40 protein-coding genes (1 of these 40 only partly in view) are annotated in these 57,671 nt (G+C 72.2%); 27 read left to right on the top strand and 13 right to left on the bottom strand.

Annotation, left to right across the window (positions count from 1 at the left end):
• The 11 genes from ACFYR0_RS22450 to ACFYR0_RS22400 all read left to right on the top strand — a co-directional run.
• Nucleotides 1–429, top strand: the 3' portion of a protein-coding gene (locus ACFYR0_RS22450; protein ID WP_389330732.1) for an aminoacyl--tRNA ligase-related protein. It extends 414 nt beyond the left edge of the window; 429 of the gene's 843 nt are visible here — the last part of the coding sequence; its start codon lies beyond the left edge, outside the window; it ends in the stop codon at nucleotides 427–429.
• Nucleotides 430–1,063: 634 nt separating this feature from the next.
• A complete protein-coding gene (locus ACFYR0_RS22445; RefSeq protein ID WP_389330729.1) occupies nucleotides 1,064–4,513 on the top strand; it encodes an amino acid adenylation domain-containing protein in 3,450 nt (1,149 codons plus the stop codon).
• A gap of 334 nt (nucleotides 4,514–4,847) precedes the next feature.
• The gene (gene fabG, locus ACFYR0_RS22440; RefSeq protein ID WP_389330726.1) at nucleotides 4,848–5,573 is read left to right on the top strand and encodes a 3-oxoacyl-ACP reductase FabG; all 726 of its coding nucleotides are present in this window, start codon (nucleotides 4,848–4,850) and stop codon (nucleotides 5,571–5,573) included.
• An 18-nt stretch (nucleotides 5,574–5,591) separates the two neighbouring features.
• Complete coding sequence (locus ACFYR0_RS22435; RefSeq protein ID WP_389330723.1) at nucleotides 5,592–5,834, top strand: acyl carrier protein; 243 nt, start codon at nucleotides 5,592–5,594, stop codon at nucleotides 5,832–5,834.
• 4 nt (nucleotides 5,835–5,838) lie between these two features.
• Nucleotides 5,839–7,044: a beta-ketoacyl-[acyl-carrier-protein] synthase family protein gene (locus ACFYR0_RS22430; protein ID WP_389330720.1), complete on the top strand. Its 1,206-nt coding sequence runs from the start codon at nucleotides 5,839–5,841 to the stop codon at nucleotides 7,042–7,044.
• Nucleotides 7,032–8,018, top strand: coding sequence for a beta-ketoacyl synthase N-terminal-like domain-containing protein (locus ACFYR0_RS22425; protein ID WP_389330717.1), 987 nt, complete (start codon nucleotides 7,032–7,034; stop codon nucleotides 8,016–8,018). Before ACFYR0_RS22430 ends, ACFYR0_RS22425 begins: the two co-directional genes overlap by 13 nt.
• A 140-nt stretch (nucleotides 8,019–8,158) precedes the next feature.
• Nucleotides 8,159–9,781 (top strand): AMP-binding protein, encoded by a 1,623-nt coding sequence (locus ACFYR0_RS22420; RefSeq protein WP_389330714.1) that lies wholly within the window; start codon nucleotides 8,159–8,161, stop codon nucleotides 9,779–9,781.
• Nucleotides 9,782–9,790: 9 nt separating this feature from the next.
• The gene (locus ACFYR0_RS22415; RefSeq protein WP_389330711.1) at nucleotides 9,791–11,344 is read left to right on the top strand and encodes a phenylalanine aminomutase (D-beta-phenylalanine forming); all 1,554 of its coding nucleotides are present in this window, start codon (nucleotides 9,791–9,793) and stop codon (nucleotides 11,342–11,344) included.
• A 4-nt stretch (nucleotides 11,345–11,348) separates the two neighbouring features.
• Nucleotides 11,349–11,756, top strand: coding sequence for a 3-hydroxyacyl-ACP dehydratase FabZ family protein (locus ACFYR0_RS22410; protein WP_389330708.1), 408 nt, complete (start codon nucleotides 11,349–11,351; stop codon nucleotides 11,754–11,756).
• Nucleotides 11,749–12,240 (top strand): 3-hydroxyacyl-ACP dehydratase FabZ family protein, encoded by a 492-nt coding sequence (locus ACFYR0_RS22405; RefSeq protein WP_389330705.1) that lies wholly within the window; start codon nucleotides 11,749–11,751, stop codon nucleotides 12,238–12,240. The genes ACFYR0_RS22410 and ACFYR0_RS22405 overlap by 8 nt, the downstream gene beginning before the upstream one ends.
• 3 nt (nucleotides 12,241–12,243) lie before the next feature.
• Entirely contained in the window at nucleotides 12,244–12,489 is a 246-nt protein-coding gene (locus ACFYR0_RS22400) for an acyl carrier protein (protein ID WP_386382100.1), read from the top strand.
• Nucleotides 12,490–12,536: 47 nt separating this feature from the next.
• On the opposite strand, the gene ACFYR0_RS22395 is transcribed toward ACFYR0_RS22400, so the two are convergent.
• Nucleotides 12,537–13,529, bottom strand: a complete 993-nt coding sequence (locus ACFYR0_RS22395; RefSeq protein ID WP_389330701.1) for a TauD/TfdA family dioxygenase — start codon at nucleotides 13,527–13,529, stop codon at nucleotides 12,537–12,539.
• 422 nt (nucleotides 13,530–13,951) lie between these two features.
• On the opposite strand from ACFYR0_RS22395, the gene ACFYR0_RS22390 reads away from it, so the two are divergent.
• On the top strand, nucleotides 13,952–15,907 hold the full coding sequence (locus ACFYR0_RS22390) for an ABC transporter ATP-binding protein (protein ID WP_389330698.1): 1,956 nt from the start codon (nucleotides 13,952–13,954) through the stop codon (nucleotides 15,905–15,907).
• Entirely contained in the window at nucleotides 15,900–17,744 is a 1,845-nt protein-coding gene (locus ACFYR0_RS22385; RefSeq protein WP_389330695.1) for an ABC transporter ATP-binding protein, read from the top strand. The genes ACFYR0_RS22390 and ACFYR0_RS22385 overlap by 8 nt, the downstream gene beginning before the upstream one ends.
• A gap of 155 nt (nucleotides 17,745–17,899) precedes the next feature.
• On the opposite strand, the gene ACFYR0_RS22380 is transcribed toward ACFYR0_RS22385, so the two are convergent.
• Together ACFYR0_RS22380 and ACFYR0_RS22375 are read right to left on the bottom strand one after the other, a co-directional pair.
• On the bottom strand, nucleotides 17,900–18,805 hold the full coding sequence (locus ACFYR0_RS22380; RefSeq protein WP_389330692.1) for an aminoacyl--tRNA ligase-related protein: 906 nt from the start codon (nucleotides 18,803–18,805) through the stop codon (nucleotides 17,900–17,902).
• A 65-nt stretch (nucleotides 18,806–18,870) separates the two neighbouring features.
• Nucleotides 18,871–20,223, bottom strand: coding sequence for a condensation domain-containing protein (locus ACFYR0_RS22375; RefSeq protein WP_389330689.1), 1,353 nt, complete (start codon nucleotides 20,221–20,223; stop codon nucleotides 18,871–18,873).
• 445 nt (nucleotides 20,224–20,668) lie between these two features.
• Between ACFYR0_RS22375 and ACFYR0_RS22370 the strand changes: the two genes are divergently transcribed.
• From ACFYR0_RS22370 to ACFYR0_RS22345, 6 genes are all read left to right on the top strand, one after another.
• Nucleotides 20,669–21,733, top strand: a complete 1,065-nt coding sequence (locus ACFYR0_RS22370) for a MupA/Atu3671 family FMN-dependent luciferase-like monooxygenase (RefSeq protein WP_389330686.1) — start codon at nucleotides 20,669–20,671, stop codon at nucleotides 21,731–21,733.
• Between the two features lie 178 nt (nucleotides 21,734–21,911).
• Nucleotides 21,912–23,027, top strand: coding sequence for a thioesterase domain-containing protein (locus ACFYR0_RS22365; RefSeq protein WP_389330683.1), 1,116 nt, complete (start codon nucleotides 21,912–21,914; stop codon nucleotides 23,025–23,027).
• Nucleotides 23,024–23,806, top strand: a complete 783-nt coding sequence (locus ACFYR0_RS22360; RefSeq protein ID WP_389330680.1) for a thioesterase II family protein — start codon at nucleotides 23,024–23,026, stop codon at nucleotides 23,804–23,806. The genes ACFYR0_RS22365 and ACFYR0_RS22360 overlap by 4 nt, the downstream gene beginning before the upstream one ends.
• Complete coding sequence (locus ACFYR0_RS22355) at nucleotides 23,803–25,974, top strand: amino acid adenylation domain-containing protein (RefSeq protein ID WP_389330677.1); 2,172 nt, start codon at nucleotides 23,803–23,805, stop codon at nucleotides 25,972–25,974. Before ACFYR0_RS22360 ends, ACFYR0_RS22355 begins: the two co-directional genes overlap by 4 nt.
• A gap of 58 nt (nucleotides 25,975–26,032) precedes the next feature.
• A complete protein-coding gene (locus ACFYR0_RS22350; RefSeq protein ID WP_389330674.1) occupies nucleotides 26,033–26,260 on the top strand; it encodes an MbtH family protein in 228 nt (75 codons plus the stop codon).
• A gap of 41 nt (nucleotides 26,261–26,301) precedes the next feature.
• Nucleotides 26,302–31,143 carry a condensation domain-containing protein gene (locus tag ACFYR0_RS22345; RefSeq protein WP_389330672.1) on the top strand — a complete coding sequence of 1,614 codons (4,842 nt, stop codon included), beginning with the start codon at nucleotides 26,302–26,304 and terminating at the stop codon, nucleotides 31,141–31,143.
• Between the two features lie 318 nt (nucleotides 31,144–31,461).
• On the opposite strand, the gene ACFYR0_RS22340 is transcribed toward ACFYR0_RS22345, so the two are convergent.
• Nucleotides 31,462–32,286: an HAD family hydrolase gene (locus ACFYR0_RS22340; protein WP_389330669.1), complete on the bottom strand. Its 825-nt coding sequence runs from the start codon at nucleotides 32,284–32,286 to the stop codon at nucleotides 31,462–31,464.
• Nucleotides 32,287–32,864: 578 nt separating this feature from the next.
• Here ACFYR0_RS22340 and ACFYR0_RS22335 point away from each other — a divergent pair.
• From ACFYR0_RS22335 to ACFYR0_RS22325, 3 genes are all read left to right on the top strand, one after another.
• Nucleotides 32,865–33,995, top strand: coding sequence for an FAD-dependent oxidoreductase (locus ACFYR0_RS22335; RefSeq protein ID WP_389330666.1), 1,131 nt, complete (start codon nucleotides 32,865–32,867; stop codon nucleotides 33,993–33,995).
• A gap of 14 nt (nucleotides 33,996–34,009) precedes the next feature.
• Complete coding sequence (locus ACFYR0_RS22330; protein WP_389330663.1) at nucleotides 34,010–34,654, top strand: SDR family oxidoreductase; 645 nt, start codon at nucleotides 34,010–34,012, stop codon at nucleotides 34,652–34,654.
• Between the two features lie 521 nt (nucleotides 34,655–35,175).
• Nucleotides 35,176–36,222 carry a hypothetical protein gene (locus tag ACFYR0_RS22325; protein WP_389330660.1) on the top strand — a complete coding sequence of 349 codons (1,047 nt, stop codon included), beginning with the start codon at nucleotides 35,176–35,178 and terminating at the stop codon, nucleotides 36,220–36,222.
• A 266-nt stretch (nucleotides 36,223–36,488) separates the two neighbouring features.
• Here the strand turns inward: ACFYR0_RS22325 and ACFYR0_RS22320 are convergent, their stop codons facing one another.
• The 3 genes from ACFYR0_RS22320 to ACFYR0_RS22310 all read right to left on the bottom strand — a co-directional run bounded on the left by ACFYR0_RS22320 (nucleotide 36,489) and on the right by ACFYR0_RS22310 (nucleotide 38,579).
• A complete protein-coding gene (locus ACFYR0_RS22320; RefSeq protein WP_389330657.1) occupies nucleotides 36,489–36,956 on the bottom strand; it encodes a hypothetical protein in 468 nt (155 codons plus the stop codon).
• 244 nt (nucleotides 36,957–37,200) lie between these two features.
• Nucleotides 37,201–37,797 carry a TlpA family protein disulfide reductase gene (locus ACFYR0_RS22315; RefSeq protein ID WP_389330655.1) on the bottom strand — a complete coding sequence of 199 codons (597 nt, stop codon included), beginning with the start codon at nucleotides 37,795–37,797 and terminating at the stop codon, nucleotides 37,201–37,203.
• 350 nt (nucleotides 37,798–38,147) lie between these two features.
• A complete protein-coding gene (locus tag ACFYR0_RS22310) occupies nucleotides 38,148–38,579 on the bottom strand; it encodes a peptidase inhibitor family I36 protein (RefSeq protein WP_389330652.1) in 432 nt (143 codons plus the stop codon).
• A gap of 231 nt (nucleotides 38,580–38,810) precedes the next feature.
• Between ACFYR0_RS22310 and ACFYR0_RS22305 the strand changes: the two genes are divergently transcribed.
• The 5 genes from ACFYR0_RS22305 to ACFYR0_RS22285 all read left to right on the top strand — a co-directional run bounded on the left by ACFYR0_RS22305 (nucleotide 38,811) and on the right by ACFYR0_RS22285 (nucleotide 48,905).
• Entirely contained in the window at nucleotides 38,811–39,992 is a 1,182-nt protein-coding gene (locus tag ACFYR0_RS22305) for a helix-turn-helix domain-containing protein (RefSeq protein ID WP_389330649.1), read from the top strand.
• Between the two features lie 248 nt (nucleotides 39,993–40,240).
• A complete protein-coding gene (locus ACFYR0_RS22300) occupies nucleotides 40,241–43,276 on the top strand; it encodes a type 2 lanthipeptide synthetase LanM family protein (RefSeq protein ID WP_389330646.1) in 3,036 nt (1,011 codons plus the stop codon).
• Nucleotides 43,277–43,504: 228 nt separating this feature from the next.
• Nucleotides 43,505–43,705: a hypothetical protein gene (locus tag ACFYR0_RS22295; RefSeq protein WP_389330642.1), complete on the top strand. Its 201-nt coding sequence runs from the start codon at nucleotides 43,505–43,507 to the stop codon at nucleotides 43,703–43,705.
• A gap of 120 nt (nucleotides 43,706–43,825) precedes the next feature.
• On the top strand, nucleotides 43,826–46,789 hold the full coding sequence (locus ACFYR0_RS22290) for an ATP-binding protein (protein WP_389330639.1): 2,964 nt from the start codon (nucleotides 43,826–43,828) through the stop codon (nucleotides 46,787–46,789).
• A gap of 262 nt (nucleotides 46,790–47,051) precedes the next feature.
• Nucleotides 47,052–48,905 (top strand): BTAD domain-containing putative transcriptional regulator, encoded by a 1,854-nt coding sequence (locus ACFYR0_RS22285; protein ID WP_389330637.1) that lies wholly within the window; start codon nucleotides 47,052–47,054, stop codon nucleotides 48,903–48,905.
• A gap of 67 nt (nucleotides 48,906–48,972) precedes the next feature.
• Here the strand turns inward: ACFYR0_RS22285 and ACFYR0_RS22280 are convergent, their stop codons facing one another.
• Genes ACFYR0_RS22280 through ACFYR0_RS22255 form a run of 6 tightly spaced genes read right to left on the bottom strand, consistent with a single transcriptional unit; the run spans nucleotide 48,973 to nucleotide 57,209 of the window.
• A complete protein-coding gene (locus ACFYR0_RS22280; protein ID WP_389330634.1) occupies nucleotides 48,973–51,102 on the bottom strand; it encodes a prolyl oligopeptidase family protein in 2,130 nt (709 codons plus the stop codon).
• A gap of 30 nt (nucleotides 51,103–51,132) precedes the next feature.
• A complete protein-coding gene (locus ACFYR0_RS22275; protein ID WP_389330631.1) occupies nucleotides 51,133–52,713 on the bottom strand; it encodes an MFS transporter in 1,581 nt (526 codons plus the stop codon).
• A complete protein-coding gene (locus ACFYR0_RS22270) occupies nucleotides 52,710–53,624 on the bottom strand; it encodes a DUF6895 family protein (protein ID WP_389330627.1) in 915 nt (304 codons plus the stop codon). The genes ACFYR0_RS22275 and ACFYR0_RS22270 overlap by 4 nt, the downstream gene beginning before the upstream one ends.
• A 2-nt stretch (nucleotides 53,625–53,626) precedes the next feature.
• Nucleotides 53,627–54,910 (bottom strand): radical SAM protein, encoded by a 1,284-nt coding sequence (locus ACFYR0_RS22265; protein WP_389330624.1) that lies wholly within the window; start codon nucleotides 54,908–54,910, stop codon nucleotides 53,627–53,629.
• Nucleotides 54,907–55,869, bottom strand: coding sequence for a DUF6895 family protein (locus ACFYR0_RS22260; protein ID WP_389330621.1), 963 nt, complete (start codon nucleotides 55,867–55,869; stop codon nucleotides 54,907–54,909). Before ACFYR0_RS22260 ends, ACFYR0_RS22265 begins: the two co-directional genes overlap by 4 nt.
• Nucleotides 55,866–57,209, bottom strand: a complete 1,344-nt coding sequence (locus tag ACFYR0_RS22255; RefSeq protein ID WP_389330618.1) for a glycosyltransferase — start codon at nucleotides 57,207–57,209, stop codon at nucleotides 55,866–55,868. The genes ACFYR0_RS22260 and ACFYR0_RS22255 overlap by 4 nt, the downstream gene beginning before the upstream one ends.
• Between the last annotated feature and the right edge of the window lie 462 nt (nucleotides 57,210–57,671).

Here is a 57,671-nt window from a genome sequence, read left to right as displayed (position 1 = left end):
GAGGTCGGTCGGCTGCGGTCCTTCCGGCTGCGGGAGTTCGTTCTGGTTGCGGGTGAGGCCGAGGCCCGGCGGTGGCGGGACGAGTGGATCACCAGCTGTGCCGAGTTCTACGCCGGGCTCGGCCTGAAGGTATCGGTGCAGCCGGCGAGCGACCCGTTCTTCGGGCCCGCGGACCGGCTGTTCCGCCGAAGCCAGCTGGAGCAACAGCTCAAGTACGAATTCGTCGCCGACCTCTGCGACGGCGGCGCAGGCATGGCCGTCGGCTCCGCCAACTGCCACAAGGACCACCAGGGCTCCCGCTTCGGCATCGGCTACCGCGACGAGGGGGCGGCGCACAGTGCGTGCGTGGGCTTCGGACTGGAACGTGTCGTTCTGGCGCTGATCCGAATGCACGGCGACGATCTCGCCGCCTGGCCCGCTTTCGCCTGAGGTGCCCTGCAGGGAAGCGCTCCGGCAGGACTGGGCGACCGGGTGTCGGCCATGGGACAGGGTGGGCGGCTCGTCCAGCCATGGTCCGCCCGCGGATGCTTTCCGGACCCGGTCGGCCGACGTATTCGCGCCGTGGCGGAGCCCGGTGGGTCACGTCGGCAGCGATCCGTGCGCGGGGCGGGTGACGGGCCGACGCCGCACGGGTGGAACTGCTGCGCGCTGCCGCATCGCCGTGCCCGTCGTCGCTGGTCGCCAAGGTCTTCCCGGCAGCGGACCGGCAAATCGGCGGCCACAACTTGCCCCCCGGATGCCTGGCTCCGCTCCGGCCCGAGGACGAGGCTTGCGGCCGGGTCCATCGCGGCTCGCAACGAACGCGTACGCCTGACGCGCGGATGTCCTCTGCCCACGGCAGCGCCAGCAGACGCACCGCAGATCAGGCAACCGCTCCCGGCAGTGCCGGAGCAGCGTCCGGCGGACGACGCGGAGCCGACGACGACAACGCTGGGAACAAGGGAGCACGGTGAGCGAGAAGCCGTCCGGTCACGACGGTCCGGCCAGGTGCCAGAGCCCTGTGCTGTCCGACCACGAATTGCAGGCGGGCCGGCCGTCCGCCTCGTCCACTGGGAGGCAGCAGATGCCCGCCATGCTTCCGGACCTCATCCGGGACTCCGTCAGGCGCCACCCCGACGCCCCCGCCGTCCTCACCGGGGACCGCGTCGTCAGCTACCGCGAGCTGGACCGGTGGGCACAGGGGGTCGCACAGGCCCTGCGCGAGCACGGTGTCTGCCCGCAGACACCGGTCGGCATCATGATGGCCCCCGGTCCCGGCCTGGTAGCGGCACTGGTGGGAACCTGGCTCGCCGGAGCCTGCTACGTCCCGATCGACCCTGTCGCGCCGACGGAACGACAGCGCCGCGTGCTTGAGCTCGCCGATGTGGCCGTGCTGGTGACGGACGGGCAGTCCGACGCGTCGGCGGCCCCGGCCCACCTGCCGCTCGTGCGGGCCGACCTGCCGGCTCCGACGGCAACGGGGCCGGGCACCGCATTCGATGCGACGGACCCGACCCCGCCCCACCACGCCGCTTACATGGTGTTCACCTCCGGTTCCACCGGCACGCCCAAGGGCGTCGTGGTCGAGCATGCGGGAATCGCCAACCTCGTGGCGTGGGCGGTGCGGGAACTCGGCCTGAGCACGACGGACCGCGTCCTGCAGAAGACCCCGCTCACCTTCGACGCCGCCACCTGGGAGGTCTTCGCCCCGCTCGTCGTCGGAGCGCCGGTGGTGTTCGGCCGCCCGGACGCCGGAAGAGACGCCGCCGCACTGGTCGCCTCCCTCAAGGAGACCGGCACGACCGTCCTCCAGGTGGTCCCTTCTCTGCTGCGTCTGCTCGCCGTGGAACCCGGACTGGAAGCATGCTCCACGCTGCGCACGGTGTGCAGCGGTGGTGAGCCGCTGCATGCGGAACTGTGTCGGCGGTTGCGAGAGCGCGTGGATGTCGAGGTGTGGAACACCTACGGGCCCACGGAGTGCTCGGTCAACCTTACCGCGGCCCGGTTCGACCCCGAGCAGCGCAGCGGTCCCGTGCCGATCGGGTTCCCGATCGACGGCATGCAACTGAGACTGCCGACGGCCGGCGCCGAGCCCGGTGACGCCCCGCCGGCCGACGCGCCGCACGAACCAGAGGCTCTGCTCGAGGTCTACGCCGCCGGCCCCGGTGTCGCACGTGGCTACTACAAGGACCCGGCGCAGACCGCCGAACGCTTCCTCCCCGACCCCTGCGGCCCTTCCGGCACGCGCATGTACCGCACCGGCGACCTCGTACGCCGACGGGCGGACGGCGCCCTGGTGTTCGTCGGGCGAACGGACACCCAAATGAAGATCAACGGTGTGCGGATCGAACCGGGTGAGGCGGAGGCCGCGCTGGCCCACAATCCTGCGGTGATCGCGGCCGCGGTCGCGCCGGTCGACGATCCGGGTGGGCAGCGTCGGCTGGGTGCCTGGCTCGTCACCACCGACGGCCACGAGCCCGACGGTCTCATGACTTTTCTGCGCGACTGGCTGCCGCCCTCCCTGGTGCCGTCCGTGATCACCGTGGTGGCGGCGCTGCCCGTCACCACGAGCGGCAAGACCGACCCGTCGCGGTTGCCCGAACCGGACTGGAGCCGGCTCACGCGGACAGGCGCAGCGGCCATCGGCCGGGCATTGGAACCGACCGTGGAACAGCGGCTGGTGACGGCTGCCTGGCAAGAGGTGCTGAAGGTCGACGAGGTGGACCTCGACGACGACTTCTTCCGCCTCGGTGGCCACTCGTTGCTCATGACGCGGCTGGCCGTCGTCCTCGCCGAGACCTCCCGCGTGGAACTGGACTTTCGGGACCTGCTGCTCGCCACCACCCCTCGACTCCAGGCCCGGCTGCTGGCCGAGGGGGCCCTGGCCCGGCCCATCGAGGCGCTGCCCGCGGGGGCGCGCGTCCCGCTCTCGCCCGGGCAGGAGCGCTTCTGGCTCCAGGACCAGATGTCCCCCGGCAGCCCCGAGTACCTGCTGCCGGTCATGGTGTGGGTGTCCTCCGCCATCCCCGAGGCGGTGATCCGGGAGGCCGTCCGCCATCTCGTGGTGCGGCACGAACCGCTGAGGACGCGCTACGCGATGGACGCGGACGGCCTGCACGCGATCGTCCTGCCCGCTCCCGTGCCGGAGAAGCCCACCACCGTCGACTTCGAGGTGGTCGATACCGATCCCGACGAGGTTGTCCGGCACGTGCAGGCCGCCCTCGCCGAGGGATTCGACCTGGCCGCCGCACCGCCGGTGCGCTACCGCCTGATCCGCGGCGGCGGCGACGGCGAGCAGCTGCTCCTCGTGGTGAGTCACCACATCGCGGGGGACGGTTGGTCCACCCGCGTCCTGGAACGCGACCTCAGCGAGTTCGTCCGAGCCGTCCACACGGGCCGGTCGCCCGCGCTCGAGGATCTGCCGGTGCGCTACCGGGACGCAGTCGCCTGGCAGAGCGACCGGCTCACCCCGGACGTGTCCGCCGAGCAGCTGCGCTACTGGCGCACGGCACTGGACGGAGTACCTCCGCTGATCCTGCCCGGGGAGTCAGAGCGTCCTCGCCACCGCGCGATCGAGGGATCCGGTGTCGAGACGGCGGTGACCTCCGAGGACGCCGCCGCGTTGCTGGCGCTGGGCCGGGCCGCCGGAGTGCCCGCCCACGGTGTGTTCCTGACCCTGTGGACGGTGCTGCTGGCCCGGGCGGGCAAGGATTGGGACTTCGGGGTCGGCACGCCCCTCGCCGGCCGCGACCGGCCCGAACTGCACAGCCTGGTGGGTCTGTTCATCAACGTCGTGGTGGTCCGTGCCCGACTGACCCCCGACATGTCATTCCGCACCGCCCTCGAACGCGTCGGGCAGGTGTGCCAGGAGGCCGCCGCGCATGGTGCGGTGCCCTTCGAGCGGGTGGCGGAGGCAGTGGAGCCGGTGCGCGACCTGTCCCGCACCCCGGTGTTCCAGACGCTGTTCACGCTGAGCGGCGACGGGATGGTCGGGCAGGAGGTCGGCGAACGGGACCTGCGGCTGCTGGCCGAGGCATGGCGCGTCGCCCGGACCGATGTCGCGCTCACGTTGTGGCCACGCGCGGACGGGAGTTTCGGCGGGGCGGTGGAGTACGCCGTTGACGTGGTGAGCAAGGACCTGGCACGGGACCTGGCGGGAGACTTCCGCTCGCTGGCGGGTGTCTACGCCGCCCACCCCGACACGGCGGTCGGGGCGCCCTGGCCCGACGCCGGGGCCGACGCCGCCGAGGAGACTCGGGACCCGTCGGCGGGAACGCAGCCGATGTCGGCGGCGATCCTGGCGTTCGTGCGGGACGTGCTCGAGCAGGACGACGTGGGTGCCGAGGACGACGTACTCGCTCTCGGCGGCAACTCGCTGACAATCGCCCGGCTGCTGTGGAGCGTGCAGAACGCCTTCGGAGTCCAGGTCTCGATGCGTGCGTTCTTCGACCGGCCGACAGCTGCGGCGCTGGCCGACGAAGTCGAACGGCTGTTGGAGGAGGACCGGCAGGAACAGGCGGCGCCGGCGCCGTGAGTCCACCGGGCAGGCACGCCGGGTGCTCCGGGTGCCCCGGAATTCCAACTGCTTTGGCCCGCCTGGCGCTTCGCCCCTCGCCTGTGGGGCCTCGATCTCTCACCCGCTCATTTCCATGGAGGAAGACGATGTCACGACCACACTCGGCCCGGCCTGCGGCCGACCGGACCAGCGGCACGCTGTGCTGCGCGTCCGGGACCGCCGTCGGCGACTGGCCGGAGCGAGGCAGACTCTTCTCGCTGCGGCCCGCATTCACCGCTCCGGCACCCGCCTCCCCCACGCGGCACACCGCGCCAGGAGCCATCGGCCGCGCTGCAGACGAAGGGCGCGGCCTGTGACCGCCATCATCACCGGCGGTTCACGGGGCATCGGCCGCGCGATAGCCGTTCAGCTCGCCGAGGACGGACACGACATCGCCTTCTGCTACCGGGGCAACGAAAACGCGGCGAAGGAGACCGCCGCCGGCATCGAAGCTCACGGACGACGGGTCGTGTGCAAGGCGGTCGACGTCACCTCCTTCGAGCAGGTGCGGTCCTTCGTCGAAGAGGCCGAACAGGAGCTGGGGCCGACCACGGCCGCCGTGTCCTGCGCCGGCATCACCCGTGACCGCAGCCTCGCCCTGATGGACCCCGCCGACTGGAACACCGTCCTGCGCACCAACCTGGACGGAGCGTTCCACCTGACCCGCGCCGTCGCCTTCGGGATGATGCGCCGCAAGTCGGGAGCGGTCGTGCTGGTCTCGTCGGTCGCCGGTCTGTCGGCCAATCCCGGGCAGTCCAACTACGCCGCCTCCAAGGCCGGAACGCATGGCCTTGCCTCGTCACTCAGCAAGGAGGCCGGACGCTACGGCGTCCGCATCAACGTGGTCGCACCGGGCTTCATCGAGACCGACATGGTGGCCTCGATGAAGCCGTCGGTCCGGGCCCGGGCCGAGACCGGCATCCCCCTTGGCGGCTTCGGCACCCCGGCGAATGTGGCCCACGCCGTGTCGTTCCTGCTGTCCGAGCGGGCCGCGTACATCACGGGCGCCGTCCTGCGGGTCGACGGCGGTCTGTCCTAGTCCACGGAAGGAAGCCCCATGCTGGAACAGCGCATGACGGAACTGCGCGACATCGCCGCGGAAGTGTTCGCGGCGGACCCGGAGGAGGTCGAGAAGGCCAACTCCTTCATCAACGACCTGGACGCCGACTCACTGCTGATCGTGGAGCTGCTGGCACAGATCGAGCAGCGCTACGACGTGACGATCGACGAGGGCGACGCCCGGCGGATGACGGATCTGCACGCCACGTACGAGATCGTCGCCCGAGCGGCGGGATGGTAGCCCGGTGCACCGCGTGGTCATCACCGGCCTGGGGCCGGTATCGAGCATCGGCATCGGAGTGGAGGACTTCTGCGAGGCCGTCCGCATGGGCAAGAGCGGGATCTCGCGGATCACGTCCTTCGACGTGTCCGGATTCGAGCGGCAGATGGCCGGCGAGGTCAAGGACTTCGACGCCGGCCGCTTGGTCACCACGGTGGACACCGGCGAGTGGGGCCGGACGTCGTTGTTCGCCGCGGCCGCCGCACGGCTTGCCGCCGACGACGCCGGAATCGAGGAATTCGGCGACGACGGCGCGGTGGTCATGGGGACCACGTCGGGCGAGATCCAGCACATCGTGGCGATGACCGAGTCCTGGCACAAAGGCGGCCCGGCCCTGCCCGACCGGCAGCTGTCCGCCCAGCTGCCGACCGGCCGGCTGGCACTGGCGGCAGCCCAGGAGATCGGCGCCACCGGCGAGGCAATCACCTTCGGCACGGCGTGCGCCGCGGGTAACTACGCCCTCGGCTACGCCTTCGACCTGGTCCGCTCCGGCGAGGCGGCGCTCGCCGTCGCCGGCGGCGCGGACTCGGTGAGCCGCTTCACCCACGCCGCGTTCCACCGGCTCGGCGCCCTGGCCAAGGACGCCTGTCGGCCCTTCGACCGGGACCGGGACGGCATGCTGACCGCCGAGGGCGGAGTGGCCCTGGTCCTGGAGAGCCTGGAGCGCGCGCAAGGCCGGGGCGCCCGCATCTACGCGGAGGTCCTCGGCTACGCCATGACCTGCGACGCCCACCACCCTTCCGCGCCCGAGACGGACAGCATCGTCCGCTGCACGCGCTCGGCGCTTAAGCGCTCCGGCGTCACGCCTGACCAGGTCGACTACATCTGCGCACACGGCACCGGAACCCGTGTCAACGACCAGGTGGAGTCGGAGGCAATCCGGCGTGTGTACGGCGGGCGCGTGCCGCCGGTCAGTTCCCTCAAGTCCATGCTGGGACACGCGATGGGCGCGGCCAGCGGCTTCAGCGCCGTGGCCTGCGCGCTGGCTCTGAACCGGGCGTTCATCCCGCCGACGATCAATCACCGGGCCACGGATCCCGAGCTGGAAGGCATCGACATCGTGCCCGACACCGCGCGCGAGGCATCTGTACGGGTCGTGCAGAGCAACGCCTTCGGTTTCGGCGGCAACAACGCCATCGTCGTCCTGGGGAGTCCGCCGTGCGCATCGTGATCTCCGGAGTCGGAGCGATCTGGCCGGACCCGGTCCCCGAGGAGGACCCGGAGACCGGCAGGGCTTTCGTGGCACGCGGCTTCGACGCCGTGGCCCTGCTAGGACGACGAGCCACCCAGTACAGCCACCGCAGTGCCCAGCTGGTCATGGCGGCGTGCGGACTAGCGCTCGACGACGCGGGCCTGGCGGTGACCGACGAGAACCGGGACCGTGTCGGCCTGACGGTGGGCACGGCGGCGGGCAGCGTCACCGGCGTGGCGGAGTTCGGGCTGGACAGTTTCGTCCAGCCCCGGCCGCACATGGTGACCGCCGCGAAGAGCCCCAACTGCGTCCTGAACGCGGCTGCGGGATCCACTGCCATCCGCTACGGGCTGCGCGGCGTGAACGCCACCGTCGCCGCGGGTCCGGCGTCCGCGCTGGTCGCGCTGCGGCACGCGATGGTCATGCTGCGGGCGGGCCACGCGGACACGGTCGTGGCGGGCTCCTCGGAAGAGTTCACAGGGCCCGTCGCGCGTGTCGCACAGGCGGCCAGGGCGCCTCGGGCACACGGCGAAGGCGCGGCCATGTTCGTGCTGGAGGACGCGGCCGTGGCACAGGCGTCGGGCAGGACCGGCCTGGCGGAGGTGGCCGCCCTGACGGTGCGCGCGGTCCCCGGCCAGGGCGCGGAGCAGCTCACCGGCATGGTGGCCGCCGCACTGGAAACGGCCGGAGTCGCCGCCGACGAGGTGGTCGCCGTGGCGGCCCGGCACACCGGCGAGCCGGAGGCGGACGCGGCGCAGGACGAAGCGATCGCCACAGCGCTGCCCGCAGCCCGGCGCCTGTACAGCGAGGAACGCATCGGTGACTGCTACGGGGCCCACGCGGCCCTGCAGATCGCCTCGCTCCTCACCGAGCGGACGCTGCCCGCCGCCGTCGTCGCCGTGGACCCCGACGGTCTGCTCTCGGTCGCGGTGCTCAAGAGGGCGCAGCCGTGAACCGGCCCGCGCGTGGGGCGCTGCCGCGTGTTCCGGGCCGCCCCCGCACCGCGCACACCGGGCGCGGACCCGTTCCGGGTCCTTGACCCCGCTCCCCTCCTGCCCACGACACGGCCGCTCGGCCGCCGACCCGTCGCCCGATGAAGGAGAACGACGCCGTGCAACCCGCGCGTCCTTCCGTGGACAACTTCCATCAGCTGCTCAAGGAGGCGGTGGCCCGTACGCCGGCCAGGCCCGCGGTGATCGAGCCGGACGGGACGGGAGCCGTGCGGGAGGTCTCCTACCGCCGCCTGGACAGTCTGGTGAAGGAGTACGCGGCCGTCCTGGACGGCCTCGGCCTGGACGTCGGCGACCGGGTGGTGGTGGAGGCGGACACCTCGGCCGCGTCCGTGGCGCTGCTGCTCGCCTGCTCGGTGCTGGGCCTGCCGTTCGTACCGGTGAGCCCGCAGACGCCGGACGGCCGCCTGCAACAGGTGCTGCGGGCGGTCGAGCCCGCCGTGCACGCCAGGGCCGACGGCCTCCTGTCCAGGCAACTGCCTCCCACGGGCGCCACCGCACGCTTCGGGCCGGACGGCCTGGTGGTCGAGCGCCCGCCGACGCGTTCGGTACGGCGTCGGCAGGCCGTGCTCGCCACCGACACCGCCTACATCGTCTTCACATCCGGGTCGACGGGCCGGCCCAAGGGCGTGGTCATGAGCCACCGGGCCATCGTGACGTTCCTGCGGGCGGTGGTCGCAGACGGACTGGCCGACGGCGACGACCGGGTGGCCAGCACCTCGCCCCTGCAGTTCGACTTCGCCCTCTTCGGTATCGGCATCGCCCTCACCGCCGGGGCGACGCTGGTCCCGGTCCCCCGCGAACGGCTCGGCTCACCGCGCCGCATGATCGGGTTTCTGCGCGAGGCGGAGGTCACCCAGGTCCACGGTGTCCCTTCGCTGTGGCGTCCCGTACTGCGCCATGACCCCGAACTGCTGAGGGAACTGCGGACGCTGCGCTCGGTGGTCTTCGCCGGGGAGCAGTTTCCGGTCCCCGAACTGCGCCTGCTCCAGGAGATGCTTCCCGGCACCCGCCTCGTCAACGGCTACGGGGCGACCGAGTCGATGGCGGCCTCGTTCACCGACGTCCCCGACCCCCTGCCCGCCGGGTATGAACGGCTGTCGATCGGGCGCGCCCACACCGGTGCCGAGATGACCCTCGTGGACGGCGCGGGACGGGTGGTCACCGAACCGGGCGCGAGCGGGGAGATCTACCTGCGCAGCCCGGCACTGTTCAGCGGCTACTGGAACGACCCCGAGGCCACCGCCGCCGTGCTGGTGCCCGATCCCGTCGACCCGCGGCACGGTCAGCCGGTGCTGCGCACCGGGGACCTGGCCCGCCTGGGGGTGCGGGGCGAGCTGTACTTCCTGGGCCGCTCCGACCATCAGGTGCAGGTCCACGGACACCGGGTCGAGCTCGGCGAGGTGGAGGGCACCCTGGCCCGTCTTCCCGCCGTGACCGCCGCCGCGGCCGTCCTGGTGCCCCGCGGGCGCGATGAGGTGCTGATGGCGGGCGTCGTACTCGACGGCCCGCACGCGCAGTTCGACGAGACCGCGGCGCTGGCGTGGTGCGCGCGGGAACTGCCCGCCTACATGGTGCCCCGGCGGGTGTGCCCCGTGCCGGAGCTGCCCCTGACCGAGAACGGAAAGGTCGACCGCGAGATGCTGCGGCACTCGCTGGCCGCCCCCCGCAACACACCGGACGTACGACGTCCCACCAATGCCTAGGAGCGAAGCGTGACGTACACCTTGTCCCTGGACCGGCGGGTACGGCTGGCGGAGGTCGAGTCGGCCGCCGCCGCGGCCGCCCCGGTCACCGTCGACGACGCCGTCCGCACCCGCGTGCAGCGCTCCCGCCGGACACTGGAGAAGTTCGTCGCCGACGAGCGGGTCATCTACGGCGTCAACACCAGCATGGGCGGATTCGTCAACTGGCTGATCCCGGTCACCCTGGCACGCCCGCTGCAGGAGAACCTGCTCAACGCCGTGGCGACCAATGTGGGCAACCACCTCGACGACGCCACGGTCCGCGCGATCATGATGTCGCGCATCGTGTCCCTGGCCCGCGGGAACTCGGCGATCTCGCTGGCCAACCTGGACAAGCTGATCGCGGTGCTGAACGCCGGGATCGTGCCCTGCGTGCCGGAGAAGGGTTCGCTGGGCACCAGCGGCGACCTCGGGCCGCTGGCCGCCATCGCACTGGTCTGCATAGGCCAGTGGCGGGCGCGGTTCGACGGGGAGGTCCTGCCCGGTGCCGAGGCATTGCGGCGGGCCGGCATCGAACCGATGGAGCTCAGCTTCAAGGAAGGGCTGGCCCTGATCAACGGCACGTCGGGCATGGTGGGCCTGGGCTGCCTGACCGTGGAACGGGCTCGGCGGCTGCTGCAGTCGTACCTGCTCGTGTCGGCCCTGTCGGTGGAGGCCCTCGGCGGCAAGCTGAAGCCGTTCGACCCGCGCGTGCACCGGCTCAAGCCCCACGCGGGGCAGCAAGTGGTCGCCGAGTTCCTGTGGAAGACGCTGGCCGACTCCCGCCTCGCCGTGGACGAACTGGACACCGAACACCTTCTCTCCCACGAGATGGGCGAACACGCCAAGGCGGGGTCGCAGTCGATCGAGGACGCCTATTCGGTCAGGTGCACCCCGCAGATCCTCGGGCCCGTCGTGGACAGCATCGCCGACGTCCAGCGCGTGGTGGAGGACGAACTGAACTCCTCCAACGACAATCCGCTGGTGGACCCCGACGAGGCCGAGGTCTTCCACAACGGGCACTTTCACGGCCAGTACGTGTCGATGGCGATGGACCACCTGGTGATCGCCCTGACCACGCTGATGAACCTCTCCAACCGCCGCATCGACCGCTTCTTGGACCCGAGCAACAGCAACGGACTTCCGGCTTTCCTGTGCCGGGAGGATCCGGGTCTGCGGCTGGGCCTGATGGGCGGCCAGTTCATGACCGCCTCACTGACCGCGGAGACCCGGGCGACGGCCATGCCCATGTCCATTCAGTCGCTGAGCTCGACGGCCGACTTCCAGGACATCGTCTCCTTCGGTTTCGTCGCCGCCCGACGGGCCAGGGACGTCCTGGACAACGTCGCCCATGTGGTCGCCTTCGAGCTGCTGTGCGCCTGCCAGGCGGCCGACATCCGGGGCCCCGAGGGTCTGTCGGCGGCGACCAGGCGGCTGTACGAACAGACCCGTGAGGTGGTCCCGTACCTGGACCGGGACGTAACGATCACCGACTACGTCGAGACGCTCGCGCGGCGGCTTGTCGCCCAGCCGGGTCTGGGCTGAGGCCGTGGCAGCCGTTACCCGCGGCCCAGCTCTGTCCGACGCGCTCGTGCGCCCGGCGCTGGCCGAGGAGATCCCCGGCGGCACCCGGGTCACGGTGCGCCTGCCGGTCGACATCGCCGCCGCACAGATGGCCGGGCACTACCCGGGCTTTCCGATCCTGCCCGGAGTGCTCGTGATCGACTGGGTGGACCAGACGGTCCGCTCGGCGCACGGCGCCGCACTACGGTTGTGCGGCATCGACCGGGCCCGCTTCTGCCGGCCCCTGTTCCCCGGCGACGAACTGCACCTGGCCGTGTCGGTGACCCGTGAGGGTGCCGGCCGACTCGCGGTGCGCGCCCGAGGCGTGTGCGCCCAGGGCCGCACGGCGGTGGAACTGTCCGCGACCTACGAACCGGTGACCGCCCGTGCTTGACCACAGCCAAGTGCGGGCACTGCTGCGCCAGCGACCGCCGATGCTCCTGCTCGACACCGTACGGGAGTTCGCGCCGCCTGCCGCCCTCGTGGCCACGAAGGCGGTCACCGCGGCCGAGGACTGCTACCGGGACCTGGAGGACGCATCAGGGATCGAGGACTTCGCGTATCCGCCGGCCCTGCTGCTGGAGTCCTTCGGCCAGGCGGCCAGCGTGCTGTGGTCGCTGGCCGGGCTGGGCCCGGTCGGCGAGGTCCCGCTGATGGCCGGCCTGCGCGACCTCGTCCTCGCCGCGCCGGTCGTGCCCGGGGACGTATTGGAGCACCAGGTGCGACTGCAGCACCACTCCGGCACGGTCGGCGAATTCACGGGCCGGACACAGGTGGCGGGCCGCACGGTGCTCACCGTGGGGTCCCTCCTGGTCGTCGCCCGCTCTGCCCCGAGCCTGTTTCCGAGCCCCGCCAGCAGTACAGCAACAGGAGGTTGACAGTTGAACGACATCGGCAACCCGGCAGCACGCATCCGCGCGATCGTGGCGGACGTGCTGGCACTGAGCCCGGACCAGATCGACGACAGCGCGGACTTCGTCGGCCGCTACGAGGCCGACTCGCTGAACCTGATCGAGATCGTCGCCCAGGTGGAGAAGACCTACCAGGTGATCCTGCCGCACGACGAACTGCCCCGGGCCTACACCGTCGACGCCCTCAGTGACCTACTGGCCCGGCACACGGTGTGACGTGCCGGGCCTGCTGATCTGAAGGCCCGGCCGCGACCGCCGCGCCTTCAGATCAGCACGGAACCCGCGTCGATGCGCCACTCCCGGTTGCGCCGGTTGTCCAGGTGGACGAACACACGGTGCAGCCACCGGTCGGATCCGTCGTAGCGGGGCGTGAAGGCACCGCGGCCGTGGACCACCAGCCGGTTGTCGAGGAACACCATCTCGCCCGGCTGCAGGGCCAGTTCGCAGCGCACCGAGTCCAGAGCCGCCCCGAGCCGGTCCAGGGCCGCGGCGCCCTCGTCGTCGAGCGCGGACGTCGCGTGGAAGTCCACCCGGATGTCCGGGTCGTCGAGATGGCCGGACAGCACCGGGTGCGGGCAGGAGTGGTCGGCCGCGCTGAAGGAGGGCGGCGCGCACGTCGTGAACCGTGACTCACGCAGGACGGCGACGTCCTTGTCGGCGAGCAGCGGCAGGGCGCGCCGGATCGACGCGATGTAGGTCCCCACACCCTCGCGCGCCGGACGCAGACACAGCAGCCCGATGTGGTCGGGGCGGTGAGGATGGAAGGCGTTCTCGGTGTGGAACTGCAGCGCGACGGAACCGCCGTTGCTCTGCGAGGTCTCCAGTGCCGGTACGGGCACGACGTTCTGCACCAGCGCTCCCCGCTTCTCGTCGCGGTAGGCGACGATCTCGCCGAGCTGCAGACCGACCAGCATCGAGATTGCTGCCGGCACGGTGGCGGCGGTCTCGGCCGACTGGGCGACGGTGGGGGTGGGGGGCAGCGCGCCGTGCGTCACCGGCAGACGACCGATCGCGAGAAGCCCGTCGGTTCCAGGGTCGTTGCGGTAGGACCGGATCGCCTCCAGCAGCCGGACGGGGAGGGCGCAACTCGTGGTGCGGGCGGCTGCGATCCAGTCGGGGTGGTCGACCGCGCCCGATGCCGTCGAGGAGAGCCGTTCGGCCAGGGCGGCGGTCTGTGCCGCCTCTTTGGGTGTCAACTGTATCCGGATGCCGTCCTGCCCGGTCTCGCTGCTCGTGGTGGTCGATCCTGCCGTCACGTCCGTCTTCCCCCTCGGGCCGGCCGGTGCCGCGTCCCGGGCGCCTGGCAGCCCGCCTTCGATGCGGCCGTGTGCGCCGCACCGGCGGATGTCTGTATCGGCTTTCCACTGTCCTGACTGGTCACCCGTACCTTCCAGGCACGGGACCGGCAAATCGGGGCGGCGGAATTGCCGCGCAGATGCCTGGTGCCGCACGAGGCGGGGGGCGATGCTTGCGTGCGCCGGTCGGATCGCGGCTCGGACAGCCGCGGCGGGTGCGCTGCGGGGCTGTGCCTTCGGGCCGGAGCCGCGGGGTGGGATGGGGCACGGTCCGGTGCTGGACGGTGTGCTGTCTTCCGTGGCCGGCGGCGGCTGTTCGGTGCCACCGGCGTACGGCCGCACGCAAGGACAAGCCGACCCGACCGCCTCGCAAGGACGTCACCGTGCCTCAATCACACTCCCGTTGGGCCCTGCTGAGAAGAGTGCACCTCCCTCCCGCCCTGGGCGGGACGGTCGCCCTGGTGCGGCTCCTGCCGCGGGTCAGCCGCGTCAAGACCGCCTGGGGTGTGGCGGGGATTCTGGCGGTGTCGGTGCTGCCCGTCGCCGTTGCGGTGGCGACAGGTCTGCTCATCGGCGCGGTGCCCAACGCCCTGCATGACGGGCTTTCCTCGCCCGCGGGCCGGCACATGCTGGCCCTGCTTGCCGCCACCGGGGTGCTGGTGGTGCTCCAGCAGTCCCTGCCGCCGCTGGTCAGCGCGCTGGGGGACACGCTGGGCCGGGACGCGGAGCGGTTCCTGCAGCAGGAGACCCTGGGCGCGGTGGGCCGTCCCGACCGCCTGGATCATCTCCTCGACCCCGGTGTGCTCGCGGCGCTGCAGGTGGTGCGTGGGCTCGGTGTCACGGACAACGGGCGTCCCGGCCAGGCCGTCGCCGCCCTCGTGTACGTGCTGCCGGCGTGGCTGCGGGCCCTGACGGGCGCCGCGGTCCTGCTCGCTTTCCACTGGTGGCTCGGCCTGCTGTGGCTCGTCGCCTGGCCGCTGGCGGTGCACTTCATGCAGCGTGAGTACTTCCGGGTGGGCGCGCTCGCCTTCGGTCAGAGCGCGGCGCTGCAGGAGGCCGAGTATCTGCGCGACCTCGCGCTGACCTCCGGCCCCGCCAAGGAACTGCGCCTGTGGGGCATGCTCGAATGGTTGACCTCCCGCTTCGAGAACAGATGGCGGACTGCCATGGAACCGGTGTGGCGCGAGCGCCGCCCGCGTGCGCGGACCGTCGCCGCGACCACCGGCATGCTCGGGGCCGTCAACGTGCTCTCCTACGGGCTGCTGGCGTGGGCTGCGGTCCACCACGACCTCGGCCTGGCAGGCCTGGCCGTGTTCACCCAGGCTCTGGCGCTCGCCAACAATTACACCGCCTTCGATGACCAGAACGCCCAACTGGCGTTCGCGGCGGCCGCGGTTCCCCCCGTCCTCGCCCTGCGCGACCACGCCTCCGGCCGTGAGCCGCAGGAAACGCCCGCGTCGCCGGACGGGCCGCGGCTCCGGAAAGCCGCGCCCGCGCCCGCCGGGGCGATCCGCTGCCACGGGGTCGCCCTGCGCTATCCGGGCGCCGAACGCGACGCACTGCGGCGCCTGGACCTCACGATCCCCGTCGGCCGGTCCCTCGCGATCGTCGGGGACAACGGAGCCGGCAAGAGCTCCATCGTGAAGCTCCTGTGCGCGCTGCACGAGCCGACCGCAGGCCGGATCGAGGTCGACGGCCAGGACCTCGGTGACCTGGACGTACAGGAATGGCGCCGCCACATCAGCGTGCTCTTCCAGGACTTCGCCCGGTACCACCTCAGCATCGCCGACAACATCACGCTCGGTGCACCGCACCGTGCCGACGACCGCGACCTGCTGCACCGTGCGGCCGAACGCGCCGGGATCCTGCCCCTGATCGAGTCGCTCTCCCACGGCTGGGACACGGTGGTGTCCCCCGAGTACTCCCACGGCACCGACCTGTCCGGCGGACAGTGGCAGCGCGTCGCCCTGGCCCGCGCCCTCTTCGCGGCACAGGCGGGCGCCCAGGTCCTCATCCTGGACGAACCCACCGCCGCCCTGGACATCCGGGCCGAAGCCGAGATCTACGACCGCTTCCTGGAACTCACCGACTCCCTGACCACGGTGCTGATCTCGCACCGGTTCTCCACCGTGCGCAGGGTGGACCGCATCGTGGTGCTGGACCAGGGCGAGGTCATCGAGGAAGGCAGTCATGACGACCTCATGGCGCTGGGCGGCAAGTACGCCCGGATGTTCACGGTTCAGGCGGAACGCTTCTCCGACGACGACCTGCCCCCTCCCGCCCCGGCGCGGGTGTCGCTGACGGCAACCGAGAACGACGCGGAGGCACGACGTGCGTGAGACCCTGCGATCCTATGTCGCACTGATGGGGATCGGCTTCCGCGCCGCCCCCTGGCACGCGTCCTGGCAACTGCTCACCGGAATCACTTTCGCGGTCTCGATCCCCGTCGGCGCGCTCGGCGCCAAGATCATCGTCGATGCGTCCGTCTCCGGCGACCTGGACCGCGGTCTGACCGCCGCCCTCATCCTCGGCGTCGCCTGCATCGGCGCACTGGCCTCGGTGTTCTACTACGTGCACTGCCTGTTCACCGTGCAGGAGCGCGCCGGAGCTGCAGCCGCAGCGGAACTGATGCGCCTGGTCGGGGGAACCGGCGGGCTCGCCCACCACGAGAACCCCGACTACCTCGACCAGATCCAGCGCATCCGCGAGGAGCAGGGCCAGCTGGCCGGCATGGTGAACGCGACCGCGGGCGTTCTGCGCGTGGCAGCCACGCTCACCGTGACCGCTGTCCTGCTCGTCGGCATCGACGCGCGGCTGCTGTTCCTTCCCCTGCTCACGCTGCCCTCCCTGTGGCTCGGCAAGATCCGCCGCGATCTGAGCACGCGGGCGCAGGAGGCGACCAGTGAGCCCGAACGGCTGCGCAGGCACCTGTTCGAACTGGGCACCTCGCCCGCCTACGGTGCCGAACTCCGCGTGTTCGGCCTCACCGCCCAGCTGGGAACCCGGCACGCAACCACTTCCCAGAAGGTCACCGCACACCGCAACCGGGCCGACTGGAAGGCCGCGGGGCTCGCCTCCCTCGACGGCGCGGTCAACGCCCTCGGATACATCGCCGCGATCACCCTCGTACTGCTGCGGGCCGTCGACGGCCAGGCGAGCGCGGGCGATGTGGTGCTGGTCGTCGGCCTCGCCGCGCAGATGAGCGCCACCGTGGGCACGGCGGTCGGCTACGGCACCTACTTCCTCCAGATCCTCACCGTCGGACGCCGCTTCATGTGGCTGCGCCGGTACGCTGCCGATGAGCATCGGGCGACTGCGGCCGCCCGGACCGGGGCAGTCCGGCCGCAAGGGGCCGACGAGGCGGCGCCCGGCGGGCCTCTCGCGGCACCGCGGCAGCTGAAGGACGGCATCACCCTTCGCGACGTGCACTTTCGCTACAGCGGCGGTGGCCGGACCCGTGAGGTGCTGCGCGGTGTGTCGCTCCATCTGCCGCCCGGCTGCGTGGTCGCCCTCGTCGGGGACAACGGGGCCGGGAAGTCGACCCTGGTCAAGATGTTGTGCGGGTTCTACCGGCCCGACACCGGATCGATTCTGGTCGACGGCGTCGACCTGACCGCGATAGACCCCGCGGCATGGCGCAGTCGGTGCGCGGGCGCGTTCCAGGACCACACCCGCCTGGAACTGACCGTACGCGAGAGCGTGGGTGTGGGCGACCTGCCCAGAATCGGCGACCGGGCCGCGGTGGAGGCGGCACTGGAGCGCGGCGGCGCCACCTCCGTGGTCGCCGATCTGCCGGAAGGGCTGGACACCCGGCTCGGCACTCGCTGGTCGAACGGCGTGGACCTCTCCGGCGGGCAGTGGCAGAAGCTCGCACTCGCCCGCGGCCTCATGCGCGAGAGGCCCCTGCTCCGCGTGTTCGACGAACCCACCGCGGCACTGGACGCGCACACCGAGCACGCCCTGTTCGAACGGTTCGCGGCCGCCGCCGGCGAGGCCCGCGGCCACGGCGGCGTCACCGTGCTGGTGTCCCACCGTTTCTCCACCGTCAGCATGGCCGACCTGATCATCGTCCTCGACGAGGGCCGGGTGGCCGAATCGGGCACCCACCGCGAGCTGATGGCACGGGGCGGAACCTACGCCGAGCTGTACGGGCTGCAGTCCAGGGGCTACCGGTGAGCGCACGGCGCACCTCACGGGGTACCGCCGCAGGCTGATCCAGTGACAAGCCCGCGGCCGACGTGTACGGGCACGGGCACGGGCAAAGCCGGCAGCCGAAAAGGGGAGGGGCCGGGCACGCATCCCGCGCTCGGCCCCTCCCCTTTCGATGCCGCTCACACGGCTGCGGGCCAGTCGTCCGGATCGTCGCCGTGGACGTGCACCAGGGCCAGGACGATGCGCTCCAGACCGAAGGCGGCGCAACTGCTGTGCGCCCAGCCGCCGTCGGGCGAGCCGATGGCGAAACGCTCCCCCAGATGGTCCTTGTGCAGGTTGACCGAGGCGATCGCGGTTCCCGCGTCGCCCGGGCGGACCGGGGCCACGAACTCGTACTTCAGGCTCTGCTCGATCTGGCTGGAGCGCATGAAGTCGGCACCGGGCCCGAAGAACGGGTCACTTGCCTCCTGGACCCGCACCGCGACACCGAGACCGGCGAACAGAGCGCGGCAGCGCTCGGTCCACTCATCACGCCAGGCCAGAGCCGCCTCCTCGGTGCCCACGACGACGAACTCGCGCATCCGGAACGAGCGGAACCGGCCCACTTCGCTGGTCGCCTCGTGCCGGTAACAGGTGCCGGCGACATCGAAGTGGCGCGGACTGTCGGGCATGGTGTCGGCGAGCGAGGGATAGACGCTGTAGCAGACGGCGGGGGCGAGCACGGTGTCGGTCGGCACACGGCCCTCCCTCCCCGTCGCGGAGCTCCCGTCGGTGCTGGGCGGCAGTGCGTGCACGGTCCCCAGGAGATGCGGGAACGAGTCGGTGTACTGAGCACGTTCGATCGGGCCGCGCGGGACCACCGGGGCGTGCCAGGACGGGCCGGCCGTGCCGGTCGGATGGATCCGGGTCAGGGCGCCCTGCACCGCGGCGAGCGCGGACTCGAACTTCGCGGTGAAGCCGAGCACTCCGGCGGCCGCGGTGGGCAGCAGCCAGTCCGCGCGCACGAGCCGGTCCAGAGCACCGCCCGCGCCCTCCCGTCCCCCGGCGGCCTCGTCCTGGGCGCTCACCCTGGCGTGCATGGTCATAGCTCATCAGCTCCTTCGACTAGGGTCGCGGCGGCTCACGCCCGACGGCCGGGCGGCCGCGCGGATCAGGACAGCGCCAGAGTCGACGCAAGGTCGCCAAGCCGGTCCGGCAGGGTGTCCTCGGCGGCCGCGGCGAGCAGGCGCAGGTAGCCGTCGGCGACGGCACGGGCCGCGGCGGCGGTGAACAGCGACGTGTTGTACTTCAGGACGACGGCCGTGACGGTCCCGCGCCGGGACACCTGCAGCGTCAGGTCGAACTGGCCCTGCTGCTGCGCCAGCGGATACACCCGGGCGCCGTGGCCCGCCGGCAGCACCTCACCCGTCAGCTCGGCCACGTCCTCCTCGGCCAGCACGCACAACACGCTGACCAGACCCGCACGGTCCGCTTGCCGTGGCCGCTCCGTCAGCTGCGGCATCAGGGCGAAGGAATACTTGCTGTGCACCAGCCCGGACCACACTTCGGCACCCGTGCGCTCCAGCAGGTCGGCGAAGGAGTCGTCCGCCTCGACACGCGCGGGGAACGGCAGCGTGTTGACGTAATGGCCCGTCGCCGAACGGAACCGCGCCCCCGGGCGCACCGCCACGGGGTAGCCGATCAGCCGCACGCGCTCCCCGGTCAGCGAGTACAGCAGCAGTTGGAAGGCACCGAACAGGACGGTGAACGAGGTCGTTCCCGTCCGGGCGGCGAGCGCGGTGACGCGGGTCATCAGCTCGGCCGGGACCTCAGTCTCGATCTCGTCGCCGGTGAACCGGTAGATGCTCGGCCGCGGCAGGTCGCCGACAAGCGGCGGATCGCTGGGTACGCTGCCGAGCACCTTGTGCCAGTGGCGCCGCGCCAACTCGCCCCGCGGCGACCGTAGGAAGTCCTGCTCGAGCCGCACGAAGCGGGCGTAGTCCGCGCCCGCGTCCTGCCCGCCCGTCTCGGACGGCGCCCCGACGAAGCAGGCGGGCCGGGCATCGGTGCTGTGCCCGTAGGCGGTCAGCAGGTCACGCCACAGCCTGAGGTGAGAGACGTTGTCCAGCACGATGTGATGACCGGTGACCACGAGCACATCACCGTCGTCCGCGGAGAGCAGCGAGATGCGCACCGGCGCCTCGCGATCCAGCCGGAAGGGACGCCGGGAAGCCTCCAGCACGGCCGTCCGCACCGCGTCCCCGCTTCGGACACCGAGGACACGGCGTGCCTCGAACACCGAGGCATACGGTGCGGCGGCGCCCGGCAGTCGGCGAAGACCTGCTCGCGTGGAGCGGAAGAGGCAGTTCAGCATGGTGTTGCCGGAGACGACGCTCAATGCCGCCGCTTCGAGTGCACCGACGTCGACGTCGAAGTCCAGGCTCAGTGCCCCGCAGACGTTGTAGGCGCTGCTGTCGGGCGCGAGCGCATGCAGGAACCACAGGGCCTCCTGTCCGACGCTCAAAGCACAACCGTTCGATGCTGGTGAATTGCTGCCGTCCATCAGCGAGGAATGCTCCTGGTCCAGTCGTGTCCGCGCGGTGTGCGGACCCGTCCTGCCTCAGTAGCGCACGAAGGTGCGTGCCGGAGCCAGGTAGCGCGGCGGCAACTCGGTTGCCTGCGGGCTGTCTTCCGCAAGGACGGTGACGCGGTACAGGGACCGGCTCTCTGCGCCGCCCGGCGGCTCTCAAGCACCCTGCCGCGGCGGCAAGTTGCCGCGCCTCCTGCCTGTTGTACGGATCCGGTGCTGCCTACGCTGGCCGCTCGTCGGGACGGCGGGCGCGCCGGCGGTTCGCGGGCTAGGAGCGACCGACAAGTGCCGGTTCCGCAGACGTTCGCAACCGGGTCCGCTCGCGTCGGCTGCGGGGCGACGGCAGTCAGCCCCCTCACGCACACCTGGAAGGCCTGCCATGGACCTGAGTCTGTTCTTCTTCGCCAACACCGCGGCCGAGACCGCCGACAGCGCCGCCGGCTGCTACGACCTGCTCCTGGAAAGCGCCCGCTTCGCGGACCGCAACGGATTCGCCGCCGTGTGGACTCCCGAGCGCCACTTCCATGCGTTCGGCGGCCAGTACCCCAATCCCTCGGTGCTCGGCGCGGCGCTCGCCACGACCACCTCGCGCATCGCGATCCGCGCCGGCAGCGTGGTCGCGCCGCTGCACGACCCGGTTCGCATCGCCGAGGAGTGGTCCGTGGTGGACAACCTGTCCCGCGGACGGGCTGGGGTGTCGTTCGCCTCGGGCTGGCAGCCCGTGGACTTCACTCTGCGCCCGCACGCGTACGCGGACCGCAAGAAGCTGATGGCCGAGGCGGTGGACACGGTGCGCTCGCTGTGGCGCGGGGAGGAACTGGCTCTGAGCGGTCCGGACGGCGCCGATCACAAGGTGCGGGTCTTCCCCCGTCCGGTGCAGCCGGAGGTGCCGGTCTGGATCACCGCCGCCGGTCATATCGACACGTTCCGCACGGCCGGGCGGCTCGGAGCGGGCCTGCTCACGCACATGCTCGGCCAGGACCACGCTGCCCTGGCGCGCAACATCGGCGCCTACCGCGAGGAGTTCGCCGCCTGCCACGGCGAGGACGCCCGGGGGCACGTCTCCGTGATGGCCCACACCCTGACGGGGCCCTCGCGGGAGTCCGTGCGCTCGCAGGTGCGCGCACCGCTGCGGGAGTACCTGCGCAGCTCCCTCGACCTGCTCATGCGGTCGGGCGGGGGCCCGGCGGCGGCCGGAGCACCGCTGACGCTCTCCGCACAGGACGAGGAGTTCCTGCTGGACCGCGCCTTCGACCGGTACTTCGACACCGCTGGAGTCTTCGGGCCGGTCACCGAGGCGGTGGCGGCCGCCCGCTCGATCGAGGAGGCCGGCGCGGACGAGGTCGCCTGCCTGATCGACTTCGGGGTGCCCGCGCAGGAGGTGCTGCAGGCGCTGCCCTCGCTGGCCGAGGTCGCCCGGCACCTCGCCGACCCCCGTCCCTGACCCGCCCGCGCCGCCGGTCGCGACCCCCAGCCGCTTGCCTGCGGCAAATGCCCGACCGGACAGTTGCCGGTCGGGCTGCCTGGCCCTGGACGCGGAGGCGAAGCCACGCTTTCGGACGGACTGCCGACCGGGGTCGGCCCGCGGCGGTCGACTGCCCCATCCGTAGCTGCGAGGTGCGATGACCGGAGCGGAAGTCCTGGAGACAGCGGCCCAGGCCGCCCGTCTGCCATGTCATGTGATCGAACGCATGGTGTGCGAGATATGGAGTGACCACTTCGGCCACCCGGTGCGTCCGGACGACGACTTCTACGATCTGGGCGGTGACTCTCTCACCCTGCTGGAAGTCGTCGTGGCGGCACAGGAACGAGGCATAGCCCTGCGCAGCTCTGTGGCGATGCGCAACACCACGCCGGCCCGCCTGGCCGAGAGCCTGACCGTCGCGGCGCCCGCGACGCAGGGTCCCCCCGCACAGCCCCACCCCGCGCTGCTGCCGTCGGCAACCGAGGTGCTCGGCATGGATGCCGCGGCCTGGACCGAAGCTGACACCCGGCTTGCACCGGTCGGCGCGACAGACGGCACGCAGCCGCTGTACGTCGTGCATTCGGACAGCCACGTCCAGGCGGAACGCCAGGCACTTGCCGACTGGGCGGACGGGCTGTCCGTGCGGGCGCTGGTGCTGCCCGGCCACCACGGCCCGATACCGCCCTACGGTGACGTCGGTGCCGTGGCGGACCGGTACGCCGAAGCCGTGCGCGCCGATCAGCCCGGCGGGGCCTACCGGCTCGCCGGTTTCGGCCAAGGGGCTGTCGTCGCGTTCGAGACGGCCCGTCGGCTGCGCGCCGCGGGCGGGCACGTGCATTCGCTGGCCCTGATCGACCCCGCTCCCCTCGGCGCCACCGAAGGGCGGCCGGACCTCGGCCATCTGCTGCACGACCGTCTGACGCTGCTCGGGCGGCGCTTCGCGCTCGCGGGGGACGAGACGCCTGCGGCCGTCCTTGCCGGCATGCACGAAGCGGGCTGGTACGACGACGGAGTACAGCCCCAGGACCTGCCGCGCCTGCAACTGGCCTGGGCCCGCCTCGCGCAGACCCTGTCACGCTACGAGCCCGCCGGTTACGACGGCCCCGCCCTGCTCGTTCAGGACGTGCTCCGCCTGCCCGCAGCCGAGAAGACCTGGCGACCGGCGGTGCGCGACCTGCGCGTCGTCGGGCTCGACCATCGCGTCGCCTCGCCCCTGGCCCTTCTGCGGGACAGGGACGCGGCGACTGCCGTACGGGAGGCGTGCACCGCATGAGCGGCACCGGACCACATATCGGAGGAGCGGTCGGCGGCCGCTGGATCGCGCGTCCCCGGGCGTCCGCCGAAGCCCGGCTGCGGATGATCTGCTTCCCGCATGTCGGCGCCGGCGGCGCGGCCTTCAACGGCTGGCTCAGCGCTCTGCCCGAGGAGGCCGAACTATGCGCGGTGCGCCTGCCCGGGCGGGAGAACCGCATAGCCGAACCGCTCTCCGAGGACTGGCGCCTTCTTCTCGCCGACCTCCAGGAGGCGCTGCTTCCGCTCCTGGACCGGCCGTTCGTGCTCGTCGGTCACTGCTCGGGCAGCGTGATGGCCTACGAACTGGCGCGGCGCCTGCGCGACGCGGGGCACCGCGAACCGGACATGCTCGTGCTCTCCTCCACAGAAGCACCCGCCCTGCGCCGGATCGACGATCCGCTGCACCTGCTGCCCACGCGCGAACTGCTCGACCGAGTTGTCGAGTTCGGCGGGATGGTGAAGGAAGTCCTCGACGACCCGGACCTCATGGCCATGTTCGAGCGGATCCTGCGGGCGGACTACCGGGTGATCGAGCGGCTGGAGTATTCGGCGGGCCCGCCGCTGGACATCCCCGTCACCGTCGTCGGAGGCCGCCACGACCCGTTCGTGAGTCACCAGGCCATGGCCGCCTGGGCCGCCGAGACGACAAGGGAGTTCTGCTTGCACCTGCTCGACGCCGGTCACTACGTCCTCAATGACGCCGGCCGGACCGTGGCCGACACGGTGCGCCACCTTCTGGAAGGCGGAACCGGACAGTGAGCGCTCCCGCCTTCTTCACCCTCCCTGCGGCATGGGACCGCCAGGAGCCCAGCCTCCCGCCCGCGTCCGAACCGTGGGCCGAGGTCCCGTTCGGCGACGTCGCCGCGGCCCTGGACGCACTGGCGGCCGACGCCCGCACACGACCGCCCGTAACCCTGCTTGCCGCCCACCTCAAAGTCCTCGACATGCTCACCGAAGAACCCCTGGTACGCACGGAGGTGCTGCAGGCGCCTGGTTCCGGGGCAGGAGACCTGAGCATGCGGCCCGGCCTGTGGACCACCTGGCGGGACGGCGTGTCCCGCACGGGGCGCGCGATGGCAGACCTGCCCGCCCGCACCGAGTCCGGCGCCGCGCAGACGCACCGCCGCGAGCGGGTGCTGTTCGCCCTGGACGACACCGCGGCAGCGCACGCGGCGCAACACTACGAGACGGGCCCCTACGGCCTGCTCGTCCTTGCGGGGACCGACCGGCTGGTGCTGCGGGCGAGAGGCGGCACACTGCCCGCCGAGCGCCTGGAGCGGCTCGCGGCGATGTACCGCAGAGTGCTGGAGGAGATGACAGCCCGACCCGACGGCGACGCACGGGCGGCCTGCCTGCCACGGGCGGAACTGAACCGGGTGCTCACCGACTGGGGCACCGGCCCAATGGCTGGCAGTCCCCCGCACACGGTCGTCGACCTCTTCGAGGAGCAGGCCGCCAGGACGCCGCACGCACCGGCCGTCCGGGTCGACGGTGCCGTCCTGACCTACCGCGAGCTGGACCGCCGCTCACTGCGGATCGCCCACCACCTCCAGCTCCGGGGGGCCGGGTTCGGCACCCCTGTGGGCGTGTGCCTCAGACGCTCGGCCGACCTGCTGCCGGCCCTGCTCGGAGTGTGGCGGGCCGGCGCACCGTACCTTCCCCTCGACCTGAGCCTTCCTCCGCAGCGGCTGGGCCGGATGATCGCCGGCGCCGGCTGCGAGCTGGTGATCACACGGGCGGAGCACGCGTCGCTCCTCGGGGAGGGCCAGGCCCTCGGTCTGGTGCTCCTCGACGAACACGCGGCGGCCCTCGACGCGGCGCCCGAGACGCCCACCGGGATCCGGCTCCGTCCAGCGGACCCGGCCTACGTGATCTACACCTCGGGCTCCACCGGGACGCCCAAGGGTGTGCTGGTCCACCACGGCGGCCTCATCAACTACCTGCTGTGGACCGTGCGGGAGTATGCCGCCAGAGGAACGGGAGGCTCCCCCTTCTTCACCTCGATCTCCTTCGACCTGCAGGTTCCGAGCCTGTACGCACCGCTGCTGAGCGGACAGTGCGTGGACCTGCTGCCCGATCCGCTGCCGACGGCCGACCTCGGCGCCCTTCTCGCGGCCGGAGCCCCCTACAGCTTCGTCAAGCTGACTCCCGGTCACCTCAACCTGCTCAGCCTGGACCTCGAGGCCGAGCAGGCACACGGCCTGGCCGGGCTCGTCATCGCCGCGGGCGACTCCTTTCCCTCCGCACTCGCCCGGCGGTGGAAGGAACTGGCCGGTCCGCGGGGAACAGCGGTGGCCACGGAGTACGGCCCCACCGAGATCACCGTGGGCAACTCCGGTCAGGTCATCGACGCACCGGACGGCGAAGGACTCATCCCCCTCGGCGCGCCCATCCCCAACACCACCATGTATGTGCTCGACGAACGTCTGGAGCCGGTCCCCGAAGGCATCGCGGGCGAGGTGTGCGTCGGCGGTGCCGGAGTCGCCCATGGATACCTGGGCGACTCCGCGCTGACCGCGGAGCGGTTCGTGCCGGACCCCTGGGGCCCGCCGGGAGCGCGCCTGTACCGCACCGGGGACCGGGCACGCTGGAGCGCGGGCCGGCTGGAGTTCCTGGGCCGCACCGACCACCAGCTCAAGATCCGGGGCCACAGGGTGGAGATCGGCGAGGTCCGCGAGACCCTGCGCCGGCACCCGGACATCAGCGAGGCGGTGGTGGTCCCCCACGAGCGGCCGCCCGGTCCCGCACGCCTCGCCGCGTTCGTCGTGCCCGCCCCGGACCGGCCGCTCGACGTGCCCCGCCTGCGCACCGACCTCGCCGACGAACTGCCCGAGTACATGATCCCGTCGGTCATCGTCGCCATCGACGACGTACCCCTGACCGCCAACGGGAAGGTCGACGCCCGCCTGCTGACCGGCATGGTGTGAGAACCGCCCTTCCCGCCCGAATCCAACGCACGCAGCGAGAACACAGAGAGGCGCACCGGTGAGCGAGACCGCCCAGGCCCAGGAGTACCAGGTCGTGGTCAACGACGAGGAGCAGTACTCGATCTGGGAGGCGCGGCGTGCCCTCCCCGAGGGCTGGCACGCGCAGGGGTTCCGCGGCACCAGGCAGCAGTGCCTGACCCACATCGCCGAGGTGTGGACCGACCTGCGACCGTTGAGCGCCCGACCCGGCGCCGCCGCGACGACGACCGGCGAGGCCACCCGATGACCCCGTCAGCCACGGGGACCCCACGTCCCACCTCCCGTCCCGTGATAGGGCGTGCACAGCGCACCCGGCCACTGGAGCTGTCCGCCGGCCAACAGCAGATGTGGGTGCTGCACCAACTCGACCCGCGAAGTCCCGCCTACACCATGACGTGGGCAATGCGCCTGGCCGGACGGCTGGAACCCGAGGCCGTGCGGTGGTCCTGGGAACAGGTCGTCGAACGCCACGAGATCCTGCGCACCCGGTACACCCAGGACGGCGACGCGCCGACGCAGATCATCGACCCGCCCGCGTTCTCCGGGCCGCGCACCGTCGACATCAGCCGACTGCCGTCGGCGCTGCGCGAGGACAGGGCCAGGCAGATCGCCGAGTGGGAGGCACTGCGGCCCTTCGACCTGACGACGGAGCATCCCCTGCGCGTCACCCTCGTGGTGCTCGGCCCCGATCTGCACGTGCTGGTGATCCACCTGCACCACATCGCCTGCGACGGCCCGTCCTACCACCGCCTGGCAGCCGAGTTCGGCGCCCTGTACGCTGCGCGCACCGAGGGCCGGGCACCCGGCCTGCCCCCGCTGGACGTTCAGTACGCCGACTACGCCGTCTGGGAGAACACCGCCCGCAGGGACGGAACACTGCGCCCGCAACTGGCCTACTGGGCCAGGACACTGGGCGGTCTCCAGGAGCTGCCCCTGCCGCTGGACCGTCCCCGGCCGGCCGCGCCCACCGGGCAGGGGGGAAGCGTCGACATCGCGATCGGCGCCGAGACCGCCGCAGGGGTCCGGGCGCTGGCGGCCGCACATCGCGCATCGCCCTTCATGGTGCTGCTGGCGGCCTACCAGGCATTGCTCGCCGGCATCTGCGGGACCGACGACGTGGCGGTGGGCGTGCCGGTGTCCGCTCGCACGGTCCCCGAACTGGACGAGTTGGTCGGCTACACGATCAACACCGTCGTCATACGCGGCGAACACCATGACGGAGACACCTTCGCCCAGCTCCTGCAACGGGTCAGAGAACGCTTCCTGGACGCCCTCGACCACCGTGCCGTGCCCTTCAAATGGGTGGTCGACGAGGTGAACCCGGTACGCGACACCTCCCGCAACCCGCTGTTCCAGGTGTGCTTCGACATGAACGCGGCCGCGCAGGACGCGGTCCGCCTGCCGGGCCTGGACATCGACCTGCTGCACCTGACCAGCCCGGCACCGGCCAAGTTCGACCTCAACCTCCACATCGAGGAGACCGGCGCAGGGCGATGGCACGGCAGGTTGGACTTCGCCGCCGAAGTGATCGACCAGGAAACGGCGCGGCACTGGGCCGACTGCTACACGCGTCTGCTGGAAGCGGTTCTCCGCGCCCCGCAGGAAGCACTGGTGAAGGTGCACGACCGACTGGGCACCGCCGACGGCCGCCCGCGGCCCGACGGTCGGCTCGCGAACCCGTTGACGCCTGCCGCGGCGCCCGCCGGATCCGGCAACGGCCGTGACATCCTCCTCGGCCGTATCCGCCAGGCGTGGTGCGAAGTCCTGGACACCGACCACGTGGACGTACACGACAACTTCTTCGACGTGGGCGGCGACTCGCTGCGTGCCATCGCGCTGGCCGGACGGCTCAGGGCACAGGGCCTGACCGTCTCTTCCACCGATGTCTTCACATACCAAACGGTCGAGGAGCTGGCCGGCTTCTGCGCGGACGGCCCGGAGGGCCCCACCGCGCCACAGCCCGCCGCCCCCGAAGGAGTGGCCCCGTTCGCCCTGCTTCGCCCCGACGACCGCGCCGCGCTGCCGCCGGACGTGGTGGACGCCTACCCCGTCACCGCGATGCAGCTGGGCATGCTCGCCGAACTTCAGTCGCAGCCGGATGTGAACACCTACCAGGACACGACCTCCTACCGGATACACGGCGACAGCGACTTCGACGACGCCGCGCTCCAGGAAGCCGCCCAGCTCGTGGTGAACCGCCACGAGGTCCTGCGCACCAGCTTCGACCTGAACAGCTACTCCGAGCCCCTCCAACTGGTCCACACCGACGCGAAGATCACGGTGCGCTCGAGCGACCACGGCGATCTGGGCCCGCAAGGCTGGGCGCCCCGCATGCGGGCCCACGCGGCAGTGGAGCGCAAGGAGTTGATGGACATCTCCCGCGCCCCGCTGATCCGGGTGCACGCCCACACGGCGACGGACTCGCCCGACTGGTGGATGACGATCGCGGAGTCCCATCCGATCCTGGAAGGATGGAGCTTCCACACGCTGCTGATGGAGATCCTCCTCGCCTACCGCGACATCCGCGCCGGAAAGGTGCCCGCCGAGCCAGAACCGGCACCCCTGCGCTTCGCCGACTACGTGGTCGCGGAACTGGCTGCCGGGAACTCGCCCGACCATCGCGACTACTGGCGCACCGTCCTCGACGGCCGCAGCGATGTCTCCCTGCCCGCAGTGTGGCAGGACGACCCGCAGGCACCCCGGGAGCGCTACTTCGTCGCGCTGGACTTCCACGACCTCGAAGCCGACCTGCGTCGGCTCGCCTCGCAGACCCGCACATCGATGAAGGCGGTCCTGCTCGCCGCCCACCTGACGGTCATGCGCAGAGTCGCCCGCTCGGAGAAGTTCTTCACCGGACTGGTCTGCGACGCGCGCCCGGAGACGGCCGGCGCCGAGCGGGTGCTGGGCAACTACCTCAACACGGTCCCAATTGCCATGCCGGAAGGCACGCGCACCTGGGGTGAGCTGGTCACCGCGGTCTACGACACCCTGACGGAACTGTGGCCGCACCGGGTCGTGCCGATTCAGATCATCCAACAGGACCACGGCGCGGGCCGGCTGCTGGAGGTGTTCTTCAACTATCTGGACTTCCACCAGGTCGACCAGAACCTCGTCGAGTGGAAGGAGACCTTCACCGACAGCGAGAACGAGTTCGCCCTGCACGTCTACACCATCAGCGGGCAGCTGCGGCTGAACACCACCAACCACTCCCTGAGCAAAGAGGCGGCTCACCGGCTCAGCCACCTGTACCGGGACGTGCTGCAGGAGATGGCCCTGGGACCGGACGGAGACACCGACGCCGCGTCCCTGCCGCCGCGCGAGGCGGAACCAGCCCGCGAACCGGTCGGCCGACGCGAACCGAGCACAGCCACGCAGACCGTTGCCGGCGCCTTCGCACGCGGCGTGCGCGAACGGCCGAGCGCAGTGGCCCTGCAGCAGGGCAGCACGTCACTGACGTACGCGCAACTCGACGACGAGGCCGAGCGGATCGCCCGCAGACTGCGGCAGGCAGGTGTCGGGACGGGCGACCTGGTCGCCGTCGTGCCGGGCCACACCCCGGCAACCCTAGCCGCGCTGCTGGCCGTCTGGCAGGCCGGCGCCGCCTGGGTGCTGGGGTACTCGGCACACGAGGACGACGACCACCGACACCACCCTGTGCCGACGGTGTCCGCGATCGTGGTCCCCTCGGCCGCACAGGCCAAGGGCGTCGCAACCGGCACGGTCCCGGTGATCACGGCGAACCCCGGCGAGAAGACCGACGACCCGGCCGACCAGCCACAGCAGCAGCACGTTGACCCGCGCGGCACTGCCCTACCCCGGCCGCAGGACACGGCCTGCGTCGTACGCACCGGCGAAGGCGCCGACACCTTCTGGGCGGTCTTCACCCACCAGGCGCTGGCAGCCGCGCTGGACAGCGACCGCACAGCACTGGAGGAATCGGCCGGACCGGCACCGCACGGGGCGGGCTGGCTGGCGGCGAGCGCCCTGCCCACCTGGCAGACAGTGAGCGAACTCCTGCTCCCCCTGGTGTGCGCGGGATCGGTCGTCCTCACCCGCCACGCGCTGCCCGACTCCCTCCCCGAGATCAGGCAGTTGCTGACCTCGGGAACTGTGACACAACTGCGCACAACGTCCCTGGTGGCCGAGGCACTCCACGCGGGCGGACCCGCGCCCGCGGGCATCACCGAGTCCATCGGCGGGGCCCACCGCGGGCCAGGCCGGCCTGTCGCCCCGGGCAAAGGCGTGCGACTGATACTCGCGGAGGCCGTCGACGCGCTGCCCGGGTGGGTGACCTTCCAGGGCAGACCACTGCCCGGCCGTCCCCTGCAACTGCTGGACAGCCGACTGCTCCCGGCGCCCGTCGGAGTGGCCGCGGAACTCTGCGTCGGCGGTCCGGGGCTGCCGGACAGCTTCTACGGCGATCCGGCCGCCACGGCCGCCCGTCTCGTCCCGGACGCCTTCGGTGACAGCGGCGCCAGGCTGCTGCGTACCGGGCAGCTCGCCCGGTACGCCGCCGACGGGACGGTGGAACTGCTGGGACCGATCGACCAACCCGCAGGCGCGCACGGCGACGCGGTCGAGACCTATCGCATCCGGGAACTGCTCGACGCCCAGCCCCTGGTCCGCGACAGCGTCGTAGTGCGGCATTCCGACCCGGAGGGTCGGGTGCGGACGACCGGGTATGTGCGCACGGTGCCCGAATCCCCCGGCACGGCCGACCAGGTGTGGCGCGGCCTGGCCGCCCGGCGGCTGGCCCGCCACCTCGTACCGGACACCCTGGTGGAGGTCGACGGCTGGCCCCTCACGACCGATGGCGCCGTCGCACTGGACCGCCTCCCCGCACCCGCCGACCGTCCGCAGACGGGGGACCCGCAGGAAAAGGACTGGGACGACACCTTCCAGGCACTGATCACCGAGGCGCTGTCCGACCACGCGCCCGGGACGGAGATCAGGCCCGATCAGCCGCTCGCCGACGTGGGACTCGACTCGCTCAGGACCATCCGACTGCTCCTGGCACTGGAGAACGCCTACGACATCACCATCACCGACGAGGTACCTGTCATCGACATGTTCCGGACCCCGCGCACGCTGTGGGCAGAGGTGTCCCGACTGCGGCAACGCACGCCGTGACACGAGCGGGCCGGGGCTACGGGGTGTCCAGCACTCCCCCAGCCCCGGCCCCCTCTGTGATCCCGCCGATGCCCCGTCCGTCCGGCGGGCACGGACGTCGTCCCCGGCCCTCTGCCTGGGAAGGGGCGGCGTCGGCTGTGCAAGTGCGGCACGGAAGCACTCGAACACCCCATCAGGGCATCGGCGTTGTCCTCTGCCGCTCATGGACACAGACCACGGCGGCCCGTGCCGCCGGACCGCCGTGCCCACGCGATGCGGACGCCGTGAGCTGCTCCTGGCCGCCGAGGCATCCGCCACGGCGCCCCCCACGACAGAAGCTCATCGAGTGGTTCGCAGGGCATCCGCCGCGGACGGCATTGCACCCAGCAGCCGGCCGAGTACGACAGCCACCCCGTCCTCGTCGTTGGCTGGAGCCATCTCGTCGGCGACGGCCTGGAGATCCGGATGACCGTTGGCCATGGCAACCCCGTGGCCGGCCCATCGGAGCATGGGTATGTCGTTGGGCATGTCGCCGAAGGCGACCACCTCCCGCGGGCCCGCGCCGAGCATCTCGCAGACCCGGGACAGCCCGGTCGCCTTGTCAAAACCGGCCGGCAGGAGTTCGACGATCCTGGGACCGGCATGCGTCACCGTCAGTCCAGGCCCGCAGACCAGACGGGCCTCGGCTGCCAGCTCGCCGTCGGACAGGCCGTCATGGCGCAGGAGCACCTTGTCGACCGGATCGCTGAACAAATGCTCCTCCCCTACGAGGCGGAAGGAGGCCTGCTCGCGCTCCCCTCCCCGGCTGAACCCGGGCGCGACGAGGAACTCGCTGCCCAGTCCGGAGGTGACCACGGCCAGACGCAGCCTTCCGACCCGCCGGGCCAGCCGGGCCAGGAACTCCCGCGCGGCATCCGGGTCCAACTCGGCCTGGGACAAGAGGACACCGCGGTCCACGTCGTAGATCTGAGCGCCCTGACCGCAGACGGCAAGGCCCCGGTAGCCCAGCGTCCGGAAGAAGGAACCGCACCCCGAGGCGGGCCGGCCCGTGACAATGACGTGCAGGACTCCCCTCCCGGCCAGCCGTCGCAGCATGCCCCGTGTCGCCGCCGAGACCGTCAGATCACTGCGCAGAAGCGTGCCGTCCAGATCTGTCGCGACCACACCGGCCCCGGCGGCCCGACGCATCACGCGGCCCGCTCGCCGGGCAGGACAGCGACCGCCGCACGGCGCGCCGGCCCACCGTCTACGCGAACCGGGTCGCGGCGTTCCAGGGGCAGGGAAGGCCATCGCGACAGGTGTCGGCCGCGGCGGCAATGACGTCCGCGCGGCCGACCGTCGGCACTCTCGCGCTCCTCGCTCCCCCCGCCGCTCCGTGACGGGTGCGAGGTGCATTCACGGCTTCCGCCAAGGGATTTCATCGATGTCTGCTCCGAAGGCCAGGCGTTGGGACGGGAAGCAAGGGTGGCCGACGCCTCGGATTCTGTGAAGGCCCGATATCCGTGGGCCGTCTTTCAGTGCAGGCCGCCGCCCTTCGCCGCCGGCGACTCGGCGAAAAGTCGGCGGCCTGGTGCCGAGGTGGAGCCCGGAACTACAAACCTCGAGAGTGGCCTCCCGGCGCGAACTTACTCGGTGGACACTTTCTCACCGGAGACCGCTGGATATACTCCCGGACGATCAACTCGCTCTTACGCGGCCCAGGGTGGGCATTTCCGTGCACCCGCGGGAGACAGGAGGACCCGATGAGCTCCGCTCTTGATCCCCACATACCGGAGTGCAAGACCTTCTCCCCGGCGCTGCGCAACACCGCCCCCACCGCCAAAGTGGCTGTCATCGGTGCAGGCTGGTACGGGTGCCACATCGCCGAAGAACTACGGTCGGACGGTCACGACGTGCATGTCTTCGAGTCGCAGCCGGATGTCTTCGGCGGCGCATCCGGACACACGCAGAACCGCCTGCACCTGGGCTACCATTACGCCCGCTCCGCAGTGACACGCCGTCAGGCGAGTGAGGGATATCGGTATTTCAAAAAGGCCTACCCGACACTGAGCAGAGCGGTCACCGACAACATCTACGCGGTACCCCGTGACGACTCGCTGCTGGACCCGGAAACCTATCTGCAGGTGATGCGAGCATCACAGCTGCCCATCGAATTGGTGGACTCCACGGCATTCGGCCTGGCACCCTCCACCACCGCATTCCGCGTTACGGAGGAACTGCTGTGCACGCAGAGTGCAAAGCGGCTGTTCGGTGCATCGCTACGGCCCCATTTGCGCCTGGGAACCCCGGCCGAATCCGTCGAGGAGGCCCACGGCATACTCCGTCTCAACGGCGAACCGTTCGACGTCGCAGTGGACTGCACCTGGGGAGCGTGGGAAGCCGGCGGGCAGGGCATGTGGCCGGATCTGCACTTCGAGCCCTGTGTGACCTTCGTCTACGAGTCGCAGTTGCACGAGTTCGCGCTGACGCTGGTCGACGGCGCGTTCTTCTCTGTCTACCCCTTCGAGGACGGCCTGCACACCCTCACCTCCGTCACCCACACCCCCCTGGGCCGGTGCCGGTCCCACGACGAAGCCCGCCGGACCATCGCCCGGCAGAACACCGACTCCCTGGAGCGCACCCGCCGGGCCATGGAGAAAGACGTCGCCCGCTACTGGCCTTCGTTCCTCGACAACTTCCGCCACGTCGACGCCTTCTTCTCGGTGAAGACGAAGATGCGCTCGGTGAGCGACGCCCGAGTCGTCTCGGTCCGTCGCTCGGGCAGCCGCATCTCGGTCTTCGCGGGAAAGGTCAACACCATCTTCACCGCTGCCGACCTGGTCAGGCAGGAACTCCATACCGCCGTAGGGAGAAATCAGTGGGCCTCCTTGTGACCGGAGCCGCCTCGATGGTTGCCGTCGAGTTCATCAGCCTTCTGGCGAACCGGCGCCCCGCTGAGACGGTCGCCACGGTGGGCCGCTCCGCCGAATCGACCTACCAGGCTGACCTCGGCCACCCCGAATCGGTAGACACCCTCACAGCCCATCTCCCGCAATTCGACCGCCTGTTGCTGTGCCACGGACTACTGCAGGACACACCCCTGGCCCAGCAGTCCGGCGCCCAGATGACCCTGTCCATGACGGTCAACCTGCTGTCCACGGTCCGGCTGATCGAGCACGCACTGCAGGCCAACCCCCGCATGCGCATCGCCGTACTCGGATCGGAATCCGGGATCAAGGGCTCCTACGACGACACCTACGCCCTGGCCAAAGCCGCCCTGCACGCCTACGTGGGCTGGCGCCGCACCGGCCCCGAGCAGCAACTCGTGTGCATCGCACCCTCCATGATCGCCGACACCGGAATGACCACACGCCGCCGCGACCAGGACCGCGTGACCCAGCGCGGCACACAGCACCCCAAAGGCCGCCTCCTGCATTCCGCAGAGGTGGCAGGCCTCCTCCACCATGCCCTCTACGAAGACCAGGGATACCTGACCAACGCAGTGATCCCCCTCCACGGCGGCAAATTCGCCAGCAACCCGCCCCACTCATGACCGGTGACCTCCCCACCGCAGAGCGGTTCACTGCGTGGCCATGCTGCTCGATCAGCAATCGGTCCTGCTGGGCGTCTTCCCCGGGACCTCGGCGCCGCAACCCCACGATGGACGTGGCTGACGTTCGCATGGCGATCGCGCCGTAGTGACGCAGAATCTCCGCGTCAGGTGTGGCGCCCAGGCAGGCAGGGACGGATACGTTGAGGTGCCGTGCCGCTCCGAACAGGGACGATTCGCTGCCGATGTGGGTAGCCCGTCTCCGGGTCGAACAGCGCGGTGTCCCGCTGTATACCGCCCGTGTCACGTGCGCCGTAGATGATCAGGCCGCCCTCCCAGTTGACCTCGGTCAACTGCCGGGCGAGCGCAGTCCCGAGCGCCCAGGATCCGGCGCTCGAGGCCCACCTGCGCAACCAGCGGCGATGCGGGCGACCGCCGCCGGGCTGGTTCGGAAACCGCGTGGCATCGGAGGAACGGCCTGGGCCATGATGTGCGATGTTGTCCACACAGAGGCGGTTGCCGACTTGACGCTGTCCCCGGCCGCGCAGGCCATCCTCGACCGATGTGCCCGCGACGACGCCCCAGGGGTGTCGTGGCAGTGGGAGTCCATGGCCGCCGAGGCCGTGCTCCGGCACGGCGGCCCGGCGGACGCGGAGGCGCTCCTCCCGCTGTTCCTCTCGGCGCCCGTCGCGCACGATGCGCTGGTGCCGGTCCTTGCCCGTCACGGTGACCGGCGGCTGGCCGCGCGCCTGCTGGAGGCGACGGTCGAGGGAGGCCGACTGCGCGACGACGTGCCGTCCGTCGTGCTCCAGGCCGTGGGCCGTCTGGGGTACGCCCCGGCCGTGCCCCTGCTGTGGGAACACGTCGACGGCTCGCACTACGTGTCGAGGGACGCGTGCCTCGGTCTGCTGCACCTGCCGTGCGAGGAACTGCGGAGTGAGATCGGCGAGGCGCTGGAGAAGTACGAAGGGGCCGCCCTGTTCCCCGAGTTCCTTCCCGTCCTCGCCCCGAAGACCGAAGACCCTGCATGGCTGGACCGGCTCGTCGCATGGGGTGAGGACCACGCCTCGGTCGACTGCAACGGCGGTCTGATCCTGGGGATCTCCCTGCACGGCGACCGTGGGCGGGCCGCTTTCACCCGCCTGCTGTGGAAGGATCGTTGGGAAGCCTGCGGCACCTCCACCGGATCAGCGCTGTGGACGTACGCGGGGACGCGCGTGCTGGGTATCGGTCTGCCGCAGCTGTACGCCGACCTGCGGGCACGGTTGCGCGCCGACGCCGACCCGGACGTGCAGTGGGACGCCCTCCAGTCGTTCATCACGCTGCTGCGGCTTCGTTGCGCAGACGTCTGGACCGGCGTGGCGGCGGCCGAAGCCCATGCCGAGAACCTCGACGCGCTCTACAGCGTGCTGTTCTCGCCGACGCCCGACGACGGGGACACGCTCACCGAGCTCGCCGACCGCGTCTTCGGCAGCGGCGATCCCCTGTCGGACGAGGTCCGGCATCTGGAGGACACGCTCCGCGCGGCGGCGGTGCACGAGTGGTCGTTTCGCGCGGTCACCTCACGTTGACACGCACCCGTTCGTGGGCTCTGGTGACGCGGATGTCAGCGCACCTTCGCGGCTTCTGAGCTTTCAGCGCTCCGGATCAGAAACGCCGCCCAGTCGGCGGGCGAGATCCGGCCGTCGACCAACAGCAGGAGACTCCTGGTAGACGGCGAGTTGATTACGTCCTGCCTACCAGGAGCCTCTTGTATTGCTCGACCGAGTCCTCATGAGCGCTGCCCAAGGGCTGCTCTCGACCACTTCGCAGAGGTCACACTCGGCGATGCGGGTTGTTACGAGGTGACGTCGTAGACCTCAGAACAGGTGAGACCCGCGCTGTTGCTTCCGATGCAGGCCCAGAACGTGTAGGTCCTGTTTTCACGCAGGTCCCGCTGCGCAGTGTCCGTGTACGGAGCAGTGTGCCCCGATGTGTCGGCGATGAGGTAAGGGTTGGCAGTCACGTAGCCAGAAACACCGTAGCCGTCCGACTTGGAATCGCTTGCAGTCAGCTTGTCCCCATTGGCTGTCCACTTGACGACGCCGGCGGTAGTACCTCCGGTCTTGATGGTGATGGTGCGCGAGCCGTCCGCCGCCATGCCGCTGACACTGAACGAAGCGTTCGGCCCTGCCACGGCGTTACCCGCACCGAGCGTCATCGCGGCGCCTGTCATGACAGCAGCAGCGGTGAGAACGGTCATCGCGCGGTTGCGAAAGGAAGTGGTCAATTTCCCCCCCAAAATAGATTCGCGGTAATCGACCAAATGATCATACTCGAACCAATGTACGAACGGGAGCGAATTTCAGACAGCTCGAGGATGCCGCAAGTGCGCCGATTGCCAACCTTTCGGGCATTTAGGGCAAAGCAGTCGGGATGCCGCGCGGGGTGCAGTGAAGTCGCCGCAGAGCGTCGCCCGGCTAGCGTCAGAATTTCTTGAAATGAAATTCCGGATGCTGTGAATACAGTTCCCGCACCAGAGGAGGAGAGCCTCCCTTTCGGGTCGGTTACTAACTCTCCTTGAGTACGGGGTCGATCATCTTATGCAGTTTTTCGGTATCGACTCCACCGAACACCCGGGCCGCTATCTTTCCTTCTCGATCCAAGACAATGCTGACCGGAAGTCCCTGAAGACTCACCGTCCCCTTAGGGAAGCCCGACATGAGAACCTTCCCGGACGGATCGTACAGGCTCGGATAGGAGATTTTGGCCTCATCTTCAAATGCCTTGGCCTGAATCTTCTCTCCGTCCCGAGTGTTGATGCCAAAGAATTCAACACCCTTCGACTTCGTTTCCTTGGCGACCTGATTCAGGTACGGGGCTTCGGCCCGGCACGGCGGGCACCAAGAGCCCCAGACGTTAATCACAACTACCTTGCCTTTGAAGCGGGCGATATCGATGTGCCCGCCGTCGACGGTCTCGCCCCTGACCGAGCCGACAGGCTTCCGTTCTCCCGCAGCGACCGTTGCGATGCCGTCCGCGCCCGTTACGAAGTTGGTCTGACCGCCACTCTTGGAGGTACCGAGGCCACAGCCGGACAGGGAGAGCGCAGCGAGCGAGACCGCCGTGGTCAGTGCAGTTGCACGGGCAATGGGCTTGAGAGTCATGAGGCGAGTTTCCCACGCCCCCTGCGCTGACAAGCAGTCACCCCGTATACGTCCAGATGGAGTTGCCGTCCTACGCCGTCCGAACCTGTGGTGCCGTACGCATCCGCTGTGGCGGAGTCTTGCGGTGGGTGAGACGCGGCATCCGCAGCGTCTCACCCACCGTCCCGCCGCGGTACGGGCCTCACCGATGCGATCGCGAACAATCGGCCCGCCGTAGCCGTCAGACGGGGGGCGAGGGAGCCGGATCCGGTGTCTTCTTCCATCCCGGCTCTCCACCTGCGCGGTGGGACGCCGAAGCGGCGTACACACCCGAGGGGTGTGTACGCCGCCGCGTCAGTGCCGGGGGCCGGTCAGCCGCAGCTGCTCGAGATCCACTTGTGGGAACGGACCTTGTACGTGCCCGCCAGGTTGCCTCCGTGCTGCTGCCGGGTGCAGCCGATGCGGTTGGAGTAGTTGGCGCCCAGGTAGTACGCGACGCCCGTGGCGGAGCTGGTGCCGGCGTTCCACACCGACTTCACGTTGGTCGTGGCGGCCCAGGAACACCTGACGTTGCCGCCCTGCCAGTCGGGGTCGGCCTCGTTCCACTGACACTTGCTGCCCGTGAAGTTGGCGCCGGTCCAGAAGCAGACGTGCCCGGACGGGCAGTCCACCGCGGCCGGCTTGACCGGGGCCGCAGACGCGGAGGAGGTCGGCAACGCCAGGGCCGTGGCGGCGGCTGCGCTGACCGTGAGAACCGCGAGCAGCGGGGTCGTACGGGTGTGCCGACGAAGGGAAAGGCGCATGGGCCTGGTCTCCTCGGAGGTCGGGGACGGTCGTGCGGACGGCTCGAACCTGGCAAGACCCGACCGGTCCGGACAAGGCCGAAGCGGCCCACTGGGACGCCGGGACGTCATCCCACGGCCTGCCTGGCGTATTCCGGATTCATTGGGACGGCCATGGGACGCCATTGGTGGCAGAGTGTCGGCAAAGCCGCCAGACCAGCGTGCTGTTGGGGATGCCGAAGGGGGAAAGGCGTGTCCGGATGCCCAGAAACAGAGCGGTTCGCCGCGCTGTTGCGTTCGCTGAAGAGCCGGTCCGGTCTGAGTTACGACGCCCTCGCCAGGAAATCCGGACTGGCCAGTTCCACGTTGCACCGCTACTGCCGGGGCACCTCGGTGCCGCAGGACTACGGGAGCGTCCACCGGCTGGCCACGGTCTGCGGCGCCACCCCTGACGAACTGCGCACCCTGCACCGCCTGTGGGCACTGGCTGACGCGGAACGGGTCGCCAGTGCCGCCGCCTCCGATGCCGCTGCCAGTCCCGATGGCACTGCCAGTCCTGACGCAGGTGCCGGTGCCGGTACCACCGCCGGTGCAACAGAGACCGACGGACGTGCGGACGACCAGGCGGCCCCTTTCGTCGACCAGCCCGTCGGCGAAAGTAGCCCAGGCCCCGACGAGTTGTCCGACGCCGAGCCCGGAATCCGGCCCTCCGGGCGGTCTCGTCGGCTTCGGCTGGGCACCTCTGTCGTCTCCGCCGCCGTCCTCGTCGCCGTGACCGTCTCCGCCTGGGCCCTGTCGAACGGCGGATCGCCCGACGGTGGCGGACCCCGCACCGGCGACAACCGGCCGTTGTTCTCGGCCAACTGCCCGCCCGTGATCGCGATGGGCGAGCACGACGAATGCGTGCGGGAGGTGCAGCGCCTGCTGCACGCCAAGGGCGCGGACATCGACGTGGACGGCGACTTCGGGCCGCAGACACTGCGCCGCGTCACGGCCTTCCAGGTGCTCGCCGGACTCCAGGCCAACGGGGTCGTCGGGGAGCCGACGAAGAAGGCTTTGTACACCTCGCGCGTCCGGATGGCCGTGTGGTCACCGCAGAAGGTGCGGCAGCGGGTCCGGGAGGTGTTCCCCGAGGCACCGGACAAGGCGGTGGCCATCGCCGACTGCCAGTCCTTCCTCGACCCGCTGCACATCCTCCCCAACACCAACGGCACCCGGAACTGGGGCCTGTTCCAGATCTCCGACACCCGACTGCGCGAGCTGGGCGGTACACCGCGCCAGGCCCTGGACCCGGAGTGGAACATCCAGGCGGCCCGGAAACTGTGGACCCGGCAGCGTGACTTCGGCGACTGGCCGCACTGCGAGCGCGCCGCCGACGCGCCCCGGTCCCCCACGCCCCGGCACTCGACCTCGGGGGGCCTGCGCTCGCTGTGAACCCCTGCCCGGCGGTGGGGGGAGGGCCGAGTACGGGTGGTACGGCGTGCGGCGCGCCGGAACACGGCCGTCGGCCGCGGCCGCGTACGGGCACCGGGCACCGAGTCCGGCGTTCACGGGCCCCGTGCGAGCTCGGCGCACACGGGCCCCCGTAGAACATGGGGGATTCTCCCCCATGCGGTGTCCGCACCCGCCGTACGAGGATCGGGCCTGTCGGTGACGGCGGGCCCGATCCTCGGGGAGGGACGATGGCGGCGGAGACCGGACAGGGGTGGGCCTCGGCCGCGCTGTCGGGCATCGAGCGGTGGTGGGAGGCCGGACTGGTCCCCGCCGACGCGCGGCGGGGGCGGCCGGACTGGGCCGCGTTCGCCGAGGAGGCCGCCGACGTCGCGCCCGTGGAGGCCCTCGCTCCCGAGGGGGAGCATCCGGGGCTGAGCGGCTTCACATGGGTGCTGCGGCCCTTCACCCGCTGTGCGGGCGAGCGGCTGGAGCGGCGGCTGTCGGCCCGGGCGCGAGACCTCGTGGACCTGGACGCCGTACGAGGGGATTTGGAGCGGCATCTGGGCGCGCGGCTGGCGCGGGCCGCGGCGCGCACGCTGGTGCTGGAACTGCACGAGGCGCGCACCGCCGGACGGCTCGACGGGGAGGACTCCCGGGCCAGGTTCCGGCACTTCCTCGGGCGGGTCGCCACCCGGCGGGGTCTGACGGATCTGCTGGCCGGACGGCCGGTGCTGGCGCGGATCCTGGGACGGGCGGCGCTGGACGCGGCGGACACGACGGCGGAGGCGCTGGAGCGGCTCGCGGACGACCGTGTCCTCCTGGCCGGCGGTCTGTGGGGGCAGTCCGGCCGGGACCCGGGGCGCCTGGTGGGGGTCGAGCCGGGCGCGGGCGACGGGCACCGGGGCGGCCGCAGCGTGATGCTGCTGCGCTTCGCCGACGGAAGCCGGCTGGTGTACAAGCCGCGGCCGCTCGCCGCGCACCGGCACTTCAACGATCTCGTCGGCTGGTTCGGCCGGCTTCCCGGTGCCGTGGAGCTGCGCACTCTGGAAGTGCTCGACCGGGGCGCGTACGGCTGGGTGGAGTTCGTCGACGCACGGCCCTGTGCCTCCGATGCCGAGGTGGACGCCTTCTATCGCCGCCAGGGCGCGCTGCTGGCCCTGCTGCATCTGCTCGACGGGACGGACCTGCACCACGAGAACCTGATCGCGGTCGGCGCCCATCCGGTACTGGTCGACGTGGAGACCCTGTTCCACCCGCCGCTGCCGGGTGCCGAGACGCAGGACCCCGCCGCCCGTGCCCTGCACGACTCGGTGTACCGCGTCGGGCTGCTGCCCCAGCTCCTGGTCGGCGACCACAGCGCCCTGGACGTGTCCGCGGTCGGCGGCGGCCGTGCGGCGGTGTCGCCCGTGGACCGGGCGGACTGGGCCGACGCGGGCACCGACCGGATGCGACTGGTGCGCAGGGCCGGGCGGTTCGACGAGTCCGCCAACCGGCCGCGGCTCGCGGACGGTACGCCCGTCGAGCCGGGGGCTCATGTGGAGGCGCTGTGCGCGGGGTTCCGTGCCGCGTACTCGGCGATCAGCGGAGCCTGGGACGAACTGCTCGCCGCGCCGGGCCCGTTGACCGCCTTCGCCGACGACGAGGTACGGGTCGTGCTGCGGCCCACCTGGGTGTACAGCATGCTCCTCGACGAGACGACCCACCCCGACCTGCTGAAGGACGCGGGCGAACGGCAGCGGGTCCTCGCGACGCTGCGCACCGGCCGGTTCGGCGTGCTGCCGGAGCCTGGTGCGGTGGAGGAGGAGATCGTCCAACTCTGGTGCGGAGACGTGCCGTTGTTCACGGCCCGGCCGGGCGGCGAGCGGCTCCTCGGTTCGGGCGGCCTGCCGGTCGGACGTGTCGGCCTGTCCGGGATCGCCCGCGTCTCGGCGAAGCTGGCGGCCCTGGACACCGTCGACCGGCAGGACCAGGAGTGGATCGTGCGGGCCGCGATGGCGACGGCCTCTCCCGAGCCCGCGCACCGGCCCGCCGCGGGCAGGCGCCCGCGGACCGCGCAGCTCGCCCCGGAGCCGGAGCGGCTGCTGTCGGCGGCCCGGTCGCTCGGTGACCGGCTCGTCTCCCTCGCCTACCGCGAGGGTCCCCGCAGCAACTGGATCGGCCTGGAACTGCTGGACGACCGCTACTGGCGCATCGGCCCCATGGCCGCCGACCTGGCCGGCGGCTACAGCGGACCGGCCCTGTTCCTGTCCCAGCTGGCGGCCCTCACCGGAGCCGCGCACTACGCGGAAGCGGCCCGTACGGCGCTGACGCCGGTGCCCGCCCTGCTCGAGGCGCTCGCGGCCCGGCCCGGCGACCTCGGCGCGGTGGGCTCCGGGGCCTTCTCGGGCCTCGGTGGCATCGCGTACGCCCTCGCCGAGGCGGCCCGTCTGCTCGACGACCCGGATCTGCGCGCGGCGGCGCCCGCCGCGCTGCGCCTGGCGGCCGAGGCGGCCCGCACGGAGACCGATCTCGGGCTGGCCACGGGTGTCGCGGGCGGTCTGGCCGCCCTGCTGGCCGCCCACCAGGCCGGCGTCGGGGGCGCCGGGCGGGAGCACCTGCGGGCCGCGCGGGACTGCGCCGACCGGCTGGCCGCCGCCGAACTCACCGGCCTCGGAGGGTCCTTCGCCAACGGGACGGCCGGCGTCGGTTGGGCTCTGCTGCGCTTCGCGGACGCCTGGTCCGCCGCCGGGGCGGGGGGCGCCGACGTCGTGGAGCCCCATCGCAGGGCGGGAACGGCGGCACTGCGGGCGGCCGTCGGCGGGGGTGACGGCGAGGCGCGGGCGTCCGCCTGGTGCGGCGGGCGCGCGGGGATCGCGCTCGCGGTGCTGGACGCGCCGGGCGCCCTGGACGACCCGCGCCTCGCGGCCTGGGCGCGGGAACGCGCAGAGGAACTGGGGCGGGCGCACCAGGCTCCCGACGACAGCCTCTGCCACGGGGAGGCCGGACTGTGCGAGCTGCTGGCGCACGACGCGCTCCCGGAGGCTCGCCGCCCCTGGGTCCGCAGGGCCGGGGCGCTGCTCGCGTCCGTGGAGCAGGCCGGAGCGCGCGGCGGCGCCCCCGACGGCGTCCCGCACCCCGGCATGCTGACCGGTCTGGCCGGGATCGGACACGGCCTGTTGCGCGCGGGCTTCCCGGAACGCGTGCCGTCCCTGCTCCTCCTGCGACCGACCGGCCCCGGGACCACGACCACGACCGGCCCCGGAACCGAGACCGGGACCGGGACCGATCCGGCGGCCACGCCCTGACGCCCGGCCCGGCCCGGCACGACCCACGCCCCCAGCCCCGGGCGCCGGGCCCGGGACGGACCCCGTCCCCCCAACTCCCGCCCCCGACAACACCGTCGGGCCCACCGCACCTCTCACACCGCACCACCGCACCACCGCACCACCGCACTCCATATGCCGTACCACCGCACCACGCACGGCCCGGCACGACCACCACTCCTGCCCACACGAAGGACGAGGCGAGGGACCATGCAGATCACTGACTCGGTGAGGTACGTCGACGGCGGGGCGAACGCGGACACCGCGGGCCAGGAGCACCCGGTCGGGGAAGTGACACTCGGCGCGGGCGGCGCGCTGGGGCTGCGCGGCCGGCTGCTCAGGACGGCGGAACTCGACACGGCCGCCACGGTGGACGTGCCCTTCACCACCGGCACCATCACGCTGGCCTGAGGCAAGGGCGCACCCGCCGCCCCGCGAACCGCCGGGGACGGTGACCGGAAAGAGTGGGTGGAGGCCGGGGGGCTCCCCGGCCCTCTGCCATGTGCTGAAAGGTTCACGTAGCCTGCGCACATGCGTGCGATGTCGTCGGTCATCGTGGGGCGGGACGCCGAGATCGGGCTGCTGGACAGTGCCCTCGACGGTGTCGGCAAGGGCGCCGGACGGGCGGTGTTCCTGCTCGGTGAGGCGGGCATCGGCAAGTCGCGGCTCGTCGGCGAATGCGCCCTGCGCGCCTACGCCCAGGACATGGCGGTGCTGCGCGGCCGCGCCACGTCCACCGGGCTGGTCGTGCCCTTCCGGCCGCTGGTCGAGGCGCTGGCGTCGCGGTTCAGGGCGGCCGGCGCCCCGGACGACCCCGAGCTGGCCCCCTATCGACCCGCGCTGGCCGGACTCGTGCCGGAGTGGCGGTCCGCGGCGGCGGCCTCCGGCTACGCGATCTCGCTGGTCGAACTCGCGGAGGCGCTGCTCAGACTGCTGGCCGTGCTCGGCCGCGAGAGGGGCTGCGTCATCCTCCTGGAGGACCTGCACGACTCCGACACCGAGACGATCGCGGTCGTGGAGTACCTCGTCGACAATGTGGCCGGTCTGCCGGTCCTGCTGGTCGGCACGCTGAGGCCCGATCCCGGCCCGGCGCTGGACCTGGCGCTCGCCGCGGAGCTGCGCAACACGGCCGAGTTACGGGAGCTGGGGTCCCTCGCCGAGGACGCCGTACGGGACATGGTGGACGCGTGTCTGGGCGCTGCGCCGGGTGAGGTGCCCCCGGCCGCGCACCGGCATCTCGCCCGGCGGGCGGGCGGCAACCCGTATCTGGTGGAGGTGCTGCTGGCCGACCTGGTGGACACGGGGTGGCTGAGCCGGTCCGACGGCGGGTGGCTCCTGGCCGAGCAGGGCGAGCCGCCGGTGCCGACCGGGGCGGTGCGCAGCTGGGCGCGTCGGCTGGAGCGGCTCGACGAGCCCGTGCGGGAGCTGCTGCTCGTCGCGGCCACGCTCGGCGGCCAGTTCTCCGTCGAGGCGGTCGGTGCCGTGACCGGGTTCGACGACCGGGCGCTCTTCGCGCATCTGCGGTCGGCCTCGGAGGCCGGGATCATCGCCCCGGACGGGGCGGCGCACGACCGGTACACCTTCCGCCACGCCCTGACGGCGGAGGCGCTCAGGGCGTCGCTGCCTCCCGCCGAGCAGGCCGCGCTGGCCCGCCGCGCGGCCGCGGTCATCGAGGAGTCGGCCGTCGAACTGTCGGGCGAGCAGCGTCAGTTGGTGGCGACGCTGCGGCTGGCCGCGGGCGACAGGGCGACGGCCTCCCGCCAGTTCGCCCAGGTCGGGCGGCAGATGCTGGACGCGGGTGCGTCGGGTTCGGCGGCGGTGCTGCTGGAGCGCGCCCGCGGACTGGCACCCGACGGGGAGCGCGACGAGGTGACCGTACAACTGGCGATCGCGGAGGCCGAGTCCGGCCGTCTGGACACCGCTTCCGCGCTGCTCGACGACCTGCCTGCGGCCGTCGCCGGGTCCCGCGCGGCGGAGGAGCGGGCGCAGGCGCACACCCAGGTCGCCTGGGTCGCCACCATGGCGGAGCGGCCGAAGGAGGCACGCCGCCGGATCGGGGCGGCCCGGGCCCTGCTCGGGACGCCGCCGCTCCCGGAGCAGGAGGCGGCGCTGGTGGTGGTCGAGGGGCATCTCCTGCTGCTGCCGGAGCAGGACGGGCCGCGCGGGCGCGAGCGGCTCGAGGAGGCGGAACGTTCCGCCAGGCGGGCGGCGCTCACCGCGGAGGAACGCGGCCGGCCCGTGGTGGCCTGCCGTGCCTGGCAGTTGCTGGCGCTGCTGTCCCGCGAGCGGGGGTTCGACGAGGCCGACGCCTGTCTGGTGCGCATGCTGACCGTCGCCGAGCGGCACCGCCTCGCGGTGTGCCGGGCCGAGGCTCTGGTGCGGCTCGGCACCAACGCGTTCCTGCGGACCGGTGAGGCCGCCCAGTTGGAGTCCGCCCGGGCGGCGGCGCACGAACTCGGCTCGCTGGCCCTGCTCCAGACCACCGACGGACTGCTCGCCATGCAGGCTGTCCTGGCCGGCCACTGGGACCGGGCCGGCGAGATCGTCGAGCGGTGCGTGGAGGCCAGCGCCCGCTTGCAGAACCTGTCCGCCCACCGCTATCTGCTCCTCGTCGACGCCACCCTCGCCGCACACCAGGGGCGGGCCCGTCAGCAGGAGCGGGCCCTGGCGCGGTTCCGCCGGGCCGGCGGCGAGGAGTCGATGCTGGCGCCCCTGCAGCACGGACTGTGCCTGGCCCTGGGCGCGTTGATGGCCGAGGACCGCGCGCGGGCCGCCGCCGAACTCGACGCCGCCTCGGCCTGGGAGCGGGAACACCCCAGCTTCTTCTACCTCAGCGGCAGCTACGGGCTGCGCCCCCTGCTGCGCGTCCTCGCCCGCGACGAGGACGGCCCCCGGGCCCACCGCGAGGCGCTCGCCTCACCCGGCGGGCAACTGGCCTGGAACCGGATGTTCCTGGGCATGGCGGAGGCACTGCTGCGCGGCCGGGAAGGCGACGAGACGGGCGCGCTGCGCTCCTTACGGGAGGCCCGGCGCTCGGCGGACGCGTTCCCGCAGGCGTGGCATCTCGCCCTGCGCCTGACCGCCGAGGGGGCCCTGGACGACGCGTGGGGCGAGCCGGTCGTCTGGCTGCGGACCGCCGAGGAGTACTTCCACGAGGCGGGCGTCCAGCCGGTCGCAGGCGCTTGCCGGGCCCTGCTGCGTCAGTCGGGCGTCAGCGTTCCGCAGCGCCGCGGAGGCCGCGAGCTGATCCCCGCGGAACTGCGCGCGGTCGGCGTCACCCCACGCGAGTACGAGGTGTTCGTCCTGCTCGCCGAACGGCCCGGCAACCAGCAGATCGCCAGCCGCCTGTGCATCTCGCCCCGGACGGTGGAGAAGCACATGGCGAGCCTGATGAGCAAGACCGCCAGCGCGGACCGCTCGGCGCTGTGCGCGCTGTCCGCGCGGCGGGCACAGGACCAGGAGCCACGCGGCCGGCAGGCACCCATGCCCCGCTAGGGCCTCCTCGGGCGTCGCGACGCCACGGGGATCCGCCAGAAGGCCCTGGCCACGGCCACCGGCCAAAAGGGCGCGTCACGGCCGCCGTTGATGGGGGCCACCCGCACCGGTATGGGGGCGCCGCCCCCATGTGCGGGGGTCCGTCCCCCACAACGCCCCCGCCCGTGTCAGGAGTCTGCGGGCCCGGTACCGATGTGCGACGCGGCGGCCACGGCGGATCATCGAGCGGCCGATCCCCTTCGCCCCCACGGAGGTCCGCTCGATGCCGCGTCCGACCGCGCAGCCCGCCGTGTCACCGCCCGCAGCACCGCCCGGCACGCTCCGGTTCTCCGTCCTCGGCCCGCTCGCGGTGCACCGGGACGGCCGCCCGCTGCCGCTCGGCCCGCTCAAGCAGCGCGTCGTGCTGGCCGCGCTGCTCACCTCCGCCAACAGCCCGGTCTCCGTGGACGCCCTGACGGACACGGTGTGGCCCGAGGAACCCCCTCGTACCGCCCGCAAGAACCTCCAGGTCTACGTCAGCGCCCTGCGCGCCCTGCTCGCGGACGACGACCGCGACCGTCCCCGGCTCTCCCACACGGGCGCCGGCTATGTGCTGCGGGCGAGCGAGGACGAGCTCGACCTGCTGCGCTTCCGCGCCCTCGTGCGCGGCGCCGAGGCGCGGCCCGCGAGCGCGGCCGCCCCGCTGCTGCGGCAGGCCCTCGACCTGTGGCAGGGGCCACCGCTCGGCGAGGACCTGCGGCGCTCGCCCCGGCTCGCCGAGGAGGCCGAGCGGCTGGAGCTGCGCCATCTCACGGCGTACGAGGGCTGGGCGGAGGCGCAGTTGCGGCTCGGCGGCGCGCCGACGGTCGTCGAGGGGCTGCGCGACCTGGTGGAACGGCATCCGCTGCGGGAGCGGCTGCGGTCCGCGTGGATGTGCGCGCTGAGCGCGTCCGGCCGGCAGGCCGAGGCACTCGCGGTGTACGACGACTACCGGCAGCTGCTCGCAAGGGAACTGGGCCTGGAGCCGAGCGGTGCCATGGCTGCGCGCTACCGGGCGGTCCTCGCGGGCGACGAGGGCTCGGGGGCGGACCCGGACACCGGCCCCGCGCGGGCCCGGCACGGCTCGGGCCGATGTCCGGCCACGGCCGCGCTGCCGCCCGACCTCGCCGACCTGACCGGCCACGGCGGGGAACTGCGTGACCTCCTCGACCTGCTGACGGACGACGTCCTCGGCGGTGTCGTGCTGCTGTCCGGTCCGGCCGGCTCCGGGAAGACCGCGCTGGCCGTACGCGCCGCGCATCTGCTGGGCGACCGCTTCCCCGACGGACGGTTCTTCGTCTCCCTGCGGGACCCGGACGGCCGACCCCGGCCACTGGACGCCGTGCTCGCCGAGACCGGCGCCCTCACCGGCCGCCCCGCGCCGCAGGGGCCCGAGGCGTGGCGGGCGTGGCTGGCGGAGCGACGCGTGCTGGTGATCGTCGACGACGTGCCGGACGAGAGTGCCGTACGCCCGCTGCTGCCGTCCGGCGGGCCGGGCAGGGTGCTGCTCACCGCACGCGGCCAGCTCGGCGGACTGGCCCCCGTGCAGCGGCTGCCCCTGCCTCCGCTCGGCACCGCCGAGGCCCTGCAGCTGCTGTGCGGGCTCGTCGGCCCGGGCCGGGTGCGGGCCGACCGGGAGGCGGCGCTGCGGATCGTGCGGGCCTGCGGCGGGTCGCCGCTGGCGGTCAGGGTGAGCGGGATGCGCCTCGCGGTCCTGCGCCACGTCCCGCTGCGGGAGTTCGCCGACCGGCTCAGCGACCCCGTCGGAGCGCTGGACGAGCTGACCTCCGGGGACGTGTCCGTGCGGCGGTGGCTGGCCCGCGGCTGGGCGGCGCTGCCCGAGGACCGCGGCCGGGACGCGGGCCGGCTCGCCCTGGGCACCGGGGACGGCCCGTTCGGGCTGGCCGAGGCGGCCGAGGCCCTCGGCTGCGACGAGCGGCACGCGGTGCGGGTGGTGGAGGAACTGATCGAGGCCGGCATGGTGACCTCGCCCTGCGCTGAGGTCACCGCCCACGCCGCCCAGTACGAACTGCCGCATCTGATACGGCTGTACGTGCACGCCGTCGGGTCTGCCGCACCCGCGCCGGTCCAGGGATGACCCGCTCCCGGCGGTCTCGGCTCAGCTGACCGCCGGTCAGCGTTGACCGGCCCCCGGCGGTCCCGGCTCAGCGGACCGCCGGGCCGGGATCCTGCGGGGCCGGCAGGCCCACGTGCCGGGCCAGGAAGGCGAGGCATTCGGCCTGAAGGGCCGCCGCGCGGGACGCGGACCGGTCCCCGTGGCCGACACCCCGCTCCAGCCGCAGCAGCACCGGCCCGTCGCCGGTGGTGGCGTGCTGGAGGGCGGCGCACATCTTCCGGGCGTGCAGCGGGTCGGTCCTGGTGTCGCCGTCGGCGGCGGTCAGCAGCACCGCCGGATAGGCGGTCCCCGGGGTGACGCGGTGGTACGGGGAGTAGCCGTACAGCGTGGGCAGCGTCTCCGGGTCCCGTGCGCTGCCGTACTCGGGCGTCCAGCTGGGGCCGAGCCCGGACAGCTCGTAGCGGACCATGTCCAGCAGCGGCGAACTGCACACCACGGCCGCGTACTTGTCCGGCTGCTGGGTCAGTGCGGCGCCGACCAGCAGCCCTCCGTTGGAGCCGCCCATGCAGGCGAGGCGGCCGGGCTCGGTCCAGCCCTCCTCGATGAGCCGGTCGCCCGCGGCGGCGAAGTCGTCGAAGGTGTTCTGCTTGTTCCCGCCGCTGCCGGCCAGATGCCAGGCCTCGCCCTCCTCTCCCCCGCCGCGCAGCCCCGCCCAGGCGAACACCCCGCCGGCGCTGACCCAGGCGAGGACCAGGGCGCGGTAGCGGGGCGACATGGTGCGGCCGAAGCCGCCGTACCCGGTGAGCAGCGCCGGGCGCGGCACGTCCGGGCGGCCGGACGGGGAGATGACGAACATCCGCACCGTCGTGCCGTCGCGGGAGGGGAAGGCGACCTGACGGGTGACCGCGCCGGAGGCGCCCACAGCGCCGGACACGTCGCGCTCCCAGCGCGTCACCTCGAGCGTGCGCGCGTCGAAGCGGAGCACCCGCGGCGGCGTGACGAAGTCGGTGTAGGCGAAGTAGGCCTCGTGGCCGCCGGGGACGGCGGAGAAGTCGCCGACGGCACCGGTGCCCGGCAGGGGGACGGTGGCGATCCGCCGGCCCTCCACCAGGTCGTGCACGGTCACCTCGGCCACCGTGTCACGGGTCCAGGCGACCAGGCCGAGCGGATGCTTCAGCTCCGGTCCGGACAGCACGACGACATGCGTCAGCACCGCGTCGGGACGCTCGGGCACCACCTCCCGCCATGCGCCGGGGCCGAGGTGGAACCCGTCCGGCCGGCAGGCGACGACCCGCCCGCGGGGGGCGTCGCGGTCGGTCCGCAGCCACACCGGGTCCCGCGGACCGCCGCCGGGCACCGCCCGCAGACGGGTCGCGGCCGTCCTGCCCTCCTGCACCGGCCGCCACCGCGGGCGCTCCGGCGGACCGTCGTGCAGGTCCGCCAGATACAGATCGGTGCCGCGGCCGGTGCCGAGTGTCGCCGTGACACCCAGCCAGCGCCCGTCCGGGGTGACCGAGACGCTGTAGAACTGGGTCCGGTCCCGCCCCTCACCGAAGACGAGGGCGTCCGTCGCCGGGTCCGTGCCGACCCGGTGCAGATGGACGCGGCGGTGGTAGCGCGCCTCGCCGGGGTGGGCGCGGGGGTCGAGGTTCCTGACGTAGTAGAACGCCTCACCGCCGGGCAGCCAGCCGACCGACGTCCTGCGCACCCGGTCCACGGGCCCGTCGACGATCCGGCCGGTGGCCACGTCGAGCACCCGGAGCAGGGAGTCCTCCGTGCCGTCCCGGGACACCTGGAAGGCCAGCAGGGCGCCCTCCACGGAGGGTTCCCAGGCGTCGAGCACCGTGCGTCCGGACGGGTCGAGCGCCACCGGGTCGAGCAGCACCCGCTCCGCGCCGCCGGCGTCCGCCACCATCAGCACCGGGTGCTCCTGGCCGGCCAGCTGCCGCAGCCAGAACTGCCGCTCGCCGCGGACCTCGGGAGACCGGACGCGGTCGACGGCGTCGATCGCCGCGACCTGCGCCTCCCACTGCCCCAGGTCCTGCCAGGTCGCGCGCTGCGCCGCGTAGAGCGCGTCCTGCCCGGCGCCCCAGCGCAGCGTCGCGGCGGACCCCGCGTCCTCCAGCCAGCGGTACGGGTCCGGGACGCGCAGCCCGTGCAGTTCCTCGACGACGTCCTGCCGCTCGGCGTCCGGGTGGCGGCGGGCCTGCGAAGTCACGCGATCCTCCCTCATCCGTGATGTGACGGGTCAGAGTTCGTTGGAGCGGTTGATGACGCAGGCGGAGAGTTCCTCCTCGTCGTCGCTGTGGGCGACGACCTCGATGCCGTCGTTCTCGGCCGGCTCGGCGTCGTCGGCGGGGCGCGTGTTCTCGGCCGGCTCGGCGTCGTCGGCGGGACGCGTGTTCTCGGCCGGCTCGGGGTCGTTGGCGGGACGCGTGTTCTCGGGCATGGCCGTCCTTCTCGGGTGACGGCGTCCGGCGGACCGGACGCGGGTGGACGTACGGATCCTGGAGGGGGGAGCGTCCGCGCCTACGGTTCTGTCCGTCTCCGGCAGGGCGGCCCAGGCGAAGACCCCCGCCGCCACGACGACGAGCCCCGACACGGCGAACACGGTGTCGACGGGGCCGAAACCGACACCGCCCAGGGAACCGTCGACGCCTCGCAGCACGGAGCCCGCGAGCCAGCCGGACAGCACCGCGGACAGCATGGAGGCCAGCTTCGTCACCGGGTAGAACACCGCCACCACCCGGCCCCGGAACTCCGCCGGCGCCGCCGCGAGCAGCAGCGGCGACATCGCGGTGTTCAGCACGGTCAGCGGAACGGTGAAGACGAACAGCAGGGCGACACCGCCGATGAAGCCGCTCTGCCGGGAGTACGCCACCAGCAGCACCCCGCTCACCAGCAGGCCGATCCAGGTGGTCCGGCGCGCCCCCAGCCACTGCACCACCCGGCCGCCGCCGAGCGCCCCCGCGATGCCGCCCGCGCCCATCGCCATACCGAGGTATCCGTAGAGATGGGCGTCCGCGTTCAGGTTGTCGGTGGTGAAGAAGACGTTGAGGGTGCCCAGCGCCCCGACCCCGAACTGGCCGATCACGGCCAGCACCAGCAGCGCCACCAGGAACCTGCTGCCCGCGAAGAACCTCAGCCCGTCCACGAACTCCCGGCGCAGACCGCCCGGCCGACGCTCGGCGGTCTTCTCCGCCACGACCCGCGCGGCGGGCACGCGGATGGCGCGGATCGCGAGGTACGACACCACGTACGTGAGGCCGTTGAACAGCAGGGCCCACTGCAGACCGGCGGTGAACAGCAGCGGTGCGGCGAGGGGCGGTCCGACGATCCAGGCCGTCTCACCGGTCGCCTGCGCGATGCCCGCCGCGCGAGCCCGGTCGGCCTCCCCGGTCACCAGGTCGGCGAGGACCGCGAAGCGCGCCGGGGCGAAGAACTGGCCGGCCGAGTGCAGCAGCAGGACGGTGACGTAGACGAGGGCCAGCCACACGCCGTCGGCGAGGGCGGCGGCCGGCAGGAAGGTCACGGCGGTCAGCGCCGCCACCAGCACGCCCCGGACCACCTCGGTGCGCAGCATGGTGGCGCGTTTGTCCCACCGGTCGACGAACACGCCCGCGAGCGGTCCGACGACCAGTACGGCCACGCTGGAGGCGATCAGGATGCCGCTGACCGCCATCGGCGCCCACGGCTCGTCCTTCGCCAGCACGGTCGCCACCCACAGCACCAGGGTCGTGCTGAAGACCGCGTCGCCGACGGAGGAGACGGCCTGGCCGAACCAGAGCCGGGTGTAGTCGCGGTTGATCAGCGTAGGCGGCCAGGTCACGACGGCCTCGGCGAGGAGACGATCAGCGCCGTCAGCGCGGTGACGAGGGTCGTGTGGTACGCCTTGCGGAAGAACTCCCCGTCCGTCGCCGACGCGGGCGCCCGAAGTGCCGCCGACCTGCCCGGGATCGCCCCGTCGGGCCGCTGGACCCCTACCAGGCACTCCACGGCTGCGGCGCCCTCGGGCGTGTCCAGCGGCTCGCCGCCCAGGACGAACTGCGTGAGGACCAGCTCCACGGCCAGGTCCCACAGGTCGTGCTCGACGCAGTGCAGCAGCATCCGGCGCACCAGGTCCCGCGCGTGCGCCAGCGCGCCGCCGCCCAGACCGGGCGCGCTCCGCCCGAAGTCGCTCGCGTAGAAGCCGGTGTGGGTGAGGGCGTACGCCTGCGGAACGGTCAGCGGGCTCCCCTCCCCCGGCTCGGCGGCGCGCAACGCGACGAGCGGGCTGAGCGGGAGCAGCTCGGCCATCGGCTCGACACCGTGGCGGACCCCGGCCTTGTCCGCGTAGTAGCGGACCTCGACGCGCTGGTACGGGGACTTGTCCCGCGGCGTGAGGAACCCGGGGTCCAGCCGGTCGAGCGTCGCCCGGACCTGGGTGCCGTCGATCCCGTCGGGCGCCAGCGCGGCGAAGATCAGCCCGTACGTGGACGCGTAGCGGGGGGTGGCCTCGAACAGTCGCGGGAGGCCGGGGTCCTGCCAGAGCTTGCGGACGAGCGCCGTCGCCCCGCCCAGCACGTCCGGCGGGTCCGGGAGGCGGGAGGCGCAGTGGCAGAGCAGCGCCAGTTCCAGCGCGGCCTTCGCCTTCCCGTGGGTCGACGACCGGGCGCCCGCCGAGAACGGGTCGAAGAACTCCACGTTCGCGTCCAGCCAGCGCAGCGCGCCGCCGGAGAGCCGCTCCAGAGGTGAGGACATGTCTACAGGCGCCCCGTCTCGTGCAGATGGTCGAGCAGGGCCGTGTCGACGGAGTCCCGGAACCGCGCGAGCGTCGCCGCGTCCTCGTCGAAGCGGTAGAGGTCCTGGCAGGCGATCCAGCGGTCACGGGTCGCCGACGACGGCAGATAGCCGTCGGTGACCGTGCCGACCTCCCAGTCGGGCTTGCCCGCGGTCTCCCAGCAGCTCGCCAGCGTGCCGTCCGCGCTCACCACCGCGCCGTAACGGCCGTCGGTGTGACCGCAGGTGACGCAGGTCTTGCGGGCACCGGGCCGGCTCACCGTGAACCCGAGGTCGAGCGCCCGCCGCTGCCAGCGGACGAACGAGGCGGCCAACTCGCCCGTGTGCAGGAGGCTGTTGGCGTAGCCGACGCCCACGTCGCCGATGCGGGCGAAGTACAGCGTGCACCGGGCCGGGTCGAGCGCGGCGGCGAGCCGGTCGATCAGCGCGTCCACGCCGTGGAAGGTCTCCTGGGAGACGTTCACGCGCAGGGTCCACCTGATCGGCGTCTCCTCGGTGGCCCGCACGAGATTGCGGACGATCTTGTCGAAGGTGGCGCCGCCGTCCGCCCGGCCGATCCGGATCCGGTCGTGGTCGTCGCGGTCCCCGTCGAACGTGACCTGCACCGACGTCAGTCCGAGGCCGGCGAGCCGACGGGCCAGGGGCGGGGTGAGCAGGGTCGCGTTGGAGATCATCCACGCCGAGGTCGGCGCCAGCCGCGCCGCCCGCTCCAGCAGTTCCACACAGCCGCGCGGATTGAGCAGGGGCTCGCCGCCGAACAGCAGGATCCGGAGCCGGTCCAGGCCCGCGGCCGCCATCTGCCGCTCGGTGAAGCCGAGGATCGAGGTGATCGTCTGCGACGTGAGGCGGCTGCGCCCGATCCGCGGCGGCCGGCTGCCGCCGCCCTCGTCCTGCGCGGTGTTCTGGAAGCAGTACCCGCAGCCCAGATTGCAGTGCGTGCTGGTGAGAACCGTCAGCGCGTACGCGTGGATCCCGGGCGCGGTGAACATGCCGCTCTCGCGCAGCCGCCGCTCCGCCTCCGGACGCAGGCCCCCGTCGGCGGTGACATGCCGTCCGCTCAGCCGGGCCACACCACCGGGACCGAGGAACCACCAGTTGCGCGCGCCCTCGAGGAGCCGCGCCCCGGAAGGGAGGACCGGGGTCGCGCCGGGGTCCGCCGCCGGTCCGGAGCGCACGGTCCGGCCGAGGCCCAGGGCCCCGCCGGTGCCCACCGCCGCGCCCGTGTCCACCACCTGGTCGATGCTCATCGTTCCTCCCGCAGGGACGCCGCCCCGGTCAGGGAAGGCGCCTGCGCCCGGCCGCCGTCGACGACGAGCGTCATCAGGGCCACGACGAGGGTCACCTTGTAGGACTTACGGAAGTACTCCACGGAGCTCGCCCCGGCAGGGGGCCGTTCGGCGGCGCAGCGGCCGGGGATCGCCCCGTCGGGAGCCTGCGCCCCGGCGAGCATCCGCAGCCCTGCCGCTCCCGACGGTGTCCGCCGCGGATCGGCGCCCAGGCAGTGCTGGGCGAGCAGCAGCTTCGCGACGACGTCCCAGTCGCCGAGCGCCACGCAGTGGTCCGTCAGCCGTTCCACCACGCGCAGCGCACGATCCCGGTCCTCCCCGGTGAGACCGGGATCGCGGAAGCCGAAGTCGCCGAGGTAGAAGAGCGTGTGGGCGACCAGGCAGCCGTCCAGGTCGGCCGGCGCCAGCGTGCCGGCCCGGGGCAGCGGGCTCGCCTCGTACAGATCCCCGTACGACGCGAACCGGTGCCCGGCACCGGCCATCTCGGCGTAGAACCGCGCCTCCAGCTGGAGGAACGGCGGCTTGCGGCCCGGGGTCAGATAGCTGCCACCCGTCAGCCGGGCCAGCACGGCCCGGGGCGCCCCGTCGGCGGTGCCGGCCGGTGCCAGCGCCGCGTACATCAGCTCGAACTGCCGCGTGTACCTGCTCTCCAGGGTCAGCAGACGCGGGAAGTCCCCGCTCCGCCAGACCTGTTCGACCACCGCGGTCACCCGGGCCAGATCGGGGTCTCCGGGCGCGCACCTCTCCCAGTAGCGGCGCAGCATCGCCAGCTGGAGGAGGGCCTTCACCCGCGGGGTCACCGGCAGCTCGGCGCGCGCGGCCGGGGAGTCGAGATAGGCGGCGTGCAGCCCGATCCACCGCCGCGCGCCCGCCGACAGGCTGGTCACGGCCTCGTCGAGGCCCGCTGGTCGCGTACTCATACCTTCTCCTTCAAGGAAGCCGAGGCCTCGGCGGGGGACGGGGTGGCGGCCCCGGTCGGAGAGAGGGCTGCGGCCCTGGTCTGAGGGAGGGCGGCTGCCCTGGTGGGAGTGGGCGGCCCGGCCCTCGTCGGAGAAGGGGCCGCCGCACCGCTGGGAGAGGGTGGCCCGGCCCTCGTCGGAGAAGGGGCGGCAGCCCCGGCCAGCCGTTCGACGACGTCGGCCGCGCCCGCCGGGCCGTCCATCGCGGCCAGCCGGTCGCCGAGCGCCCGGGCGCGGGCGCGCAGGGCGTCGTCGCGCCACGCGGACTCCAGCAGTGCCGAGGCCCCCACGGACGGGCTCTTGGAGAAGTGCACGGCCACACCGGCGCGCAGGCAGGCCCCGGTGAGCAGCGGCTGTTCGGAGCCGTTGGGCGACAGCGCGAGGGGCAGTCCGCGCAGCAGGGCGGCGAGCACCGGGGCGGAGGTGCCGTTGCTCAGCACCAGCCCCGCGCGGTCGACGAGCGGACCCATCCACCGCCTGCGGACCAGCAGGATGTCGGCGTCCGGGGCGGGCCGTGGGTCGGTGGATCGCCCCTGCTCGACCACGGCCTGGAAACGGCCGCCGGTGAACGCCTCGTTGAGCCGGGGCCACAGGCTCTTGCCCTCGAAGAACCGGCCCAGATGGACGTAGACGACGGGTTTGCCGGACCGCCGCAGATGCTCGTCGACCGCCTCGACCTCCGCCGGTTCGGGTCTCGGCTCCCAGGACAGCGGCCCCACCTGCCGTACCCGCTCCGGCAGACGCGCCCCCGGGAACTCCAGCTCCGGGTCCCCGCGCAGCAGCAGGGCGTCTCCGAGCAGCGGCCCGTCCCCCCACCGGGAGGCGCGCCCCGCCAGACCGGCCTGCTCCCGCAGGTCGGTGTAGAACCGCAGACAGTCGCGGGTCCGGCTGTCCCGGGTCCGGCCCAGCTGCGGCTCGCCCTCCCCGCCCGAGCGGTAGTCCCACAGGTGGACGGAGAGCCCGACCACCACCACGGGGATGTCCAGCGTCTCGGCGGCGAGCAGGGCCCCGGTGCACAGTACGGAGGTGACCAGCGCGTCGGCGCCCGTCACCCGGGCCGCGCGCACGATCGCCCGGTACTGCGCGGCGCCGGAGGGCCCCCACCACGTGGCGGAGAACGCCCGGCGGCCGCCGAAGTCCTCCGCCGCCGCGAACGGCAGACCGGCGTCGGCCGCGACGGCTGCCGCGGTGGACCGGCCCAGTACGTCCACGTCATGTCCCCGGCGCCGCAGTTCCCGGCCGGCCGCGATCGCCGGGTAGAGGTAGCCGCCGTCGCTGAGCGGGCAGAGAAGGATCTTCACGACGTGCCGCTCCCTCGGTGTGCCGGGTCCACCGCCCTGGTGGCCGCGGGCCCCCGGCTCCGGGCAGGATCTGCCGGGAACCGAGGGGCCCGCGCGGTACTCAGGGCTCGATGACGAGGTGTCAGTTGAGCTCGCTGGAGTGGTTGACGACGCAGCCGGCCTCGGCCTCTTCGTCCTCGCTGTGGGCGACGACCTCGATGTCCTCGTTCTCGGTGGGCTCGGGGTTCGTGTTCTCGGGCATGTGGTCCTCCTCGGTCGACGGCGTCACTGCGCCGGCTGAGCAGGAACCTAGGCAGCCGCGGTATGGGAACGCCTGGCCGCCGGTTCGGCGCCGGTATACGCCGACGACACGGGCCGGACACGACCGGTCCGGCCCGGCGCCGGGACCGTCCCACGACGGCCCGCGACGGCGCCGGCCTGGTGCTTAACCGATCCCCAGGCGTTCGTGAACCGGAAGTGTGC

This window comes from Streptomyces sp. NPDC005017 (genome assembly GCF_042873115.1).
GTDB lineage: Bacteria > Actinomycetota > Actinomycetes > Streptomycetales > Streptomycetaceae > Streptomyces.
The sequence above is the reverse complement of the archived record's forward strand: the minus strand, read 5'-3'. Positions and strand labels throughout refer to the sequence as shown.

Coding starts and splice junctions, on each gene's coding strand:
- ACFYR0_RS22435 (WP_389330723.1), top strand. CDS start 5,592: ATGCTGGAACAGCGCATGACGGAACTGCGCGACATCGCCGCGGAAGTG.
- ACFYR0_RS22420 (WP_389330714.1), top strand. CDS start 8,159: ATGAAGGAGAACGACGCCGTGCAACCCGCGCGTCCTTCCGTGGACAAC.
- ACFYR0_RS22260 (WP_389330621.1), bottom strand. CDS start 55,869: ATGAGTACGCGACCAGCGGGCCTCGACGAGGCCGTGACCAGCCTGTCG.
- ACFYR0_RS22285 (WP_389330637.1), top strand. CDS start 47,052: ATGCCGCGTCCGACCGCGCAGCCCGCCGTGTCACCGCCCGCAGCACCG.
- ACFYR0_RS22300 (WP_389330646.1), top strand. CDS start 40,241: ATGGCGGCGGAGACCGGACAGGGGTGGGCCTCGGCCGCGCTGTCGGGC.
- ACFYR0_RS22265 (WP_389330624.1), bottom strand. CDS start 54,910: ATGAGCATCGACCAGGTGGTGGACACGGGCGCGGCGGTGGGCACCGGC.
- ACFYR0_RS22330 (WP_389330663.1), top strand. CDS start 34,010: ATGGTTGCCGTCGAGTTCATCAGCCTTCTGGCGAACCGGCGCCCCGCT.
- ACFYR0_RS22310 (WP_389330652.1), bottom strand. CDS start 38,579: ATGCGCCTTTCCCTTCGTCGGCACACCCGTACGACCCCGCTGCTCGCG.
- ACFYR0_RS22335 (WP_389330666.1), top strand. CDS start 32,865: ATGAGCTCCGCTCTTGATCCCCACATACCGGAGTGCAAGACCTTCTCC.
- ACFYR0_RS22445 (WP_389330729.1), top strand. CDS start 1,064: ATGCCCGCCATGCTTCCGGACCTCATCCGGGACTCCGTCAGGCGCCAC.
- ACFYR0_RS22270 (WP_389330627.1), bottom strand. CDS start 53,624: ATGTCCTCACCTCTGGAGCGGCTCTCCGGCGGCGCGCTGCGCTGGCTG.
- ACFYR0_RS22295 (WP_389330642.1), top strand. CDS start 43,505: ATGCAGATCACTGACTCGGTGAGGTACGTCGACGGCGGGGCGAACGCG.
- ACFYR0_RS22315 (WP_389330655.1), bottom strand. CDS start 37,797: ATGACTCTCAAGCCCATTGCCCGTGCAACTGCACTGACCACGGCGGTC.
- ACFYR0_RS22380 (WP_389330692.1), bottom strand. CDS start 18,805: ATGACCATGCACGCCAGGGTGAGCGCCCAGGACGAGGCCGCCGGGGGA.
- ACFYR0_RS22360 (WP_389330680.1), top strand. CDS start 23,024: ATGAGCGGCACCGGACCACATATCGGAGGAGCGGTCGGCGGCCGCTGG.
- ACFYR0_RS22370 (WP_389330686.1), top strand. CDS start 20,669: ATGGACCTGAGTCTGTTCTTCTTCGCCAACACCGCGGCCGAGACCGCC.
- ACFYR0_RS22290 (WP_389330639.1), top strand. CDS start 43,826: ATGCGTGCGATGTCGTCGGTCATCGTGGGGCGGGACGCCGAGATCGGG.
- ACFYR0_RS22365 (WP_389330683.1), top strand. CDS start 21,912: ATGACCGGAGCGGAAGTCCTGGAGACAGCGGCCCAGGCCGCCCGTCTG.